Source organism: Micromonospora sp. NPDC006431, from assembly GCF_042870725.1.
Classification (GTDB): domain Bacteria; phylum Actinomycetota; class Actinomycetes; order Mycobacteriales; family Micromonosporaceae; genus Micromonospora.
In genome coordinates this window covers 71168-121576 of the sequence record NZ_JBIAHQ010000013.1, presented here as the reverse complement: position 1 = coordinate 121576, position 50409 = coordinate 71168, and the positions used below count along the sequence as shown (strand labels likewise).

The 50409-nt window shown below is 73.6% G+C and carries 44 protein-coding genes and 4 pseudogenes; 28 read left to right on the top strand and 20 right to left on the bottom strand.

Annotated elements, in window-relative coordinates; translation table 11 throughout:
• Positions 1-801 (bottom strand): annotated as a pseudogene (locus ACFYM6_RS22405) (hypothetical protein); the annotation flags it as partial.
• A 298-nt stretch (positions 802-1099) separates the two neighbouring features.
• On the bottom strand, positions 1100-2575 hold the full coding sequence (locus ACFYM6_RS22400; protein WP_387278301.1) for an aminopeptidase P family protein: 1476 nt from the start codon (positions 2573-2575) through the stop codon (positions 1100-1102).
• Between the two features lie 110 nt (positions 2576-2685).
• Here ACFYM6_RS22400 and asnB point away from each other — a divergent pair, with 110 nt between their 5' ends.
• Positions 2686-4647, top strand: a complete 1962-nt coding sequence (gene asnB / locus ACFYM6_RS22395; protein ID WP_387278299.1) for an asparagine synthase (glutamine-hydrolyzing) — start codon at positions 2686-2688, stop codon at positions 4645-4647.
• A gap of 63 nt (positions 4648-4710) precedes the next feature.
• Here asnB and ACFYM6_RS22390 read toward each other — a convergent pair whose 3' ends face one another.
• On the bottom strand, positions 4711-5814 hold the full coding sequence (locus tag ACFYM6_RS22390; protein ID WP_387278297.1) for a lytic polysaccharide monooxygenase: 1104 nt from the start codon (positions 5812-5814) through the stop codon (positions 4711-4713).
• Between the two features lie 360 nt (positions 5815-6174).
• Here ACFYM6_RS22390 and ACFYM6_RS22385 point away from each other — a divergent pair, with 360 nt between their 5' ends.
• Positions 6175-7107 carry a carbohydrate kinase gene (locus ACFYM6_RS22385; protein WP_387278295.1) on the top strand — a complete coding sequence of 311 codons (933 nt, stop codon included), beginning with the start codon at positions 6175-6177 and terminating at the stop codon, positions 7105-7107.
• Positions 7108-7116: 9 nt separating this feature from the next.
• Here the strand turns inward: ACFYM6_RS22385 and ACFYM6_RS22380 are convergent.
• The 3 genes and pseudogenes from ACFYM6_RS22380 to ACFYM6_RS22370 all read right to left on the bottom strand — a co-directional run.
• Positions 7117-7299, bottom strand: a pseudogene (locus ACFYM6_RS22380) (Bcr/CflA family drug resistance efflux transporter); the annotation flags it as partial.
• A gap of 24 nt (positions 7300-7323) precedes the next feature.
• Positions 7324-8154 carry an MBL fold metallo-hydrolase gene (locus tag ACFYM6_RS22375; RefSeq protein WP_387278293.1) on the bottom strand — a complete coding sequence of 277 codons (831 nt, stop codon included), beginning with the start codon at positions 8152-8154 and terminating at the stop codon, positions 7324-7326.
• On the bottom strand, positions 8151-8555 hold the full coding sequence (locus ACFYM6_RS22370; RefSeq protein ID WP_357441983.1) for a hotdog domain-containing protein: 405 nt from the start codon (positions 8553-8555) through the stop codon (positions 8151-8153). Before ACFYM6_RS22370 ends, ACFYM6_RS22375 begins: the two co-directional genes overlap by 4 nt.
• A gap of 114 nt (positions 8556-8669) precedes the next feature.
• Here ACFYM6_RS22370 and ACFYM6_RS22365 point away from each other — a divergent pair, with 114 nt between their 5' ends.
• Complete coding sequence (locus ACFYM6_RS22365; protein ID WP_387278291.1) at positions 8670-9743, top strand: phosphatase PAP2 family protein; 1074 nt, start codon at positions 8670-8672, stop codon at positions 9741-9743.
• Positions 9744-9770: 27 nt separating this feature from the next.
• On the opposite strand, the gene ACFYM6_RS22360 is transcribed toward ACFYM6_RS22365, so the two are convergent.
• From ACFYM6_RS22360 to ACFYM6_RS22350, 3 genes are all read right to left on the bottom strand, one after another.
• A complete protein-coding gene (locus ACFYM6_RS22360; protein WP_387278413.1) occupies positions 9771-11054 on the bottom strand; it encodes a PH domain-containing protein in 1284 nt (427 codons plus the stop codon).
• A 377-nt stretch (positions 11055-11431) separates the two neighbouring features.
• Positions 11432-11959, bottom strand: coding sequence for a PH domain-containing protein (locus ACFYM6_RS22355; RefSeq protein ID WP_387278289.1), 528 nt, complete (start codon positions 11957-11959; stop codon positions 11432-11434).
• An 88-nt stretch (positions 11960-12047) separates the two neighbouring features.
• On the bottom strand, positions 12048-12278 hold the full coding sequence (locus tag ACFYM6_RS22350; protein WP_387278287.1) for a hypothetical protein: 231 nt from the start codon (positions 12276-12278) through the stop codon (positions 12048-12050).
• A gap of 241 nt (positions 12279-12519) precedes the next feature.
• On the opposite strand from ACFYM6_RS22350, the gene ACFYM6_RS22345 reads away from it, so the two are divergent.
• The 3 genes from ACFYM6_RS22345 to ACFYM6_RS22335 are packed head-to-tail and all read left to right on the top strand — an operon-like array spanning position 12520 to position 15550.
• Positions 12520-13626: an AAA family ATPase gene (locus ACFYM6_RS22345; RefSeq protein WP_387278286.1), complete on the top strand. Its 1107-nt coding sequence runs from the start codon at positions 12520-12522 to the stop codon at positions 13624-13626.
• Complete coding sequence (locus ACFYM6_RS22340; RefSeq protein WP_387278411.1) at positions 13605-14603, top strand: DUF58 domain-containing protein; 999 nt, start codon at positions 13605-13607, stop codon at positions 14601-14603. Before ACFYM6_RS22345 ends, ACFYM6_RS22340 begins: the two co-directional genes overlap by 22 nt.
• Positions 14600-15550 (top strand): VWA domain-containing protein, encoded by a 951-nt coding sequence (locus ACFYM6_RS22335; protein WP_387278284.1) that lies wholly within the window; start codon positions 14600-14602, stop codon positions 15548-15550. Before ACFYM6_RS22340 ends, ACFYM6_RS22335 begins: the two co-directional genes overlap by 4 nt.
• 398 nt (positions 15551-15948) lie before the next feature.
• Here ACFYM6_RS22335 and ACFYM6_RS22330 read toward each other — a convergent pair whose 3' ends face one another.
• From ACFYM6_RS22330 to ACFYM6_RS22315, 4 genes are all read right to left on the bottom strand, one after another.
• Positions 15949-17214, bottom strand: coding sequence for an acyltransferase family protein (locus ACFYM6_RS22330; RefSeq protein WP_387278282.1), 1266 nt, complete (start codon positions 17212-17214; stop codon positions 15949-15951).
• The gene (locus ACFYM6_RS22325) at positions 17211-18107 is read right to left on the bottom strand and encodes an alpha/beta hydrolase (protein ID WP_387278280.1); all 897 of its coding nucleotides are present in this window, start codon (positions 18105-18107) and stop codon (positions 17211-17213) included. Before ACFYM6_RS22325 ends, ACFYM6_RS22330 begins: the two co-directional genes overlap by 4 nt.
• Positions 18108-18206: 99 nt before the next feature.
• A complete protein-coding gene (locus ACFYM6_RS22320; RefSeq protein ID WP_148801506.1) occupies positions 18207-18869 on the bottom strand; it encodes a response regulator transcription factor in 663 nt (220 codons plus the stop codon).
• Positions 18866-20095, bottom strand: a complete 1230-nt coding sequence (locus tag ACFYM6_RS22315; protein WP_387278277.1) for a sensor histidine kinase — start codon at positions 20093-20095, stop codon at positions 18866-18868. The genes ACFYM6_RS22320 and ACFYM6_RS22315 overlap by 4 nt, the downstream gene beginning before the upstream one ends.
• Before the next feature lie 156 nt (positions 20096-20251).
• On the opposite strand from ACFYM6_RS22315, the gene fabG reads away from it, so the two are divergent.
• From fabG to ACFYM6_RS22295, 4 genes are all read left to right on the top strand, one after another.
• Entirely contained in the window at positions 20252-20956 is a 705-nt protein-coding gene (gene fabG / locus ACFYM6_RS22310; protein ID WP_387278276.1) for a 3-oxoacyl-ACP reductase FabG, read from the top strand.
• 20 nt (positions 20957-20976) lie between these two features.
• Positions 20977-21744, top strand: coding sequence for an enoyl-ACP reductase FabI (gene fabI / locus ACFYM6_RS22305; protein WP_387278275.1), 768 nt, complete (start codon positions 20977-20979; stop codon positions 21742-21744).
• Positions 21745-21856: 112 nt separating this feature from the next.
• Positions 21857-22888, top strand: coding sequence for a ferrochelatase (locus tag ACFYM6_RS22300; protein ID WP_387278273.1), 1032 nt, complete (start codon positions 21857-21859; stop codon positions 22886-22888).
• Positions 22889-22922: 34 nt separating this feature from the next.
• Positions 22923-23702: an HAD-IIA family hydrolase gene (locus tag ACFYM6_RS22295; protein WP_357441971.1), complete on the top strand. Its 780-nt coding sequence runs from the start codon at positions 22923-22925 to the stop codon at positions 23700-23702.
• Between the two features lie 33 nt (positions 23703-23735).
• On the opposite strand, the gene ACFYM6_RS22290 is transcribed toward ACFYM6_RS22295, so the two are convergent.
• The gene (locus ACFYM6_RS22290; protein ID WP_387278271.1) at positions 23736-24530 is read right to left on the bottom strand and encodes a hypothetical protein; all 795 of its coding nucleotides are present in this window, start codon (positions 24528-24530) and stop codon (positions 23736-23738) included.
• Between the two features lie 171 nt (positions 24531-24701).
• Between ACFYM6_RS22290 and ACFYM6_RS22285 the strand changes: the two genes are divergently transcribed.
• Positions 24702-25514: a DUF3097 domain-containing protein gene (locus ACFYM6_RS22285; RefSeq protein ID WP_387278269.1), complete on the top strand. Its 813-nt coding sequence runs from the start codon at positions 24702-24704 to the stop codon at positions 25512-25514.
• Between the two features lie 204 nt (positions 25515-25718).
• Here ACFYM6_RS22285 and ACFYM6_RS22280 read toward each other — a convergent pair whose 3' ends face one another.
• Positions 25719-27032: a serine hydrolase domain-containing protein gene (locus tag ACFYM6_RS22280; protein ID WP_387278267.1), complete on the bottom strand. Its 1314-nt coding sequence runs from the start codon at positions 27030-27032 to the stop codon at positions 25719-25721.
• Positions 27033-27123: 91 nt separating this feature from the next.
• Between ACFYM6_RS22280 and ACFYM6_RS22275 the strand changes: the two genes are divergently transcribed.
• The 4 genes from ACFYM6_RS22275 (at position 27124) to ACFYM6_RS22260 (ending at position 32072) form a co-directional block, all read left to right on the top strand.
• The gene (locus tag ACFYM6_RS22275; protein ID WP_387278265.1) at positions 27124-27597 is read left to right on the top strand and encodes an NfeD family protein; all 474 of its coding nucleotides are present in this window, start codon (positions 27124-27126) and stop codon (positions 27595-27597) included.
• Positions 27598-27602: 5 nt separating this feature from the next.
• On the top strand, positions 27603-28709 hold the full coding sequence (locus ACFYM6_RS22270; RefSeq protein WP_387278263.1) for an SPFH domain-containing protein: 1107 nt from the start codon (positions 27603-27605) through the stop codon (positions 28707-28709).
• A gap of 151 nt (positions 28710-28860) precedes the next feature.
• A complete protein-coding gene (locus tag ACFYM6_RS22265; protein ID WP_387278261.1) occupies positions 28861-29700 on the top strand; it encodes a hypothetical protein in 840 nt (279 codons plus the stop codon).
• 173 nt (positions 29701-29873) lie between these two features.
• The gene (locus ACFYM6_RS22260) at positions 29874-32072 is read left to right on the top strand and encodes a transglycosylase domain-containing protein (protein WP_387278259.1); all 2199 of its coding nucleotides are present in this window, start codon (positions 29874-29876) and stop codon (positions 32070-32072) included.
• Positions 32073-32127: 55 nt separating this feature from the next.
• Here the strand turns inward: ACFYM6_RS22260 and ACFYM6_RS22255 are convergent, their stop codons facing one another.
• Together ACFYM6_RS22255 and ACFYM6_RS22250 are read right to left on the bottom strand one after the other, a co-directional pair.
• Positions 32128-32553, bottom strand: coding sequence for a GNAT family N-acetyltransferase (locus ACFYM6_RS22255; protein ID WP_387278257.1), 426 nt, complete (start codon positions 32551-32553; stop codon positions 32128-32130).
• An 18-nt stretch (positions 32554-32571) separates the two neighbouring features.
• Positions 32572-33174: a dTMP kinase gene (locus ACFYM6_RS22250; protein WP_387278255.1), complete on the bottom strand. Its 603-nt coding sequence runs from the start codon at positions 33172-33174 to the stop codon at positions 32572-32574.
• 129 nt (positions 33175-33303) lie between these two features.
• Between ACFYM6_RS22250 and ACFYM6_RS22245 the strand changes: the two genes are divergently transcribed.
• The 4 genes and pseudogenes from ACFYM6_RS22245 to ACFYM6_RS22230 form a co-directional block, all read left to right on the top strand.
• Complete coding sequence (locus tag ACFYM6_RS22245; RefSeq protein WP_387278254.1) at positions 33304-33861, top strand: dihydrofolate reductase family protein; 558 nt, start codon at positions 33304-33306, stop codon at positions 33859-33861.
• A 37-nt stretch (positions 33862-33898) separates the two neighbouring features.
• Positions 33899-34768: a TrmH family RNA methyltransferase gene (locus tag ACFYM6_RS22240; RefSeq protein WP_387278252.1), complete on the top strand. Its 870-nt coding sequence runs from the start codon at positions 33899-33901 to the stop codon at positions 34766-34768.
• Positions 34769-34908: 140 nt separating this feature from the next.
• Positions 34909-35661 (top strand): annotated as a pseudogene (locus ACFYM6_RS22235) (PucR family transcriptional regulator ligand-binding domain-containing protein); the annotation flags it as partial.
• Positions 35662-35847: 186 nt separating this feature from the next.
• A pseudogene (locus ACFYM6_RS22230) lies at positions 35848-36894 on the top strand (PucR family transcriptional regulator); the annotation flags it as partial.
• Between the two features lie 110 nt (positions 36895-37004).
• Here ACFYM6_RS22230 and ACFYM6_RS22225 read toward each other — a convergent pair.
• Positions 37005-38354 carry a hypothetical protein gene (locus tag ACFYM6_RS22225; RefSeq protein WP_387278250.1) on the bottom strand — a complete coding sequence of 450 codons (1350 nt, stop codon included), beginning with the start codon at positions 38352-38354 and terminating at the stop codon, positions 37005-37007.
• Between the two features lie 89 nt (positions 38355-38443).
• Here ACFYM6_RS22225 and murD point away from each other — a divergent pair, with 89 nt between their 5' ends.
• A complete protein-coding gene (murD, locus tag ACFYM6_RS22220; protein WP_387278248.1) occupies positions 38444-39790 on the top strand; it encodes a UDP-N-acetylmuramoyl-L-alanine--D-glutamate ligase in 1347 nt (448 codons plus the stop codon).
• A gap of 71 nt (positions 39791-39861) precedes the next feature.
• On the opposite strand, the gene ACFYM6_RS22215 is transcribed toward murD, so the two are convergent.
• Entirely contained in the window at positions 39862-40839 is a 978-nt protein-coding gene (locus ACFYM6_RS22215) for a hypothetical protein (RefSeq protein WP_387278246.1), read from the bottom strand.
• 277 nt (positions 40840-41116) lie between these two features.
• Between ACFYM6_RS22215 and ACFYM6_RS22210 the strand changes: the two genes are divergently transcribed.
• Together ACFYM6_RS22210 and ACFYM6_RS22205 are read left to right on the top strand one after the other, a co-directional pair.
• Positions 41117-42424, top strand: coding sequence for an aspartate aminotransferase family protein (locus tag ACFYM6_RS22210; RefSeq protein WP_387278244.1), 1308 nt, complete (start codon positions 41117-41119; stop codon positions 42422-42424).
• Positions 42421-43917: a CoA-acylating methylmalonate-semialdehyde dehydrogenase gene (locus ACFYM6_RS22205; protein ID WP_387278243.1), complete on the top strand. Its 1497-nt coding sequence runs from the start codon at positions 42421-42423 to the stop codon at positions 43915-43917. Before ACFYM6_RS22210 ends, ACFYM6_RS22205 begins: the two co-directional genes overlap by 4 nt.
• On the opposite strand, the gene ACFYM6_RS22200 is transcribed toward ACFYM6_RS22205, so the two are convergent.
• Complete coding sequence (locus tag ACFYM6_RS22200) at positions 43889-45265, bottom strand: acyltransferase (protein WP_387278241.1); 1377 nt, start codon at positions 45263-45265, stop codon at positions 43889-43891. The two genes, ACFYM6_RS22205 and ACFYM6_RS22200, sit on opposite strands and share 29 nt — an antisense overlap.
• 209 nt (positions 45266-45474) lie before the next feature.
• On the opposite strand from ACFYM6_RS22200, the gene ngcE reads away from it, so the two are divergent.
• The 6 genes from ngcE (at position 45475) to ACFYM6_RS22170 (ending at position 49940) form a co-directional block, all read left to right on the top strand.
• On the top strand, positions 45475-46890 hold the full coding sequence (gene ngcE / locus ACFYM6_RS22195) for an N-acetylglucosamine/diacetylchitobiose ABC transporter substrate-binding protein (RefSeq protein ID WP_387278239.1): 1416 nt from the start codon (positions 45475-45477) through the stop codon (positions 46888-46890).
• 66 nt (positions 46891-46956) lie between these two features.
• Positions 46957-47865, top strand: coding sequence for a carbohydrate ABC transporter permease (locus ACFYM6_RS22190; protein WP_387278237.1), 909 nt, complete (start codon positions 46957-46959; stop codon positions 47863-47865).
• The gene (locus tag ACFYM6_RS22185) at positions 47862-48767 is read left to right on the top strand and encodes a carbohydrate ABC transporter permease (protein ID WP_387278235.1); all 906 of its coding nucleotides are present in this window, start codon (positions 47862-47864) and stop codon (positions 48765-48767) included. Before ACFYM6_RS22190 ends, ACFYM6_RS22185 begins: the two co-directional genes overlap by 4 nt.
• Before the next feature lie 61 nt (positions 48768-48828).
• Complete coding sequence (locus tag ACFYM6_RS22180; protein WP_387278233.1) at positions 48829-49203, top strand: glyoxalase superfamily protein; 375 nt, start codon at positions 48829-48831, stop codon at positions 49201-49203.
• A complete protein-coding gene (locus ACFYM6_RS22175; protein ID WP_357441941.1) occupies positions 49196-49516 on the top strand; it encodes a metalloregulator ArsR/SmtB family transcription factor in 321 nt (106 codons plus the stop codon). Before ACFYM6_RS22180 ends, ACFYM6_RS22175 begins: the two co-directional genes overlap by 8 nt.
• A complete protein-coding gene (locus ACFYM6_RS22170) occupies positions 49509-49940 on the top strand; it encodes an SRPBCC domain-containing protein (RefSeq protein ID WP_387278230.1) in 432 nt (143 codons plus the stop codon). The genes ACFYM6_RS22175 and ACFYM6_RS22170 overlap by 8 nt, the downstream gene beginning before the upstream one ends.
• Positions 49941-50409: the final 469 nt, after the last annotated feature.

Genomic DNA, 50409 nt, shown 5'->3' with positions numbered 1-50409 from the left:
GGCGTTGTTACGGGTCAGCTCCACCTTCTCCAGGTGCGCGCTACCGCCCCGCTCGACCAGGATGGCGCCACCGTCCGCCTCGCCCTCCTTCTTCTCCTGCCCCGGGATCGACGGCGCCGCCTGCGAATCCGATCCGCCCGGCGAGCCTGATCCCGGCGTCATCGGCGCGGCACCGTACTTGAACTCGGCGGCGTTGCCGTCCTTGAGGGTGAGGTCCTTCAGGGTCAGTTCGCCGCCGTCGGCGACCCGGAAGAGCCGGAAGGCGTCCTCGGAGTCGCGCTTGATGGTGGCGTCGTTGCCCTTGATGGTGATGTCCTGCCGGATCGTGGGCAGGGCGGTGCCGGACTTCTTGTCGGCGAAGTCGAGTTCGTAGACGCAGTCCTTGGCCAGCTTCAACGTGCCACCGTGATCCCGGTTGGCCAGGTCGATGGCCTCGACCAGCTTCTCGTCGCGGCAGGGCACCTCCCGCACCCGGCGGCCGTGCTCGTCACGCTCCTCACCGCGCTCGCCCCGCTCCTTGCCGTCCCGGCCGTTCTCGTCCGCCCGGTTCTGCTCCTCGTGGGCCTCCTTCTCGCCGCCCTTGCCGGCGTCGCTCGCGTTCTGCGGCGCGGCCGCGTGGTTTTCCGCGACGCGCTGCGCGTCGTCGGACTTGTCGTCACGAGCGGCGAGGCCACCCAGCGCCGCCAGCCCGACGACGCCGGTCAGCCCGGCCACGCCGGTAGCGACCCAGATCGCCCGCCGCCTGCTCGTGGGCGGGGTCGATGGGGCCCCGCCGTCGGAAGTCGTTACGTCGTTGGACATCAGAGCCTTCCGCCCTTTCGGTTACACAAAGGGGTCGCACCGCCCCTGGCAGGGCGACCAGCTACAAACCGGTTGTAGCCTCTGATCCACACCGTATGAGAAGGATCCTCACGAGGCGGACGTATCTGAAAAAACCCCACATTCGCCTCACGGCAGGCGGCGGACACCGTTCGGCATGTGCCGGTGACGAGGGTGCCGAGCCGCGCAAACAGCGGCGGGCCCCACCACCGGCGGCACAACGACGAAAACGTCGCAGCCGTCGGCGGTGGGGCCCGCCCTCAGGGTCGTCCGGCCGGGATCAGCCCGGTAGGCGCGGACCGGCCTCGCGCTGCTCGGCCAGCCACGTCTCCACCTCGTCCGAGCGGCGCGGCAGCCCGGCCGAGAGGTTCACCGCGCCGTCGGCGGTGACCAGGATGTCGTCCTCGATCCGCACGCCGATGCCGCGCAGCTCCTCGGGGACCAGCTCGTCCTCCGGCTGGAAGTACAGCCCCGGCTCGACGGTGAGCACGTAGCCCTCGCCGAGCGCACCGTCCCGGTACATCTCCTTCCGGGCGTTGGCGCAGTCGTGGACGTCGATGCCGAGCATGTGGCTGGTGCCGTGCAGGGTCCAGCGGCGGTAGACCGTCGAGGACGGGTCCATCGCCTCGTCCACGCTCACCGGCAGCAGGCCGAGGTCCTTCAGCGCCTCGGCCAGGACCCGCATGGCGGTCAGGTGCACGTCCCGGAACGCCACGCCCGGCTTGATCACCTCGATGCCGGCCTGCTGGGCGGCGTAGACCGCGTCGTACACCTGGCGCTGGAGCGAGGTGAACCGACCGTTGACCGGCAGCACCCGGGTCACGTCCGCGGTGTAGAGGTTGCGGTTCTCCACGCCCATGTCCATCAGCAGCAGCTCGCCCGGCCGGGTGGCGCCGTGGTTGTGCACCCAGTGCAGGATCGTGGCGTGCTCGCCGGCGCCGACGATCGAGCCGTACCCGACGTCGTTGCCGTCGTGCCGGGCGCGCAGCGCGAAGATGCCCTCCAGCAGCCGCTCCGAGACACCCCGGTCGGCCGGCAGCGCCCGGGCCACGTCCTCGAACCCGCGCACGGTGGCGTCGCACGCCTCCTGCAGCTGCGCGATCTCCCACTCGTCCTTGACCAGCTTCAGCTCCGAGATGGCGATCGCCAGCTCCCGGTCGCGGCCCGGCTGCCCCTCGACCCGGGCCCCGTCGTACGGCCGCACCGCCGCGTCCACCCGAGTGTCGAAGCCGCGCAGCACCCGGGTACGCCCCGGCGCCAGGTCGGCCAGGGCCGCGTCCAGCTCGGTCAGGTCGGCGGTGGGCAGGCCCAGCTCGGTCGACCTCTCGTGCAGCGTGGGCCGCCGGCCCACCCAGAGTTCGCCGTTGCGGCTGCGGAAGAACTCGTCGGTCGCCCGCGACGACCGGGGCCGCATGTACAGGGTGGCGTCGCCGCTCGGGCGCAGCACCAGCACGCTGTCCGGCTCGAGGTCGCCGGTCAGGTACGCGAAGTCGCTGCCCGCCCGGAACGGGTGGTCGGTGTCGTTGGCGCGTACCTTCTCGTTGCCGGTGGGGATGACCAGCGTCTCGCCGGGGAAGGCCGCGGCGAGCGCGGCCCGCCGCTTGGCGTAGTTGGGCACCTCGGGGCGGGGGCCGACCGGTAGTTCGCTGTCCCGCCAGCCCTGCCGCATGAACGCCAGGAACGCCTCCGGGAAGTCCGGGTCGTGTGATTCGGTGCCGTCCGCCGGCTTACCCTGCTGGGTCCGCTCCTCGGCCATGATCCGCCTCCTCCGCCTCGTCGCTGGTGCAGACGGTACCGCGCGCACGGGAGCGGGGAGAGCCTGCGGTGCCGGGACGGCCGCTCCGGGCGCGTGGGAAGATGGCCATCATGTGCGGACTCCTGGCCTTCTTCAGCGCGCGCGGTGACGCCGCCGCCCACCGCGACCACATCGCAAGCGCACTGGAGTGCCTGCACCACCGCGGCCCGGACGAGACCGGGGTCGAGGTGGTGGGCGACGCCTCCGGCCGCTACGCGGACGGGGTGTTCGCGCACAAGCGCCTGGCGATCATCGACGTGGCCCTCAGCCACGAGCCGCTGCCGTACGCGAACGGCCGTTACCTGCTCACCTTCAACGGTGAGATCTACAACTACATCGAGCTGCGGGACGAGCTGATCCGGGACTTCGGCGCCCAGTTCGCCACCAACGGCGACGGTGAGGTGATCGTCGCCGGCTACCACTACTGGGGCGAGCAGGTGCTCACGAAGTTGCGCGGCATGTTCGCCTTCGTGATCTGGGACCGGCAGGAGCGGCGGGCGTTCGGCGCCCGGGATTACTTCGGCATCAAGCCGCTGCACTACCTGGAGACCCAGGACGGGCTCTACCTCGCCTCCGAGAAGAAGGCGCTGCTGCCGTTCGCGCAGTCGGCGTACCAGGGCGACGCCGGGATCGACACGGCCAACCTGAGCCACTACCTGACCCTGCAGTACGTGCCGGAGCCGGGCACCCTGCACAAGGGGATCAGCCGGATCGGGTCGGGCGAGTACCTGACCTGGACGCCGGGCGGCCGGATCGAGGTGCGCCGGTGGTACCGACCGGTGTTCCGGCCGGCGCCGGTGGCCGACGAGCAGAAGCTCTACCACGAGATCCGGGAGACGCTGCGGGAGAGCGTCCGGATGCACATGCGTTCGGACGTGCCGGTCGGCTCCTTCCTCTCCAGCGGCATCGACTCCACCGCGGTGGTCGCCCTGGCCCGGGAGTTCAACCCGAACATCCTCACCTTCACCGTCGGGTACGACGTGCCCGGCTACTCCGAGATCGACGTCGCCCAGGACTCGGCCCGGCACCTCGACGTGACCACCATCCCGACCAAGATCGGGCCGCAGGACATGATGGAGGCGCTGCCCAGGATCGTCTGGCACCTGGACGACCCGGTGGCCGACCCGGCGCTGGTGCCGCTCTACTTCGTGGCGAAGAAGGCCGCCGAGCACGTCACCGTGGTGCTCTCCGGCGAGGGCGCGGACGAGTTCTTCGGCGGGTACACCATCTACCGCGAGCCGCTGTCGCTCAGCACGGTCAACGGCCTGCCGGGCGGGGTGCAGAAGGGCCTGCGGGCGGTGTCGAAGGCGATCCCGCAGGGCGTCAAGGGCAAGAGCTTCCTGGAGCGCGGCACCACCCCGATCGAGCATCGCTACTACGGCAACGCCCGGATGTTCACCGAGGAGGAGAAGCAGCACCTGCTGCGTCGCTACGACCCCTCGGTCCGCTACACCGACGTCACCGCGCCGATCTACGCCGAGTGCACCGAGCTGGACGACGTCACCAAGATGCAGTACGTCGACCTCTACACCTGGCTGCGCGGGGACATCCTGGTCAAGGCCGACCGGATCTCGATGGCGCACTCGCTGGAGGTGCGGGTGCCCTTCCTGGACCGGGAGGTGTTCAACGTGGCGGCCGGCATCCCGGTCGACCTGAAACTCCCGCCCCGCTCCGAGGCCACCAAGTACGCCATGCGCCAGGCGCTGCAGGGCGTCGTCCCGCCGGCCATCGTCAACCGCAAGAAGCTCGGCTTCCCGACCCCGACCCGGGTCTGGCTGCGCGGCGAGATGTACGAGTGGGCCCGGCACGTGCTGGCCACCTCCGGCGCCGGCGACCTGATCGACCTGTCGTACGCGATGCGGCTGCTGGAGGAGCACAAGCGGGAGGAGGCGGACCACTCCCGCAAGGTGTGGACCGTGCTGATCTTCTGCATCTGGCACGCCATCTTCGTGGCCAAGACCCTCGACCCGGGCATCCAGCGCAACCAGTCGGCCCTGCTCACCAAGCCCGTCGTCGGCAGCATGGTCCGCTGACCCAGGTGGTGAGGAAGGGCTCCCGGGTCGACCCGGGAGCCCTTCCTCGCTGCGCGGGTCGGGTCACCGGCCGGTGCAGGTGACGGTGGGCAGGGTGTTGGTGCCGGAGGTGTTGGCGGTGAAGCCGAACGTGGTGGTGCCCTCCGGCGCGATGGTGCCGTTGTAGGGGGCGTTGGTGACCGTCACCGCCGCCCCGCTCGTGTTCAGGGTGCCGTTCCACAACTGCGTGATGGCCTGACCGTTGGCCCAGGTCCAGTTCGCCGTCCAGCCGCCGTACGTCCGGGAGCTGTGATTCATGATCATGACCTCGCCCTGGAAGCCGCCCGGCCAGGCGTTGACCACCCGGTAGACCGCCATGCAGTCGCCGCCCGGCGGCGGCATGGTCGGGCTGGTGGTGGGCGTCGGCGACGGGCCGGTCGGTGTCGGCGTCGGCGTGGTGGGGGTGGGTGACGGCGTGCCGCCCGAACCGATCCCGGTCACCTCGCCGTTGCCGCCGTCGAAGGTCACGTCGGAGCAGCCGAAGAAGTTCTCCTGGCTGTCCGAGCGGACCCAGCGCGAGTAGATGATGTGCCGGCCACTCTTGTTCGCCGGCAGGGTGCCGGTGAAGTAGTAGTGCCCGTCGTTGGTGCCCACCGAGCCCCGCTGCGGTGGGTTGGTGACCGTCAGGAACGGCTCCTCCAGATCGCTCCAGGCCAGCGGCCGGGTCGGGCTCCAGCTGTCCCTGGTCACGTAGAAGTAGAAGGTGCCCGGGTGGTGGGCCCAGTTGCTGTAGCGGAACTCCATCGTCCGCCCGGCGGTCAGGTGGGTGATCGGCCAGTCGTTGCGTGCCTGGTCGTAGCCGCTGAAGTTGGGGTTGCCGCCGCTGCACAGCCTGCCGTCGGGGATGAAGCCGACGGTCCGGCCGCCGGCGTCGGAGCGCAGCACGCTGAACCAGTTGTAGAGCGAGTTCGCCCCGTTCTCGGCGACCGCGGCCCCGCAGGCGGGGTTGTTGGGCCTGATCTCACCGGTCTGGGTGAGGCCGTCCTTCCAGCACAGGTAGGTCCGGGCGCCCGGGGTCATCGCCGCGCCGTGCGCGGCGGCCGGTTCGGAACCGGTGGCCAGGGCGAAGGCGCCCAGGGCCAGGGTGGCGGCCGCGGTGAGCAGCGCGGCCGTACGGGATCGGTGCACGGGTTCTCCTGACTCGCGGGGCGGGACCCGCACCGGTCCGCCCCGCTGCGACGAGCGGATGTGACGATCGCGGTGCCACGCCCGGCGGTCGGAGTGCGGCCGGGGCCGTCGGGAGGCGTACACCGCCTGCGGTCCGTGCCACGGACCGGTGTGCCCTCGCGTCGGCTCGACCCGGCGGTCGGCGGCGCGGCAGCCCCCGCGCCACTCCGGCAGGCGCAATCCCATCACGTCCGGGTACCGCAGGCAATAGTCGAATCTCGATGCGATCGGTCGCCGCCGGTACGGTCTCGGTGTCGTCCCCGCGCGCCGCGCCCGGGCGATGCGCCAGGATCGGGGTACGACGGTTTGGAAGGAGCCAGGATGGGCTACGCGGTGGTGCTCGGCGAGGCGCTGGTCGACCTGCTCGAGACCAGGTACGACGGCGAACCCGGCTACCGGCAGGCGATCGGTGGCGGGCCGCTCAACGTGGCCGTGGCGGTGGCCCGGCTCGGCGGTGACGTCGAGTTCGTCGGGTCGTTCGGCGACGACGCGCTCGCGGAGCGGATCCGCGTCTTCCTGGGCGCGGCCGGCGTCGGGCTGGCCGGGGCGGTCACCGTACCGGCGCCGACGGCGCTGGCGGTGGCCACCTTCGCCGGCTCGGAACCGGACTTCCGCTTCTACGGGGAGCCCCGCTCGTACGCCCTGCTCACCCCCGACGACCTGGACGTGGCCCTGGTCGAGGGCGCCGACGTGCTCTACTGCGGCTCGATCGTGCTGCTGCACCCGCCGGTGCTGGCCGCCGCCCGGCGCGCCTGGGCGATCGCGGGGGCGCTGCGGGTGTTCGACCCGAACGTCCGTCCCCGGCTGCTGGACGGCCACGGCGCGCTGGACGGGCTGCGCGAGGTGGTCGCCGAGTTCGCCGCGAGCGCGCACCTGGTGAAGCTGAGCAGCGCCGACGCCGCCCTGCTCTACCCCCACCAGCCGGTGGAGGGAGTCGCCGCGTACCTGCGGGAGCTGGGCGCGGCCACCGTGGTGGTCACCCTGGGCGCGGACGGCGCCCTGGTCGCCGCCGGCGACGACGTGGTACGCATCCCCGCCCCGAAGGTCCGGGCGGTGGACGCGACCGGTGCCGGGGACTCGGTGATGGGCGCGCTCATCGCCGAATTGCTCGCCGCCGGCGAGCCGGTGGACCCGGTCGGCTGGCGGGAGCGGGTCGCCTTCGCCCTGCGCGTCGCCGGGCTGGTCTGCGAGTCTCCCGGTGGCGCCGTCGCCATGCCCGCCCGCGACGCCGTGCTCGCCCGCTTCCCCGCCTGACGGTCGGGGTCAGCGGGCGCGGGCGAGGGTGCGCACGGCGAGCAGGGAGAGCGCGGCGGTGACGGCCAGGACGGCGGCCATCGGTGTCGCGCTGACCTCGCCGCCCAGCCCCACCAGCGGCGCGGCGAGCGCACCCACCACCGACCGGATGCCGCCCAGCAGCGCGGTGGCGGTGCCGGCGTGCCGAGCGTGCGCTCCGCGACTTGCGAGCCGGCGTCAGGCGGTGCCGTCGAGCTCGGCGTAGCCGCGGCGGGCGGCGATCAGACCGGGACGCGCGCCGAAGGGCGACTCCGCGGCCACCCGCTCGGGCGGGGCGTTGCCGGTGTGACCGGCCCGGATCAGCCAGGCCTGCTGGACCAACTGGGCGTGCTGGGCCCGGACGAACTCCGGGTCGACCGGCGTGCCGTGCCCGGGCACCACGATCGTGCCGGGGGTGGTCATCCGCAGCAGCTCGGCCACCGCGTCCGGCCACTGCAGCGGGTACGACTCCTCGAAGGCCGGCGGGCCGCTCTGCTCCACCAGGTCGCCGGCGACCAGCACGTCCGCGTCCGGCACGTGCACCACCAGGTCGGCGTCGGTGTGCCCGTGGCCCGGGTGGCGCAGCACCACCCGCCGGCCGCCGACGTCGAGCACGGTCTCGGTGAGGACCGGGTGCGTCGGGGCCAGCAGCTCGGTCCCGGCCAGCTCGGCGGCGAGCGCCGGCTGCTCGTCGCGCATCTCCTCGTACGCCGCCCGGCGCAGCTCGTCGGGGCGGTCGCGCAGCGCGGCGGCGGCCAGCTCGTGCGCGTATACCGGGCGGGGCGGGTCGGCGGCCAGGGTGGCGTTGCCGAAGCAGTGGTCGAAGTGGTGGTGGGTGTTGACGACGGTCCACGGGTGCGGGGTGACCGCCCGGGCCGCCTCGGCCAGCTCCCGGGCCTGCCCGGCGGTGGAGAGGGTGTCCACCAGCAGCGCCGCGCCGTCGCCCACCACCAGCGTCACGTTGACCTGCAGCAGCGGCTCACGCAGCAGGTGGACCCCGTCGGCGACCTCGACGAACCGGACGGTCATGACGCCTGCGAGGCGCGCTCCAGGAAGCGCTGCCGATCGACCAGCATCCGCTCGACCCGCCCGTCGGCCACGATCTCGTCGCCGTCGGCGACGGTCACCTCGAACAGCAGGCGCCGGCCGTCGACCTTGGCCAGCCGGGCCCAGGCGATCACCGTCCGCCCGACCGGGGTCGGCGCCCGGTGGTCCAGTTCGACGCGGAGCCCGACCGTGGTCCGCCCGGTCGGCATCCGGGTCGCGGTGGCCGCCACGCTCGCCGCCTCGACGAGGGCGAGCACCCTCGGCGTGCCGAGCACCGGCACGTCACCGGAGCCCACCGCCTGCGCGGTGTCGGCGTCCGTGACGGTCAGCTCGACCCGGGCGGCCAGGCCCGGCGCGAAGGGCGTCTCCGGCTGCTCCTGCATGCCCCGAGCCTAGACGAGCCGGGGCCGGGACGCCCGGTGTCCCCGTCGTCGGTGCGTCGACCGGCGGGTGGTCGGCGTCAGTCGATCCGTAGCCCGCCGTTAACCTTGACCGCGATGGCCGTCGTGACAGACCCCCAGCCCCCCGCCCGGACCGGCACCACCTCCTCGCCCGACGGCGGACGCCGTCGGGTGGTGGCGATGACGATCTGGGGGGTCGCCTTCGTGGCCGCCTGGCTCGCCATCGGCCTGCCCACCGATCCCGCGTACGCCTTCCTCTGGATCTGGGCGGGCACCATCGCCTGGCACTCCGCCCGGCCGTGGCGCAGCCACCTGCGCTTCGCGCGGGACTGGATCCCGGTGGTGCTGCTGCTGGCCGTGTACAACCTCTCCCGGGGCTTCGCCGACAACGGCGCGACCCCGCACGCCATGGAGTTGATCGTCGCCGACCGGTTCATGCTCGGCTGGGCCACCGGCGGCGAGGTGCCCACCGTCTGGCTCCAGCAGCACCTCTACCGGCCCGAGGTGCACTGGTGGGACGTGGCGGTCAGCTGGGTCTACTTCTCGCACTTCGTGGCGACGTTCGCCGCCGCCGCGGTGCTCTGGATGCGCGACCGTTCGCGCTGGGCGGCGTACATGCGGCGCTGGGGTTTCCTCTGCGCGGCCGGGCTGGCCACCTACTTCCTCTACCCGGCCGCCCCGCCGTGGTGGGCCGCGCAGAACGGCCTGCTCACCGAGGTCGCCCGGATCTCCACCCGGGGCTGGAAGGAGATCGGCATGCACGGCGCGGGCAATCTGCTCAACGCCGGGCAGATCGCCTCCAACCCGGTGGCCGCCATGCCCTCCCTGCACACCGCGTTCGCCCTCTTCGTGGTGCTGTTCTTCCTGGGCTCGGTGCGGAAGCGCTGGTGGCCGCTGCTGCTCGCGTACCCGCTGGCGATGACCTTCACCCTGGTCTACAGCGGCGAGCACTACGTGATCGACGTGCTGGTCGGCTGGGCGTACGTCGGGCTGACCTTCCTGGTGGTCGGCCTGGCCGAGCGCTGGTGGGCGGCCCGCCGGAAGCGGCGCGCGGCGGCGGCACCCGCCGGGGGTCCGGCTCCGACCGTGCCGGCCCCGGCTGCCCCGGTCGACGCCGCCCCGGTCGACGTCGAGCCGGCGGTCGCCGACCCGGTGCCGGCCGACCGCTGACGCGTGCCGGCCGAGCGCTGATCTTGGTCAGCGGCGCCGGCTCCGGTCCGCGTGCCGGGCGGCGTGCGCCCGCGCGGTCAGCTCGGCCGCCAGGTCCCACGCCTCGGCCAGGTCCCGATCGGGCGCGGCCGCGCCCGACCCGCCGGCGGTGTCGGCGTGCACGGTGGCCAGCCGCAGCCGCCGCTGCGCCGGCCCCTGGGTCACCCGCACGCTCTGGATCCGGGCGTACGGCACCAGCGTCAACTGGCGGGTGAGCAGCCCGGAGCGGGCCACGAACACCCGCTCGTCGAGGCCGGCGCCGACCGCCGTACGGGTCAGCGGGCGCAGCCAGCGCGCCCGCCGTGGCGGCGGCGCCGACGGCAGGGCGCCCAGCCGTACGCCGGACAGCACCTCGGCGACGATCAGTTCCCCGGTTCGCGCGTCGCCGACCGGCAGCAGCCGGTCCGGCCGGTTCCGGTCGTCCGGCTCGGCGGCCGAGTAGCCGGCCACCTCCAGCCGCAGCCGCAGCCAGCCCTTCATCCGCCAGAGCAGCGGCCAGGTCACCCGGACGGTCTGCACCCGGTGCAGCGGGACGGTCTGCACCCGCGTCTCCAGCAGGCCGTTGTGGACGCGCAGCGTGTCGTCGTCCCGGTCGAGCCGGAACGACCAGTCGTCGAGCACCCGGCGCACCGGTTGCAGCACCACACCCGCCATCGCGGTGATCGTGCTGGCCACCGCGATGAACGACCACGACCCCTCGGAGAGGAACTGCGCCACCACGAACGCCACGCCGAACGGGAGCAGGAACGCCTGCGGGGTGAGCAGTTGGCTGACCAGCAGGTCCTGGTTGCGTACGGCGTGCAGCCGCCGGCCGGCCGGGGCCGGTGGCGGCGGCGCGCCGGCCGCTGGCGGGACGACCTCGGGCGCGCGGCCGGCGACGGCGAGCAGCCGCTGCCGCAGCGCGACGGCCTCGGCGACCCCCAGGTACGCCAGCGGCGCCTCGGTCTTGCCCCCGCCGACCACCTCCAGCCGCAGCTCGGCCAGCCCGGTGAGCTGCGCCAGCAGTGGCCGGACCACCTCGACGGCCTGCAACCGCTCCAACGGGATCGCCCGGGTACGCCGCCAGATCAGGCCCTCGTGCACCCGCAGCTCGCGGCCCACCACGTGGTAGCCGGTGTTCCACCAACTGACCACGGCCAGCACGGTGGCACCGGCGGCGAAGATCGTCACCAGCACGGCGAACCAGCCGAAGCCGACCCGGGACAGCGTCGACCAGGAGAGCCCGGCGATGACCACGACCAGGGACTTCGCGCCGTGCAGCACCGGGCTCAGCGGGTGCAGCCGCTGCCGCGGCTCCGCGCCCCCCGGTGCCGGCGACGTGGGGCTCCTCGGCCAGCCGGGACCGGGTCCGGATGGCGGCCACTGGCCGGGCCCGGCCGGGCCCGGCCAGCCGGCCACCGACGGCCCGGGTTGGCCGTAGCCGGGTTGGCCGTAGCCGGGTTGGCCGTAGCCGGGTGGGCCCTGGCCGGGTGGGGGCGGCGCGGGCTGTCCGTATGCCGGGGGGAACGGTGACGGGGACGGGGCAGCGGGTCGGTCGTCGCCGGCGGCCCGGTGCGGTGGCGGGGTGCCGGTCTCCGGACCGGAGGGCGGAGTGCCGGGCTCGGGGTCGGCCGGGGGCGGGTCAGGCTCGGGTGCGGCCGGACCGTGGCTCACAGCCCCTCCGCCCGGTCCTCGCCCAGCGCGGTCAGCCGGTCCCGCAGCCGGGACGCCTCCGCCGGCCGCAGGCCGGGCACCCGGGCGTCGCTCGCCGCCGCGGCCGTGTGGAGTTGCACCGTGGCCAGGTCAAACGCCCGCTCCAGCGGGCCCGCGGTCACGTCGACGAACTGCATCCTGGAGTACGGCACGATGGACAGCCGCCGGACCAGCAGCCCGTGCCGGACCAGCAGGTCGTTCTCCCGCTCGGCGTACCCCCAGGCGTGCACCGCGCGGACGATGGTGACCGCCCGCCAGGCGGTCAGCAGGACCGCGACGCCGAGGGCGGCGACGGGCAGCCAGTGGCCGGTGACCGCCCAGGCCACGCCGAGCACCACCAGCACCACGGCGAACCCGATGCCGAGCCGGATCAGCTCCACCCAGATCAAATCGCGGGAGATCGGCTGCCACCGGACCGTGTCCGGCCAGGGCTCCAGCGGGCCGGGCGGGGCCGGCTGGCGGCCGGCGAGGTCGTCACCGTTCACCGCGGTGATCCGCTGCGCTCGCTCACGCCGCCTCGCTTCGCTCGACGGCGGCGGGGCGCCACGCTGCTGAGCTGAATGGTTCGCTCGCTCACGGTTCGAGCGTAGGCGATTGCGGGACCGGCACCACCTCGCGCAGGAAGCCGCGCGCGTCGAGGAACGCCCCGAGGGACTCCCGGTGGTCGGGACAGGCCAGCCAGGTCTTGCGCCGGTCGGCGTCGTGCAGGCGGGGATTGTTCCAGCGCAGGGCCCAGACGGCGAGGGCGCGACACCCCCGCGCCGAGCAGATCAGCGCCTCGTCGGCGGGAGTGGGAGTGGTCACCGGGGCGAGTCTAGGCCCGCACGCCCGGGAAGCTTAGCGCCGGGCGGCCACGGGGGGAGCCGCCCGGCGACGGGGTGAATCGTACACACGCTGGACCCCTTGTTGTCCACCCGTGTTCAGCGTTTTCCGTGCGGAGGGACGGCGCGGCGAAAATCGTCCCTCTCCCACCCTCGGCTCTCAGCCGGGCATGACAGTCTTGATACGCACTACACCGCGACGACGATCAAGCTGTGGAGGACCGGTGGCCCAGCCGACCACGCCCGACGCCCCGATTCCGACCGAGGCCGTGCCGGGCGCGCCGCCGCCGGCGATCACCACCCCGGCCCAGGACGCCACCCTGCTGGAGCGGGCGCTGTTCGAGATCAAGCGGGTGATCGTCGGCCAGGACCGGATGGTCGAGCGGATGTTCGTGGCCCTGCTCGCCCGCGGGCACTGCCTGCTGGAGGGGGTGCCCGGCGTGGCCAAGACCCTCGCCGTGGAGACCCTGGCCAAGGTGGTCGGCGGGTCGTTCGCCCGGGTGCAGTTCACCCCGGACCTGGTGCCGGCCGACATCATGGGCACCCGGATCTACCGGCAGTCGAGCGAGAAGTTCGACGTCGAACTGGGCCCGGTCTTCGTGAACTTCCTGCTCGCCGACGAGATCAACCGAGCCCCGGCGAAGGTCCAGTCGGCGCTGCTGGAGGTGATGAGCGAGCGCCAGGTGTCCATCGGCGGCGAGACCCACCGGGTGCCCGACCCGTTCCTGGTGATGGCGACCCAGAACCCGATCGAGCAGGAGGGCGTCTACCCGCTGCCGGAGGCGCAACGGGACCGCTTCCTCATGAAGATCGTGGTCGGCTATCCGACCGACGCCGAGGAGCGGGAGATCGTCTACCGGATGGGGGTGGCCCCGCCCGAGCCGGCCCGGGTCTTCGACACCCCGGACCTGATTGCCCTCCAGCACAAGGCCGACCAGGTCTTCGTGCACAACGCGCTGGTCGACTACGCGGTCCGGCTGGTGCTCGCCACCCGGGCCCCCGCCGAGCACGGCATGCCGGACGTGGCGCAGCTCATCCAGTACGGCGCCAGCCCGCGCGCCTCGCTCGGCCTGGTCCGGGCCACCCGGGCGCTGGCCCTGCTGCGCGGCCGGGACTACGCGTTGCCGCAGGACGTGCAGGACATCGCCCCGGACATCCTGCGCCACCGGCTGGTGCTCAGCTACGACGCGCTCGCCGACGACGTGCCGGCCGACCACATCGTGCACCGGGTGATGTCGACCATCCCGTTGCCGTCGGTCGCGCCCCGGCAGCAGGCCACGCCGCCACCAGCCGCGCCGCCCGGCGCCGGCTGGCCCGGGCAGCGGCCGTGACGCCACCCACCCGGCTGCCGGCCACCGGCGACCGCTCCGGCGCCGTCCTCGCCCGGCTGCAGTTGATGGTCACCCGAAAGCTCGACGGGCTGCTCCAGGGCGACTACGCCGGGCTGCTGCCCGGACCGGGCAGCGAGGCGGGGGAGTCCCGCGAGTACCGCCCCGGCGACGACGTACGCCGGATGGACTGGCCGGTCACCGCGCGGACCACGACGCCGCACGTCCGGCGTACGGTGGCCGACCGGGAGCTGGAGACCTGGCTGGCGGTGGACCTCTCGGCCAGCCTGGATTTCGGCACAGGGCAGTGGCTCAAGCGGGACGTGGTGGTGGCCGCCGCGGCCGCCCTGGTCCACCTGACCGTGCGTGGCGGCAACCGGATCGGTGCGGTGGTCGGCACCGGAGCCGCACTGCCCGCGCAGACCGGCCGGTGGCGGGGCGGTCCGCCGGCCACCGGACCCGGCACCCTGCGGCGGCTGCCCGCCCGGGCCGGCCGCAAGGAGGCGCAGGGGCTGCTCCGGGCCATCGCCGGGACGGAGATCCGGCCGGGGCGCAGCGACCTCGGCGCGCTGGTCGACATGCTCAACCGGCCGCCCCGGCGGCGGGGTGTGGCGGTGGTCATCTCCGACTTCCTCGCACCGCCGCAGCATTGGGGCCGGCCGCTCCGTAAGCTGCGGGTCCGGCACGACGTGCTGGCGATCGAGGTGGTCGACCCGCGCGAGCTGGAGCTGCCCGACGTGGGGGTGCTGCCGGTGGTCGACCCGGAGACGGGGGAGCTGCACGAGGTGCAGACCGCCGACCCGGGCCTGCGCCGCCGGTACGCCGACGCGGCGGCCGCCCAGCGCGGGGCCGTCGCCACCGAGCTGCGCGCCGCCGGCGCGGCCCACCTGCGACTGCGTACCGACCGAGACTGGCTGCTGGACATGGTGCGGTTCGTGGCCGCCCAGCGGCACGCCCGGACCCGAGGGACGACCCGATGATCCGTTTTCTGCAACCGTGGTGGCTGCTGGCCGTGCTGCCGGTGCTCGCCCTGGCCGCGGCGTACGTCTGGCGGCAGCTGCACCGCCGGGCGTACGCGATGCGGTTCACCAACGTCGACCTGCTGCGTACCCTCGCGCCCAAGGGGCTGGGCTGGCGGCGGCACGTGGCGGCCACCGCCTTCCTGCTCTGCCTGCTGGTGCTGTCCACCGCGCTGGCCCGGCCCGCCATCGACACGAAGGAGCCGCTGGAGCGGGCCACCGTGATGCTGGCCATCGACGTGTCGCTGTCCATGCAGGCCGACGACGTCGCCCCGAACCGGCTGGAGGCCGCCCAGGAGGCGGCCAAGCAGTTCGTCGGGGAGCTGCCGGAGAGCTACAACCTCGGGCTGGTCTCCTTCGCCAAGTCGGCGAACGTGCTGGTCCCGCCGACCAAGGACCGGGCCGCGGTGACCACCGCCATCGACGGGCTGGTGCTGGCCGAGGCGACCGCCACCGGCGAGGCCGTCTTCACCTGCCTGGAGGCGATCCGCTCGGTGCCCGCCGACGGCGCGGCCGGCATCCCGCCGGCCCGGATCGTGCTGCTCTCCGACGGTTACCGCACCTCGGGCCGGTCGGTGGAGGAGGCGGCCGCGGCGGCGCAGGCGGCCAACGTGCCGGTCTCCACCATCGCGTTCGGCACCGACTCTGGCCAGGTGGACATCGGTGGCCAGCTGCAGCGGGTGCCGGTGGACCGGGCGGCGCTGTCGCAGCTCGCGGAGACCACCCAGGGCTACTTCTACGAGGCCGCCTCGGTGAGCGAGTTGAAGCAGGTCTACCAGGACATGGGCAGCTCGATCGGGTTCCGCACCGAGCCGCGGGAGATCACCCAGTGGTACGCGGGGATCGCGCTGCTCCTCGCCCTCTGCGCGGGTGCGCTGAGCCTGCTCTGGTCGTCCCGCCTGATCTGAGGCGCGACGGCCGGCGGGACGACAGCGACGGCCGGCGGGACGACAGCGACGGCCGGCGGGACGGCAGCGGTGGCCGGCCGGGGTGCGCCCCGGCCGGCGCGGTCAGCGGCCGCCGGCCAGGACGAAGAGGACGGCCACCCAGACGGCGGCGAGGGTGAAGCCCAGCGGGGCGACGTAACGGCTCATGGGACTGCTCCGTGGCGACGGGACGGTCCGGGCGGCAGGGTCCGGACCGCAGGGGTGGCTCAGGACGTACGCACACGAAGTCGTGACCGGGTTGCTCCGCCACCGGCGGGCCCGACGGGCCACGCGGCAGGATCACCCCCGGCCGAAGGCCGAGGAGACGGACGGTGCACCGGGGCGGGAAGCTGGGTCAGCTACGCCGACTGAGTCGCGGCTCAGCGGGGCTGACGGTCGGCCCGGCCACGACTGGAAGGATCGCCATCTCGCACAGCGATCACCTCCTCCGGTCGGCGGGGCACGAAGGTCACGGGCGATCCCGCCCGCAAACGAGGATCATCGTACACCCGGCGGCCCAGCGCCCCGCACTCGGCCGACCGGTCCACCCGCGCCGCCCGGTCGATGAGCGCCGTCGCGGGCCGACGAGTGTGCCCTCGGCCGGACCGCACCAGCACCGCCAGGACCAGCGCGAGCAGCGGCAGCCAGCACAGCCGTGCGGCCAGCCAGCCGGGACCGTCGGGCGGGGTGTGCAGCCCGGGCAGCGGACCGGCGAACCGGGCGGCCAGCACGCTGACCCCGACCAGGACCGGCTGGTGGCAGAGGTAGACGCGCATGGCGTGCCGGTTCACCCCGCGGACCAGGCGCGCCGGCGCGGGCCGGTCGAGCAGCCGGCGCAGCGCCGGTCGGGCCAGCAGTCCGGCGCCGACCTGCGCCGCGGCCAGGGCGACGGCGAGCAGCGAGGGCGGGCTCAGGTTCGACCGGCCGGCGCCGGGCACCCCGACCGCGCTGACCGGGTAGCCGAGGGCGAGCAGCGCGGCCAGCGCGGCGGCCCCGACGACGACCAGCGTCCCGGCCGCGCGGCGCCCCGCGAGCCGCCCCTCGGCGTGTGCCAGCCCGAGCAGGTAGGGCACCGACCACGCGGCGAGCACGGCGACCGGCAGCAGCCAGGGGCGCGCCGCCGGCAGGCGTACGGCGAGATCCGCGCCGGCGACCACGGCGACGGCGGGTACCGCGCAGCGCACCGGTCCCCACCGCCGTACGGCGGCGGCCAGTGGCGCGGTGAGCGCCGAGAGGGCGGCCAGGGGGAGCAGGAACCACAGTGGACTGGCGGTCAGCGTCACCGCGACGCTGAGGACGTCGTCCGGGGTGCCCAACACGATCGCGACCAGCAGCCCGGCCGCGCCCACGCCGAGCAGGGCCAGGGCGGGCCGGACCAGGCGGCCCAGCCGGCGGAGCAGCCATCGCGCGGGGCTGGCAGGCGAGCCGGCCAGCGAGCGGCCGGCGGCGTGACCGGCGGCGAAGAAGAACAGGCCCAGCGTCTGGAACAGCCAGCTGGCCGGGGCCAGCGCCGGCATGGTGACCAGCGGGCTGGCCTGGTGCACCGTCCCGTCGGGCGCCAGCACCAGGGCGGTGACCAGCCAGTGCCCCAGCACCACCGCGCCGATGGCGTACGCCCGCAGCGCGTCCACGACGCGGTCCCTCATCGCGCGACCCCCGCCCGGACCTCGCCACCCAGCACCACCGCGGCGACCGCCGGCAGCGTCGCCGTGCCGGGCATCAGGTAGCCGTCGTGCCCGGCGACGCCGTCGACCGGCAGCGGCCGGGCGCCGAAGGCAGGGTCACCGGGCCGGATGCCGTGCCCGAGGCCGGGCAGCCGTACCTGCGGCACCCGGCGGATCCAGTCGGTCGGCGCCTCGGCCGCCCACACCCGGACGCCACCGAGCCGGCCCGCCCGGTCCACGCCGGTGCCGATGCCGCCGAGCGTCACCAGGCCGGTGACCTGCGCCGGGGCGCGCCGCGCGGCCCGCCCGACCACCAGCGACCCGTAACTGTGCCCGATCAGGGTGATCGCCGCGTCCGGCCGGCGGGCGGCCAGGGTGCGCAGCGTGCCGAGCAGCGCCGCCGCGCCGCGGTCGGCGCTGGCGGTCCCGGCCGCCGTGAGAATGCCGTCCGGCGCGTCGTAGCCCAGCCAGGCCAGCACCGCGACCCGGGCCGGCGGGTCGTCCGCCCGCAGCTCCCGGTACAGGTCGCGGGCCTGCCGGGCCGGGGCGCGCCGGGCCACCCCGCCGAGCCCGCGGTCGAAGTCCCGCAGCGTGCTGCCCACCCCGGGCACCAGCACCGCGATCCGGTCGGCGGTGGCCAGGTCGCCGAGCACCTCCACGGCGAGGCCGTCGCCGCGGGGATCGAAGACCAGGAACCGCCGGCCGTCCGCGGCCCACCGGTCGTACGGCGGGCCGCCCGCGCGCAACTGCGCGGCCACCGTCGGGTACGCCTCGACGTACGCCGCCGGTGCGGTCGGGCCGGGGCGGCCCGGTGCCAGCAGGCCGAGGCCGAGCAGCGCGGTCGCCGCCACCCGCGCGGGTCGGGTCCAGTGCATCGTGGTGCTCCCTCCGGAAGTGGTCCGGCGGAAGCGTGCGGTGCGGACGGGGCGGAGATCGTCACCCTGCGGGCTGGTTCCCGGCGTGCTACCCGGGAGCTATTCGCCGGCGGCCACCAGACCCGTCTCGTAGGCGAGGACCACGGCCTGGGCGCGGTCGCGGAGCTGGAGCTTCGCCAGGATCCGCCCGACGTGGGTCTTCACGGTCTGCTCGGCGACCACCAGGTCCGCGGCGATCTCCGTGTTGGAGCGGCCCCGGGCGATCAGCCGGAGCACGTCGGTCTCCCGGGGGGTCAGCGCGGCCAGGTCGGTGGGGCGGGGCCGGCGCCGGCCGGGGCGGGCGGCGAACTCGGCGATCAGCCGGCGGGTCACCGACGGGGCGAGCAGCGCGTCGCCGGCCGCCACCACCCGGACGGCGTGCACCAGGTCGGCGGCGGGGGCGTCCTTGAGCAGGAAGCCGCTCGCCCCGGCGCGCAGCGCCTCGTAGACGTAGTCGTCCAGGTCGAAGGTGGTCAGGATGAGCACCCGGGGGCGGTCGGTCCGGCGGTCGCCGAGGAGTTGGCGGGTGGCGGCGAGCCCGTCCAGCACCGGCATCCGCACGTCCATCAGCACCACGTCCGGGTCCAGCCGGCGGGACGCCTCGACGGCCGCCGCGCCGTCCGCGGCGTCCCCGACGACGAGCAGGTCCGGCTGGGCGGCCAGCAGCGCGCCGAAGCCCTGCCGGACCATCGCCTGGTCGTCCGCGATCAGCACCCGGATCATCCGGCACCGTCCTCCCCGTCGTAGGGCAGCTGCGCGGCCACGGCGTAGCCGCCGCCGTCGACCGGCCCGGCGGCGAACGTACCGCCCAGCGCGAGGGCCCGTTCCCGCATCCCGGTCAGCCCGTGCCCGGCGCCCCGCTCGACCCGGGTCGGCGCGCCCGTGCCGGCGGTGTTCTCGACGCGTACCGCCAGGGCGCGGGGACCGGGGCGGACGGTGACCCGCACCGCGGCGCCGGCGGCGTGCCGGGCGGCGTTCGCCAGCCCCTCCTGCACGATCCGGTACGCGGCCAGCCCGACCGGCGTGGGCGTCCCGGCGGCCGGCGCGGGAGCGTCCAGGGTGGCCGCGAGGCCGGCCCGCCGGGCGGCCTCCACCATGGCCGGCAGGTCCGCCAGGTCAGGCTGGGGCGTGGTCTCCGGGCCCGCGGCCTCGCTGCGCAGCACCCCCAGCAGCCGGCGCATGTCGGTGAGCGCCTCCCGGGCCGACCCGGCGACGGCGGCGAACTCGGCCCGGGCCGGCTCCGGCAGTTCGCCGAGGCGGTAGGGTGCGGTCTCCGCCTGCACGGCGATCATCGACATGTGGTGGGCCACCACGTCGTGCAGCTCCCGGGCGATCCGGGTGCGCTCCTCCAGCACCGCCCGGCGCTCCTTCTCCCGTTCGCTGAGCTCGGTCTGCGCGGCGAGGGCTCGGCGGGACAGCCGGTTGCCGCGGACGAGGTGGCCGAGCACCAGCAGGGTCAGGACCAGCAGCAGTACGCCAGCCCAGTTGTTGGAGCCGACCAGCGTAACCACCGGCACCATCGTGATAACGCCGACCCAGAGCAGCACCGGCCGGTCGACCCGGGCCGCCACCACCGCCAGCACGAGCAGCGACCCGAGCACCAGGACCGGGTTCCACGGCCAGGCCTGGCCCGGCGGCGCGTTGAACGTGCAGGTGAGCAGCGCCACGATGGTGAGCCGCCAGGCGAACAGCGGACGCCGGGGCAACGCGAGCAGCGGGGCGACGGTCAGCCCCGCGAACAGGATCGCCACCACCCCGGGCAGGTGCCGGCCGGTCTCCTCGGCCAGGGTGGCGGCGAACAGGACCACCACCGCGAGCAGGCCGACGGGTCGCACGTACCGGGACAGCCGGGGCCAGCGCTCCAGCGGCGGCCGGGCGGGCGGGAAGTCCGGGCCCGCGACGGTCCGCCGCAGCGCCTGCCAGGCGGCCCGGACAGGGTGCTTCTCCATCAGCGGCAGCGTACGGGCAGCCCCGGTCACCGTCGTCCCACCAGGGGGTGAGCTGCCGCGTCGTACCCCGGGGTGACCTGGCCGCGTTAGCGCTTACCTGCCGGTAACCCCTAGGCTCGCCAGCGGTTGAGAGATCAGTTGAGCAGAGGGGGAACGGTGGCCCGTACCGTGCTGGTGACCGGCGGAAACCGGGGGATCGGCCTGGCTATCGCGCAGGCCTTCGCCAAGCAGGGCGACCGGGTGGCGGTGACCCACCGCAGCGGGGACGCCCCCGCGGGCCTGTTCGGCGTGAAGTGCGACGTCACCGACGCCGAGTCGGTGAACGCCGCGTTCACCGCCGTCGAGGCCGAGCTCGGGCCGGTCGAGGTGCTGGTCGCCAACGCCGGCATCACCGACGACACGCTGATCATGCGGATGTCCGAGGAGCAGTTCACCCGGGTGCTCGACACCAACCTGACCGGCGCGTTCCGCTGCGCCAAGCGGGCCTCGACGAAGATGCTCCGGGCCAAGTGGGGTCGGATGATCTTCATCTCCTCCGTGGTCGGCCTGTACGGCGGCGTCGGGCAGGTCAACTACGCGGCCAGCAAGGCCGGCCTGGTCGGCGTGGCCCGCTCGATCACCCGCGAGCTGGGCAGCCGCAACATCACCGCGAACGTGGTGGCGCCCGGCTTCATCGACACCGACATGACCGCGGCGCTGCCCGAGGAGCGGCGCACCGAGTACCGCAAGGCCATCCCGGCCGGCCGCTTCGCCGAGCCGGACGAGGTCGCCGGCGTGGTCACCTGGCTCGCCTCGGACGCGGCCGGGTACATCTCCGGCGCCGTCATCCCGGTCGACGGCGGCCTGGGCATGGGTCACTGAGCAGAGCACGGAGGAAATCAATGTCCGGACTTCTGGCCGGTAAGCGGCTGCTGGTCACCGGCGTCATCACCGACGCCTCGATCGCCTTCTCGGTGGCGAAGCTCGCCCAGGAGAACGGCGCCCAGGTCGTGCTCACCGGCTACGGCCGGCTCTCCCTGGTCGAGCGGATCGCCCGGCGGCTGCCCGAACCGGCCCCGGTGATCGAGCTGGACGTGACCAACGTCGAGCACCTGGCCGGCCTCGCGGACCAGGTGCGCGAGCACGTCGACGGCCTGGACGGGGTGGTGCACTCGATCGGCTTCGCCCCGCAGAGCTGCCTCGGCGGCGGTTTCCTCGACGCGCCGTGGGAGGACGTGGCCACCGCCGTGCACGTCTCGACCTACTCGTACAAGTCTCTCGCCATGGCGGCGCTGCCGCTGATGTCGGCGGGCGGCGCGGTGGTCGGGCTCACCTTCGACGCCACCAAGGCCTGGCCGGTGTACGACTGGATGGGCGTGGCCAAGGCCGGGCTCGAGTCCGCCTCCCGCTACCTGGCGCTGCACCTGGGCAAGCGGGGCATCCGCAGCAACCTGGTCGCCGCCGGCCCGCTGCGCACTATCGCCGCCAAGTCCATCCCCGGCTTCGAGCAGTTCGAGGACGCCTGGGCCGAGCGCGCGCCGCTGGGCTGGAACCTCACCGACCAGGAGCCGGCCGCCCGGGCCTGCCTGGCGCTGCTGTCGGACTGGTTCCCGGCCACCACCGGCGAGATCGTCCACGTCGACGGGGGCTACCACGCGATCGGCTCCTGAGCCGCCGGAGGGGCCCCCTTGCTGACGCCTCCGGCGCAGCAGGGGCCCCTCTCAACATCCGCACCCCGGGGGCGTCGCATCCCCGTCATCCTGGGCGGGAGAGAATGAGCCCATGGCGTACGACGCGTTGGTGCTGGTTTCCTTCGGCGGCCCCGAGCGGCCCGAGGACGTGCTGCCCTTCCTGCAGAACGTCACCCGGGGGCGGGGCGTGCCGCCGGAGCGGCTCGCCGAGGTCGCCGAGCACTACCTGCACTTCGGCGGGGTCTCCCCGATCAACCAGCAGTGCCGGGACCTGCTCGCGGCGATCCGCGCGGACTTCGCCGCCAACGGCGTCGACCTGCCGGTCTACTGGGGCAACCGCAACTGGGACCCGATGCTCGCCGACACCGTGGCGCGGATGCGCGACGACGGGGTCAAGCGGGCCCTGGCCTTCGTCACCAGCGCCTACGGCGGCTACTCCTCGTGCCGGCAGTACCAGGAGGACATCGCCGCGGCCCGGGCCGCGGTCGGCCCGGACGCCCCGCTGATCGAGAAGCTGCGCCAGTTCTGGGACCACCCCGGCTTCGTCGAGCCGCACGCCGACGCGGTGCGGGCGGCGCTGGCGCAGCTCGACCCGGCCAAGCGGGACAGCACCCGAGTGGTGTTCACCGCGCACTCCATCCCGGTCTCGGCGGCCGCCACCGCCGGCCCGCACGGCGGCCGGTACACCGCCCAGCTCGCGGAGACCGCCCGGCTGGTGCACGCCGCCGCGGCGCCGGACCTGCCGTACGACCTGGTCTGGCAGAGCCGCTCCGGGCCGCCGCAGGTGCCGTGGCTGGAGCCGGACATCAACGACCACCTGGCCGCCCTCGCCGAGCAGGGCGTGACCGGCGTGGTGGTCAGCCCGATCGGGTTCGTCTCCGACCACCTGGAGGTGGTCTGGGACCTGGACACCGAGGCGCTGGAGACGGCCAAGCAGCTCGGCCTGGACTTCGTCCGGGCCGGCACCCCGGGCACCGACCCGCGCTTCGTGGCGATGGTCCGCGAGCTGGTGCTGGAACGGACCGCCCCGGAGCGCGAACGGCTCGTCCGGCGCCTCGGCGAGCTGCCCATGTGGGACACCTGCCCGGCGTTGTGCTGCGTGCCCCCGGCCCGCCGCCCCTGAGCCCGACCAACCTCCGACACCCCTGGGACGACACATGCATGACCGCAAGCCGGTGCAGAGCTGGCTCACCGACATGGACGGCGTGCTGGTGCACGAGGGCCAGCCGGTGCCCGGTGCGCCCGAGTTCATCAAGAAGCTGCGTGCCTCCGGCAAGCCGTTCCTGGTGCTGACCAACAACTCGATCTACACCCCACGGGACCTGCAGGCCCGGCTGGCCCGGATGGGGCTCGACGTGCCGGAGGAGGCGATCTGGTCGTCCGCCCTGGCCACCGCCCAGTTCCTGGCCGACCAGCGCCCGGGCGGCACCGCGTACGTGATCGGCGAGGCCGGGCTGACCACGGCCCTGCACGCCGTGGGGTACGTGCTCAGCGACTTCGCCCCGGACTACGTGGTGCTCGGGGAGACCCGCACCTACAGCTTCGAGGCGATCACCAAGGCGATCCGGCTGATCAACGACGGGGCCCGGTTCATCTGCACCAACCCGGACGCGACCGGCCCGTCGGTCGAGGGCGCGCTGCCGGCCGCCGGCTCGGTGGCCGCGATGATCTCCAAGGCGACCGGGGTGGAGCCGTACTTCGTCGGCAAGCCCAACCCGATGATGATGCGCTCGGCGTTGAACACCATCGACGCGCACTCGGAGAGCACCGCGATGATCGGCGACCGGATGGACACCGACGTCCTCTGCGGCCTGGAGGCGGGGCTGGAGACGATCCTGGTGCTCACCGGGATCAGCTCCCGGGCCGAGGCGGAACGCTACCCGTACCGGCCGTCCCGGATCGTCGACTCGATCGCCGACCTGATCGACGAGGTCTAGACGGCGGAGGGCCGCCGGGCACCCGGCCCGCGGTCAGGGACGCAGCGGGGCGTTGCAGGCGGCCACCAGCGCCTGCCGGCAGGCGGTGGTCAGCGGACGCAGCGCGGCGTCCCGCTGCTGCGCCTCGTAGGTGTTGACCGCTCCGCCCGGGGCGCTCTCCCCGGCCAGGGCCAGCACCCGGTCCAGCACCGCGGCGCGGGCGAACAGCCGACGGGCCCGCGGGTCGAACCCGGGGGGCAGGTCGGTCGTACCGTCGGGGCGGCGCAGCGCCGCGAGGGCACCGGCCAGCTCGGGCCGCCACTGGGCCACGTCCAGCCGGGTGAGCGCGGCGGTCGTCTCGGCGAGCGCGATCGCCAGCTCGGCCTCGGCCTCGGCCGCGCCGGGCACCGCGAGGGACGCCTTCGGCGCGTCCGCCGGCAGCGGGTACACCCGCCACAGCACCGTCTCCCAGGTCATCCCGGAACCGGAGGTGTGGCTGCGTACCTCCGGGACCAGCCCGAGCCCGCTGGCCACCACCGCCTCGCCGGCGAGCAGCGCCGCACCGGCGAAGTCGCCCGGGCCGGGCAGCCCGCGCGGGTCGCCCGGGGCGGGCAGCACCAGGCGGATCTCGTCCGGGGAGAGCTTCGCCAGGCTGGGCAGTGCCTCCCGCAGGGACACGTCGGTCCAGGTGCCGGGGGCGTCGGCGACCAGGTGCTCCTCGTCTCCGGCGATCGCCTCGGCGACCTCGTCGAACGGCACCAGACCGGCGCGCCAGGCGCGTACCCAGGCAACCAACCGGCTCGACCGGCGCGGAGCCAGGGTGGCCGCGCCCGTTGCGGGGGAGGACATGCCGAAAGGGTACGTGTTCCCCGCCGCCCCTGTCTCGGCTGCCGCTCCGGCGGCGTGACCTGCCCCCAACTGCCCGCTTCGCCCGGTTCTTGGCCGGCGCCGGCCGTCGACCAGCGGCCGCGGCGGCGCGTCGGCGGGCGACACGCCGGGCTGCCGATTAGCGTGATCGACATGGCGGGGCGATACGGCGAGGACGTGCTGGCGGGGGACTGGCGGCGGCGGAAGGTCACCCCGGAGGTGGACGCCGAACCGGACCTGGTCGTCGAGGACGCCGACTCGGGGTTCTGCGGCGCGGTCGTCGGCTTCGAGTCCGGCGCGGTGGTGCTGGAGGACCGGCACGGCCGGCGACGCAACTTCCCACTGCTCCCGGCCGCGTTCCTGCTTGACGGCCAGCCCGTCACCCTGCGCCGCCCGGTACGCGCCCCGGTGCCCGCCGCCCGGCGGCGGACCGCCTCCGGCTCGATCGCGCTCGACAACGTGCGGGCGCAGGTCGCCAAGGCCAGCCGGATCTGGGTCGAGGGGGTGCACGACGCGGCGCTGGTCGAGCGGATCTGGGGCGACGACCTGCGGATCGAGGGCGTGGTGGTGGAGCCCCTGGACGGCATCGACGCCCTGGCCGCCGAGGTACGCGCCTTCGACCCCGGCCCGGGCCGCCGGCTCGGCGTGCTCGTCGACCACCTCGTGCCGGGCTCCAAGGAGAGCCGGATCGTGGCGGCGGTGACCTCGCCGCACGTGCTGGTCACCGGCCACCCGTACGTGGACGTGTGGCAGGCGGTGAAGCCGACGGCGCTGGGCATCCCGGCCTGGCCGGTGGTGCCGCCCGGACGGCCCTGGAAGGAGGGGGTCTGCGCAGCCCTCGGGGTGGCCGAGCCGGCGGACATGTGGCGGCACATCCTGTCCCGGGTGGACAGCTTCGCGGACGTGGAGACGCCGTTGATCAACGCGATGGAGCGGTTGATCGATTTCGTCACCGAACCTGTGTAGTGGTTGCGCTTGAGGGCCGGGGCCACCGTGCCCGGCTCCGGGCGGTCAGGCTTGATCCCTCCGCCGGTCACGGTGGCCCCGGCCCCGTCGCGGGCCGGCTACGCGGTTCAGTGCCGGTGGTCGGGAGATGGTGACCTCAGTGGTGCTACGAACTTGACGACGTGACCGGGCTGGCCTGCGGCAACACGCGGGGTGGGCCGTGGGTCAGGGTTGCTGGTCGGGAGTGCGGGTGAAGACGAAGGTGGCGAGGTCGAGGGCGACCGGGCGGCCGGCCTCGTCGCGGATCACGGTGAGGATCTCGCCGTCCTGCGGACCGGAGCGGCCCCGCCAGCGGTCCGGGCCCTCCGCGGTGAACCGGAGGATCGGCCGCCCGACCGGGCCGGCCAGCAGGTCGCCGGCCGGGTCGGGGCGCAGCTCGTACTCGAGGCCCATCCACCACCAGCGGCCGGTCAGCTCGGCCAGGCCCGCCGCGGGCGCCGCGGCCGGCCGCCACGGGGCGGGCGGGGCCGGCTCGGCGTCCAGCACCAGGGTGAGCACCTCGCGGGCCAGGCCGACGACGTGGTGGCCCCGGCTGAGGCCGTACGCGTTGGCGAAGTCGACGACGGCGGCCCGGCCGGGCCGGTGCACGGCGAGGCCGGCGACGTACCCGGGCATCGAGCCGCCGTGCCCCACGTACACCCGGTCGCCGACCCGGTAGAGCTCCAGGCCGAGACCGTGGCCGCCGGTCCACGAGTCCAGGTCGCTGATCACCACGGGCGCGCACATCTCGGTGAGCGTGTCCGGCGCGAGCACGTCCGGGGCCGGGTCGGCCAGGAACGCCGCCCACCGGCCCAGGTCCGCCACCGTCGACCAGAGCTGGCCGGCCGGGGCCATCGCGCCGGTGTCGGTGCGGGGCTCCTCGCGCAGGGTGTCGTGCCAGGGGTGGACCACGTAGCCCCGGGCGTACGGCTCGGTCGGGTGGTACGTGGTGCGCCGCATCGCCAGCGGTTCGAGGATCCGCTCGCGGAGCAACTCGGCCCAGGGGGTCCCGGTGATCCGCTCGAGCACCCCGCCGAGCAGCCCGTACGCCAGGTTGGAGTAGTGGTAGACGCGGTGTGGCGGGTGGGTGATCTTCTCCGGGGTCAGTCCGGCGAGCAGGGTGGCCAGGTCGGCGCCCGCGGTCCGCTCCCACCACTGCCCGTCCGGCTCGCGTTGCAGGCCGCTGGCGTGCCCGAGCAGTTGGCGCAGGGTGAGCGCGCCCACCGGGGTGCCGGGCAGGTGCCGCTCCAGCGGGTCGTCCAGGGCCAGCCGGCCGGCGTCGCGCTGCTGCATGACCAGCACGGCCGTCATGGTCTTGCTGATCGAGCCGATCCGGTACTGCAGGTCCTCGTCCGGGCGGGGGTGCTCGCCGGCGACCGCGAGGTGGGCGAGCGCGCCGTCCCGGATCACCCCGAGGGCGAGTGAGGGTCCGCGCCCCTCCGCCTGGGCCCGCGCGACCAGCGCGTCCACCTGTCGGGCGGTCTCGGGCAGCAGAGCCATGGTGGTCCTCCTCGTCGCGGTCGGCGCGGTCCCGAGCTTAGGAGATCATCTCGGTTCGCTGCCGCGTGCGTGGACGTGTCACGATCGTGGGGTGGACGCCGTGGTGTGGATCGTGTTGGGTGTGTTGCTGGCGGTCGCCGAGATTTTCACGACGACGCTGTTCCTGATCATGTTCGCGGCCGGGGCGTTCGCCGCCGCCGGGGCTGCCGCGCTCGGTGCCCCGGTCGCGGTCCAGGCGCTGGTCTTCGCCGTGGTCTCCGCGCTCTGCGTGGCGGTGGTCCGGCCGGTGATCCGGCGGCACGCCCGCCCCTCGGTGGAGAGCGGCGGGCAGTCGTTCGGCGTCGAGGCGCTCGAGGGGGCCACGGCGCTGGTGCTGGAGCCGGTGGACGCCGAGCGGGGTCTCGTCAAGATTGACGGTGAGCTGTGGAGCGCCCGGGCGTACGACGCGACGCGTAGCTACGCCGCGGGTGAGCGGGTGCAGGTGATAAAGGTCCGGGGCGCCATCGCCCTGGTCTGGCAGGACGACATTTCCACCCCGGGCGGGCTGCCCGAAGCGAAAAGGTGAGCGGTATGGAGTTTGCAGCGATCGTGTTGATCGCGGTTGCCGTGATCGTCGTGGTCACGCTGATCAAGGCGGTGCGGATCGTGCCGCAGCAGCGCCAGGACGTGGTGGAACGCCTGGGCAGGTACAAGCGGACCTTGAACCCGGGCCTGAACCTGCTGGTGCCGTACATCGACGCCGTGCGTACCAAGGTCGACATGCGGGAGCAGGTGGTCAGCTTCCCGCCGCAGCCGGTGATCACCTCGGACAACCTCGTCGTCTCGATCGACACCGTGCTCTACTTCAAGGTGGTCGACTCGGTCCGCGCCACCTACGAGATCTCGAACTTCCTCCAGGCCATCGAGCAGCTCACCGTCACCACGCTGCGCAACGTGATCGGTTCGCTGGACCTCGAGCGGGCGCTGACCAGCCGGGAGGAGATCAACCGGCACCTGTCCGGCGTGCTCGACGAGACCACCGGCCGGTGGGGCATCAAGGTCACCCGGGTCGAGATCAAGGCGATCGAGCCGCCGCCGAGCATCCGTGACTCGATGGAGAAGCAGATGCGCGCCGAGCGGGACCGCCGCGCCGCGATCCTCAACGCCGAGGGTCTCAAGCAGTCGCAGATCCTCACCGCCGAGGGTGAGAAGCAGGCCGCGGTGCTGCGCGCAGACGGTGACCGGCAGGCCCGGATCCTCCAGGCGGAGGGCCAGGCCAAGGCGATCCGTACCGTCTTCGACGCGATCCACCAGGCCAACCCGAGCCAGAAGGTGCTCGCCTACCAGTACCTGCAGGCGCTGCCGCAGATCGCCAACGGTTCGGCCAACAAGGTCTGGATCGTCCCGGCCGAGTTGACCAAGGCGCTGGAGGGGATGGGCGGCGCGCTGGGCGGCCTGGCCAACATGGTCGGCGACGTGCCGTCGCCGGAGGCCAGCCGGGGCGCCGGCGACGTGGAGCGGGAGGCCGCCGAGGCCGCGCAGGCCGCTGCCACCGCCGCGCAGGAGATCCACGACGAGGTACGCGTCGCCGAGGCGCAGGCCACCGGTGGCAAGGGCCCGCAGGGGCTGCCGGCCCCCGAGCCGGTCTCCCCGGAGAGCCTGCTCAACGACCCCTCGGATCAGCGCGAACGGGGCTGAGCCGGACTGCTGTCCGAGCCCGGACGGCAAAAGCGAGAAAGCCTCATACGGCGCCCCGGTGCCTGCCACGATCGGTCTGAGGACGGGTGGTGACCAGGAACCGGGGCGCCGTACGCGTTCCGCGCCGCCCGCGGGCGGAACGAGGTGAGGCATGAAGGATCCGGCGAACAGGCTGTTCTCCAAGGACCTCTTCTCCAAGGAGCTGTTCTCCAAGGACCAGTTCCCCGGCGCGCACGATCCCGCCGGACCGCTCGGCAGCCGGCGTACCGGGGGCGGGTTCGGGGTGCTGCCGTTCGTCTCCGAGCCGGGCCCGGCCGCCCCCGCCACCAACGCGAGCTGGGCCTGGTCGGTACGCCGGTTCGCCCGCGCGGCGGTCTGGCTGCTGCCCGCGTACGCGATCCTCTACGGCCTGGTGGCGATGGCCAGCGACGGCGGGGTGGGCAACGACCCGTACCCGGCCGACGGCAATCCGCTCTACCTGGTCGGCTGGGTGGCCGCGGTCTGGCTCGGGCTGCTCGCGCTGCTGGCGCTCACCGGCCTGCTCGCCGCCACCCGGTGCCGGCGGATCGCCGCGGCCGGGCTGCTGGTGAGCATCGCCGGCACGGTGCTGATGCTGCCCTTCGCCGGGATGGCCCAGGAGGCGCCCGTCTTCGGCACCACCGCACGCACCCTCGTCCTGTTCGGCGCCACCTGCTACAGCCTGGGCTGGTTCCTGACCGGATGGTCGGTCGCCCGGTCCGGGATGTTCTCCTACGGCGACGGGATCATGCTGATGATCGCCGCCCCGCTGCTCGGCCTGGCCGGCGCGCTGATCGGCTCGTTGCAGACCTTCGGCGCGATCTTCGTGCTGGTCTCCGGTATCGGTATCGGTTACCGCTCCGGGCGGCTGGTGCCCGCCGCCATCGCCCGCGACGCCGTCGCCGCCAGCGTCGTGACCGCCCCCACCAACCCCACCACCCCCACCACCCCCGAAGGCCCCCTCCCCACCTGACCGCCCCGGCCCACCCGTCGCCGATCATGAGGTTGGCGGCGGCCAGGGAGATCGACATCGCCGGCAACCTCATGATCAACGCGACCGGGGGTGGCTGGGAGGTCGCCGTGAGGTAACTGACAGTTGCCTGGCGGGGTGGTCGGATAGCGGTGTTTGCGGCAATCCTGGTGGCCATGCCGTCTCCCCGGTCGCCGCTGTCGCGCCTGTTCACCGTGCTGCTCGCCGGCGTCCTCGCCGGGCTCGTCCTCGCGGTCGCCGCCCTGCCCGGCAATTTGATTGGCGGGTTGGTCACCAAGTCGGTGCTGGGCGCGTACGCGCAGCTGCCCGACGCGCTGCGTACCCCCGCGCAGCCGCAGCGCTCCTACCTCTACGCCAACGACGGCAAGACGCTGATCACCACGTTCTACGACGTCAACCGGACGGATGTGCCGCTGGCGGAGATCGCTCCGGTGATGCGCCAGGCGATCGTGGCCGCCGAGGACCGGCGCTTCTATCAGCACGGCGGCGCCGATCTGCGCGGCATGCTCCGCGCCCTGGTCGCCAACGTGAAGGGCGGCGGCACCGAGCAGGGCGGCTCCACGCTGACCATGCAGTACGTCCGCAACGTGCTCAAGACCGACCCCACCCGCACGGCCGAGGAGCGGCAGGCGGCCACCGAGCAGACCGTCGGGCGCAAGATCCAGGAGATCCGGTACGCGTCGGCGCTGGAGAAGACCCTCAGCAAGGACGAGATCCTCAACCGCTACCTCAACATCGCCTACTTCGGCTCCGGCGCGTACGGCGTCGCCGCGGCCAGCCAGCGCTACTTCGGCAAGGCGCCCGCCGACCTGACCTTGGGCGAGGCGGCCCTGCTCGCCGGCCTGGTCCAGTCGCCCGACGAGTACAGCCCGATCGACGGGAACAAGGACAAGGCGCTCCAGCGCCGGGCGTACGTGCTCGACTCGATGGTGGCGACCCACGCGATCACCGCGCAGCAGGCCGCCACGGCCAAGGCGGAGCCACTCGCCCTGCACCCGACCGCCCAGCCCAACGGATGCACCGCGGTCGCCCAGGGCCACGACGACTGGGGCTTCTTCTGCGACTACCTCCGCCAGTGGTGGCTGACCCAACCGGCCTTCGGCAACACCGTCAAGGAGCGCGAGCAGGCGCTGCGCCGCGGCGGCTACACCGTCATCACCACGCTCGACCCGAAGATCCAGGCGACCGCGCAGCAGCGGGCCACCGCCGTCTACGGGTACGACAACAAGCGTGCCCTGCCGATCGCGGCGGTCGAGCCCGGCACCGGCCGGGTGCTCGCCATGGCGGTCAACCGGCACTACAGCCTCGCCGACAACCCGGCCGGGCAGGCCAACCACCCGAACACCGTCAACCCGCTGATCTCCGGCGGCGCCAGCGTCGACGGCTACCAGGCGGGGTCGACGTTCAAGCTGTTCACCATGCTCGCCGCGCTGGAGGCCGGCAAGTCGCTCGCCACCGGCTTCGACGCGCCGGCCAAGCTGCCCACCCGCTACGCCTCGGACGCGGAGGGCAACTGCGACGGCAAATGGTGCCCGGCCAACGCCAACCCGCAGTGGATGGACGGCTACCGGATGATGTGGGACGGCTTCGGCCGCTCCGTGAACACGTACTTCGTCTGGCTGGCCGAGCAGGTCGGCGAGGACAAGGTGGTGGAGATGGCGCAGCGGCTCGGCATCACCTTCCGGGCCGCGTCCGACGCCGCCTTCGCCAGGGACAACGCGGCCAACTGGGGAGCGTTCACCCTGGGCGTCGCCGCCACCACCCCGCTCGACCTGGCCAACGCGTACGCCACCGTGGCCGCCGAGGGGACGTACTGCTCTCCGCTGCCGGTCGTCTCGGTGACCGCGGCCAACGGCGAGAAGGTCGACGTCGGCCAGCCGTCCTGCCGGAAGGTCCTGGACACCGACATCGCCCGGGCCGCCACCGACGCGGCCCGCTGCCCGGTCGGCCAGCAGTCCGCGTACGGGCAGTGCAACGGCGGCACCGCCACCTCGGTGGACGGGATCGTCGGCCGGCCGGTCGCCGGAAAGACCGGTAGCTCCGAGCAGAACGCCACCGAGACCTTCGTCGGGTTCACCCCGCAGGTGGCCGTCGCGGGCATCGCGGCCAACCCCGACGACTCGACCGACCTGGTCGGCTCGGCGGTCCAGGCGAAGGTGATCGACGCGGTCGCCCGGGTGATCCGGACCGCGGTGAACGGCAAGCAGGTGTTGGACTTCACCGCACCGAGCCAGGAACTGGCCGGCGACCCGCAGCGCCCCCGGCCGCAGCCGAGCCCGCAGCAGCGACAGCAGCAGGACCAGGGCATCCCGCAGGACCTCCTGCGCTGGCTCCAGGGCCGCGGCCGCGGCTGAGTGGTCAGGACCGGGCCCCGGCTCTCTACCGGAGGCGTTGGCCGGGAGCCCCTCCTTACCGCTCAGCCCGCACGGCGGGGCCGACGCGGAACATGCCGGTCATCTCGTCGTGGACGGCGTAGCCGAAGCGGCGGTAGAGGCTGACCGACTCCCCGGTGGCGAACAGGCCGACGAAGGTGCGGGACGAGGCCCGGCCGGCGATCCACTCCTCCAACCGGTCGAGGATCGCCGCGCCCACCCCGCGCCGCTGCCATTCCGGCACCACGGCGAGGTCCTGCAGGTAGTAGTAGATCGCGCCGTCGCCGATCAGCCGGCCGATCCCGATCACCCGGTCGCCCTCGACCGCCACCACCCCGTGCAGCGAGGCCGCCAGCGAGGCCGGGATGGCCGCCGGGTCGTACGCCTCGGTCCAGCCGACGGCGGTGGTGACGGCGACGAACTCCTCCACCGTGGGCAGCCGGTCGACCAGGTGGTACTCCACCTTCGGAATCTATCCCGGTCAGCACCGGAGCAGGGGCGACACCATCCGGTCCAACGCCGCCGCGACCTGGTCCGGGTCGCCGTCGCCGTCGACCACCACGAACGACCCGAACTCGGGCAGTGCCCGGTAGGCGGCGTCCAGCGCGCGCAGGTGGGCCAGCTCCTCGGTGTCGATGCCACGGGCCAGGACCCGCCGCCGGGCGACCTCCGGCGCGGTCGCCAGGAAGCAGACCACCGTCGGTCGCGGAAAGATCCGGTACACCGCCCGGACCGCCCGCCGCCCCCGGTCGCCGCGGGCCGTCATGATCACGTACTGGCACCAGGTCCACCGGTCCAGCACCGCCGTCCGCCCGGTCAGCCGGCTGACCAGCACCGTGCGGGCCATCGCGACCGCGCGGACCGCCGCCTCCAGCGCCGGATAGAGGGTACGGCCGAACAGCGCCACCCCGTCCGGGCGGCCCAGCGCCCGGGCGAGCCGGTTCCACAGCGGCCGCCCGCCCGCGTTCTCGAAGTAGGCCGCCGGCACGCCTCCGGCGGTCAGCCGGCGGGCGAGCGCTCGGGCCTGGGTGCTCTTGCCGGAGCCGTCGACCCCGACCAGGGCGATCATCACGGAACGGGCCACGGGTCGGCACGGTAGCCGCCGGGCGCAACTTCGGTCGGAAAAAAATCCGCGCAGGGCGTCGGATCCCGTCCGGCGGCTCCGACCCACCGGTGAGCGCGCCCGCCGGGCGCCACCGAGCAGGAGGACACCATGCGCAAGCTCGTCTACTGGGTGCACCAGTCCGTCGACGGCTTCATCGAGGGACCGAACGGCGAATTCGACTGGCCGGTTATGGGGCCGGACCTCTCGGCGTACTCCATCGAGCTGTGCGACCGGGCCGACGCCTTCCTCTACGGCCGCAAGGTGTGGGGGTTGATGTCGTGGTACTGGCCGCGCGCGGAGCAGATTTCCCAGGATCCGCACAACCTGCGGTTCGCCCCAATCTGGCGGCGCACCCCGAAGATCGTCATCTCGCGGAGCCTGGAGAGCGCCGAGTATGACGCCCGGGTGATCGGCCGCGACCTCGCCACCGAGATCGCCGAGCTGAAGGCCCAACCCGGCAAGGATCTGCTGCTCACCGGCGGATCCGGTGCCGCGGCAGCGCTGACCGGCCTGGGCCTCATCGACGAGTATCAGGTGGTCGTGCACCCGGTGGTGCTCGGCGGCGGCACCCCGGTCTTCCCCGACAAGGACCGGCTCGACCTGCGGCTGGTGGAGACCCGGGGCTTCGACGGCCGGTCGGTGCTGCTGCGCTACGTGCGGGCGTGAGGTGGGTGGGGCGGCCCGGGCCGCCCACCACCCGAGGATGGCCGGCGGCAGCTGCCCGGTACCCGGGGCCCGCGCACCGGCCAGGCACAATCGTCCGGTGCCCGTCCACGAGATCACCGACCCCGACGACGACCGGATCGCCGACTACCGCGCGCTGACCGACGTGGAGCTGCGGACCCGCTGGGAGCCGCCGCACGGCCTGTTCATCGCCGAGGGGGAGCTGGTGCTGCGGCGGGCGCTGCGGGCCGGCTACCCGGCCCGGTCGTATCTGGTCGACGCCAAGCGGGTCGACCAGCTCGCCGACCTCGACACCGGCGACACCCCCGTCTACGCGGCCACCCCGGAGGTGCTGCAGCGCGCCACCGGCTTCCACGTGCACCGGGGGGTGCTCGCCTCGTTCCACCGCAAGCCGCTGCCCGCCGCCGCCGAGGTGCTGGCCGACGCCCGCCGGGTGGTGATCCTGGAGGACGTCAACAACCACACCAACCTCGGGGCGATCTTCCGGGCCGTGGCCGCGCTCGGCGTGGACGCCGTGCTGCTCTCTCCGACCTGCGCCGACCCGCTCTACCGGCGCAGCGTCCGGGTCAGCATGGGTGAGGTCTTCGCCATCCCGTACGCGAAGCTGGAGCCCTGGCCGGACGGCCTCGCCCAGGTCCGGGCGGCGGGTTTCACGGTGCTGGCGATGACGCCCGCGCCGGACGCGGTGCCGATCCAGCGGCTGGACGCCGGCCAACGGGCCCGGGCGGCGTTGCTGATGGGCGCCGAGGGCGCCGGGCTGACCCGGGCCGCCATGGCCGTCAGCGACGTGCGGGTGGTGATCCCGATGCGGCGCGGGGTGGACTCGCTCAACGTCGCCGCAGCCACCGCGGTGGCCTGCTGGGAGCTGGGCCGTGATGACCCGCTGTGACCCGGGGCCGGCGGGTGACGCCCCCGGGCGACCTGCCCTTTTCGGCTGGTCATGGTCGCCCTGGGCCCCGCGACACGGCCGGCGGCCGGGCAGACAGCCGGTAGTCGAGATCGGCGGTGACGCAGGGTAGCGTGTCGCCCGTGTTCCCTACCGTCCGTGAAGTCCTCGCCCTGGTGCCGGTACGCCACGGCGCCCCGCGCCTGGTCGCGGGCGACACGGGCCTGGACCGGCCGGTCCGCTGGGTGCACGTGGCCGAGGTGCCGGACATCGCCACCCTGCTCGGTGGTGGGGAACTCGTGCTCACCACCGGCATCGGGCTGCCCGCGGACGACGCGGGACTGCGCGCGTTCATCGGTGATCTGGCCGACGTCGGGGTCTCCGGGCTCGTGGTCGAGCTCGGTCGCCGCTACATCAGCGGGGTGCCCCGGGTGATGGCGGCCGCCGCCGAGCGGCGCGGGCTGCCCCTGGTCGAGCTGCGCCGGGCCACCCCGTTCGTCCGGATCACCGAGGCGGTGCACGCGCTGATCGTGGACGCCCAGCTCACCGAGCTGCGGGCCACCGAGGAGATCCATCAGCGGTTCACCGAACTTTCGGTGGAGGGCGCCGGCCCGGAGGAGGTGGTGCGCCAGGCCGCCGAGCTGTCTGGGTGCCCGGTGGTGCTGGAGAACCTCTCCCGGCGGGTGCTCGCGTACGACCCGGCGGGGGAGAGCGCCGAACTGCTGCTCGACGGCTGGGAGCAGCACTCGCGGCGGATCCGTCCCGCCGGGCGGACCGCGTACGACCCGGACAGCGGGTGGCTGGTCACCACCGTGGGGGCCCGGGGCGAGGACTGGGGGCGGCTGCTGCTGCGCTGGCCGGCCGGCGGCGAGCTGACCACCGGCGGCCCCGACCGGCCGGTGGCGACCGACGACGCGCCGCCGGTCGACGGGACCGACGCCGGGCGGCCGGACGGCCCGCAGCGCGAGGACACGCCCGGGACTAACCCGACGCCCGCCGACGTGATCCCCGGGTCCGGTGCCACACCGGTGGCGGGGTGGCCCGCACCGCCGGGCCGGGACGTCGCCCCGGTCGGGCCGGGGACCCCGCCCACCCGGCTCACCATCCTCGTCGAGCGGGCCGCCTCCACGCTCGCCCTCGGCCGGCTGATCCGGCGTGACGCCGAGGGGCTGGAACGGCAGATCCACCGGACCCTGCTCACCGCGTTGATCGACCACTCCCGTCCGGTCGACGAGGTTGCGCTACGGGCCAAGGCGCTCGGCGTGACGCTGGACCGCCGCCACCTGATCGGCGTCGTGGTGCGGTACCGGGCCGACGACGCGGCGGAGGTCGGGGAGCCGGGCCCGGACGCCGGCCTGGCCCGGCTGCGCGACCTCGCCGAGTCGGTCGGCCAGGCCCTCCGGGAGGCCAAACTCACCGCCCTGACCAGCGCCGTCGACGACCAGGCGGTGGGCGTGCTGCTCGCCCTCGCCGACCCGGCCGCCGAGGAGAAGGCGCTCGCCGCGTTCGCCGCCGCGCTCCGCCGGGTACGCCTCGACGCCACCCCGGCCCGCCCGCCGGGCCCCCGACCCGCCCCGCGCCCGGTGGACGCGGCCGCCCGTCCCGTCGCCGTCGGCGCGTCCCGCGGTAGCGACGGCTCGCCCCGTTCGACCCCGGTCCCGCCGCGGGTGGCCGGTCCGGCACCCGTGATCATCGCCGCCGGTTCGGGCGTGGCCAGCCTGCGGGAGGCGGGACGCTCGCTGGTCGAGGGGCGGCAGATCGCCGACGCGGCCCGGCGCGACCGGCGGGACCTGCCGATCTTCCGGCTGCCGCACGTCGGCCTGGCCGGCCTGCTGCACCTGCTGCGGGATGAGCCGCGCCTGCAGACCTTCGTGGAACGGGAACTCGGCGCGCTGCTGGCGTACGACGCCCGGCATCCCCGGGAGCAGTTGCTCGGCACCCTGCGGGCGTACCTGGAGCAGGGCCGGAACAAGTCGGCGGCGGCCGCCGCGGCGCACCTGTCCCGGCCGGCGTTCTACGAGCGGCTGGCCCGGATCGGCCGGATCCTCGACGTCGACCTCGACTCGGTCGAGGCGTGCCTCTCCCTCCACGTCGCCCTGCTGGCCCTAGACGCCGTCCGCACCCCCTAACCCCTGCCCCCAGGTGACGTTGATCATGAGGTTGGCGGCGGCGGATCGGACAAATCGTTCAGCCAACCTCATGATCAACGCCGACGGGCGGCGCGCGGGTGAGGTCGGGGTCAGGCGAGGGTGGTCAGGGCCTTGGCGTAGGCGGGGGGGACGAAGGTGGGGCCGGCCGGGGTGAAGACGTCCGAGGTGGCCGCGGCCGACCAGGCGGTCTCGGGCACCGCCGCCACCAGGGCCCGCACCACCGGGGCGTCGCGCCAGTGGTCCTGCTCGGCGAGCAGGCTGAGCGCCACCACCGACTCCTCGACCTCGCCGACGCACTCGAACGGCTTGTGCCCGTCCACGCCGAGCAGCTCGCGGTAGCCGGGGATCTGCGCCTCGTCGGCGAGCAGGTCGCCGCCGAAGATCCTCGTCAGCCGCTCCCGGGGCATGAACGGCGCCATGGCCAGGAAGACGAACCGGCACTTCGGGCAGTTCCGGCACCAGCGTTCGCTCGCGTCGCGCAGCTTGAACGCCGCGTTGCAGCTGGTCACCACGGCGTCGTACCGGTCGATCTCGGCGAAGAGCCGGGCGATGTGCAGCTCCGACAGCGACCGCAGCAGCGAGAAGTACGGCTCGGTGAGCCCGGCGTACTCGGCGAGGGCCGCCCGCAGCAATCCCTCCGCCTCGACGCCCTTGGACCACTGGTGGTTGATCTCGTGCCCCTGCCAGACCAGGTTCGGGTCGGACGCCGAGCGCTCGTTGGACATCACCACCGGGCCGAGGCCGTGCAGCACGGCGGTGGCGACCGCGATCAGCGAGTTGATCGCGGTGACCGGAATGTGCCCGTTGCGCGCGCCAGCCGCGTTGAGGTCGAACAGCACCGGGTCGATCCGCCGCCGGGCGGCCAGCGGCACCAGATCGGACGCCTCATTGACCGAGACGATGACGTGGTTGGGGTTGACCGAGAAGGGCACCGGGTCGAAGCCGGCCCGGCGCAGCGCCTCCAGGCTGACGATCGAGTCCTTGCCGCCGCCGACCGCGCACAGCGGGCGCCGGTCCGAGTCGTCGTACACCCGAGGTGGGGTGACCTCGCCGGCCGGCACCCCCGGGCGCAGCTCCAGCACGTGCGGGAGCTGGTTGCGGTACGCGTACTCGGCGAGGCCCTTGGTGTAGACGGCGGTGACCAGCTTGACGGCGGCCGCGCCCAGCGGCGCCGGCAGCACCAGCCGGTGCGGCGCGGCGGCCTTGTAGTAGCTGACCCCGGCGACGATGTGCAGCAGGTCCAGGACCCGGTTGACGGTGGCTGCGGTCTCGTCCGACACCGGCTCGGCCGGCAGCGGGAAGGTGATCACCTCGGTGAATCGCTGCTCGCCCTCCGGGCCGGTGAGAGCGTAGTCGAACAACGCCTCGCCGGTGGCGAAGTCGATCGAGTAGGACGGGAAGGTGAAGGCGTCCATCCGCCGGAGCTGCTCGTTGGGCACACGCCATACTAGGCCCTGGTTCGTCCGGCCGTGTCCGGCTGCGTCGGACCGCGCCCGCCGACCGCCGTCGCGACCCCCGAGGAGAGCCTGTGCGCCTGTCTGATCTGCGCGGACGTCATGTCGCCGTCTGGGGAGCCGGCCGGGAGGGCCGGGCCGCGGTGACCGCTATCGCCGCGCACGGCCCGGCCGAGCTGGTCGTGGTCGACGACAGTGCGAACTTCCTCACGCTGCCCTGGGAGGGGGCGCTGGCGGAGGCCGCGCCGCTGGTCACCGGGGAGGCGGGCTTCGAGCGGCTGGTCGCGGCCGACGTGGTGGTCCGCTCGCCCGGCGTGCCGAACACCCACCCGTGGCTGGTCGAGCTGCGGCACCGGGACGTCCCGATCACCCAGGGCAGCGCGCTCTGGATGGCCGACCACGCGGACCGGACGGTGGGGGTCACCGGCAGCAAGGGCAAGAGCACCACGTCCAGCCTGATCAGCCACCTGCTGACCGCGGCGGGCCGGCCCAACGTCTTCGGCGGCAACATCGGCGTGCCGCTGCTCGACCTGCCCGAGGCCGAGCTGTACGTGCTGGAGCTGTCCAGCTACCAGTGCGCCGACCTGAGCGACTCCCCTCGGGTGGCCGTGGTCACCGCGCTGTTCCCCGAGCACCTCGACGCGCACGGCGGCGAGCGGGAGTACTACCGGGACAAGCTGAACCTGCTCGCGCACGGCCCGCACGCCGTGGTGGTCAACGGCGCGGACCCGCGGCTCGCGCTGGAGTTGGGGGACCGGGCCGCGGTGCGGGCCGGGTTGCCCGACGCCGCCCACGTCGCCTCCGGTCCGGACGGCGCCCCCTGGTTCCACCTGCGGGACCAGCCGCTCTTCCCGCGCGCGGTGCTGCCGCTGGTCGGCCGGCACAACGAGGGCAACCTCTGCGTCGCCCTCGCCGTGCTGGACGCGCTCGGCGTGGACGTGGTGGCCGCCAAGGACACCCTCGCGGTGGCGGTCGCCGAGTTCCAGGGCCTGGCCCACCGGCTCACCGAGATCCCCGACCCGTCCGGCCTCACCTTCGTCGACGACACCCTGGCCACCAGCCCGTACGCGGCCATGCACGCGATCGACGCGTACGAGGGGCGGCCGCTCACCGTGATCGTCGGCGGGACGGACCGGGGCCTCGACTACACCCCGCTGCGCGACCACCTGGCCGAGCGGGAGATCACCGTCATCGGCATCCCGGACAGCGGCCCCCGGATCGTCGAGGCGCTCGCCGGGCTGCCGGCGGTGCGGACCGAGCTCGCCGAGGACCTGGTCGCCGCGGTGGGACTGTCCCGCAAGCTCACCCCGGCCGGCGGGGTGGTGCTGCTCTCCCCGGCCGCGCCGAGCTACGGGCAGTTCCGCAACTTCGAGCACCGCTCCGAGGTCTTCGCGCAGGCGGTCACCGACACCGCCCGCTGAGCCCGAGTCAGGCCGTCCCCGCGGGACCGGCGTCCGGCGGTGCCGGGCGCCCGGCGGGTGCCGCCGCACTGTCAGCCGGGCGGCAGCACCGCCTGCAGGGCGCGCATCGACCGGATCGCGGACCGGATCTCCTGCAGGTACCGGCCCGGGGTCAGCGTGGGCTCCGGCAGCCCGGTCACTGCCGCCAGCCTCGGGTCCACCCCGACCGTGTCGATCCCGCACCGGTACGGCACGGCGAGGGTGCGCAGCGCGTCGCAGTGCTGGAACGGCACGTAGATCGGCGCGGTCACCATGAGCACCGGGTCGCCGGCCCGCAGCCGGACGTGTTCCGCCCAGAACCGCTGGGTGTCGGCGGTGTGCGCCCGGCGCCGGTCCGGCTCGCTCGACGGGGCGGCAAGCACCCGCACCGGGGGCAGCCCGGCCGGGCGGTAGGTGCGCGAGGACCAGGCCCGGTGCGGGTGGTCCGCCCCCTCGCCGGTCTCCTCGCTCGGCGTCGTCACCCCGAACGCGGCGCGTACGCCCGCGTCGAGGGCGTCCACCTCGGTCACGCAGCCGGTGATCCCGGCATCGGCGAGCGTCCGCGACTCGGCCGGGGAGAGCGCCCGGCAACTGCCCAGCGCCGCCACTTCGCCGGAGATCCCGGCGACCGTGCGTGCCAGGTGCGCGGCGTACGCGGTGCGCCGCAGGCAGGCGTGCGCCAGCCCGCCGAGCACCAGCAGGTGGGCGTACCCGGGCAGGGCCGGCGGGACGGGCCGGACCAGGCCCAGCGCCGCCGCGGCGTCGAGCACCAGCCGGGCGGTGGCCGGGTCGAAGGCGGGCTCCCGGGCCTCGGGTCGTTCCCGGCCCTGCCGGAAGTCCCAGTGCCGGGCGGAGAAGTCGTCCAGCCCGGCCAGCACCGCCGGCAGGTCGCCGGCCGGCCAGTCACCGCCGAAGTGCCCCACCAGGGCGCGCAGCGGCGGCGAGTCCACCCAGGCCCGTACGCCCGCCGCGAGTTCCCCGTCGGTCGTTCCCGTCGCGCCGGCCGGCAGCGCCACCTCCGTCGTCCGCACCCGGCGGATGCTACCGCCCGTCCGTACGCGGGCACCGGTCGTTGTGGATCGTCGCTACCCCGTGGGTGCCCGCCGTCCGGTGCTGCGGATCGAGTGGCCGGCCGGTCCGACGGCCAGCGGAAAGGTGGGCGCCGGGCAGGTTCGGCTCCGGAAACCGCAGCAGTGTGGGTTGACGCGGTGTCAGGCGGACGGGCTCGCTGCGCTACACAGTGACAGTTGTCCCCCTCACCGGGTGGTGAGAGCGTGCGAGGACCAACCGCCGCTGAAGGGTGCGACGATGACCTCCGACGATCTGCTGGCCCGGCACCGGGCCGTGCTCCCGTCCTGGATGCCGCTCTACTACGCCGAACCGATCGAGCTGGTCGCCGGCTCGGGCCGCCGGGTGACCGACGCCCAGGGCCGCAGCTACCTGGACTTCTTCGGCGGCGTGCTGACCAACATGATCGGTTACGACATCCCGGAGATCCGGGACGCGGTGGAGCGGCAGTTGCGCACCGGCATCGTGCACAGCTCCACCCTCTACCTGATCCGGCAGCAGGTGGAGCTGGCCGAGAAGATCGCCCGGGTCTCCGGCATCCCCGACGCGCGGGTCTTCTTCACCAACTCCGGTACGGAGGCGAACGAGGCGGCACTGCTGGTGGCCACCAACTACCGCCGCTCGCACCAGATCCTCGCGGTGCGCAACAGCTACCACGGCCGGTCGTACGCGGCGATGGGCGTGACCGGCAACCGCAGCTGGTCGGCGAGCGGGCTCAACCCGCTCCAGGTGGCCTGGCTGCACTCCGGCGAGCGGCTGCGCGGCCTGTTGGCCCGGCTGGACGAGGCGGACCGGATCGACGCGGCGGTGGAGGACCTGCGCGAGGTGCTCGCCACCCAGACCGCCGGCGATGTGGCCTGCCTGATCGCCGAGCCGATCCAGGGCGTCGGCGGGTTCGTGCACGGCCCGGACGGGCTCTTCGCGGGCTGGAAGAAGGTGCTCGACGAGCACGGCATCCTGCTGATCAGCGACGAGGTGCAGACCGGCTGGGGACGGACCGGCGAGCACTTCTGGGGCTACCAGGCGCACGGCGTCACCCCGGACCTGCTCACCTTCGCCAAGGGCATCGGCAACGGCTTCGCCCTGGCCGGCGTGGTCGGCCGGGCCGACGTGCTGGAGGCGGTGCCGGCGATCAGCTTCTCCACCTTCGGCGGCAACCCGATCTCCACGGCGGCCGGCAACGCGGTCCTCGACTACCTGCTCGAGCACGACCTGCAGGCGAACGCCGAGCGGGTGGGCGCGATCCTCGGTGACGGCCTGCGGGCCGCGCTGGCCGACCTCGACTGCGTCGCCGAGGTCCGCGGCAAGGGCCTGATGCTCGGCGTCGAGTTCGTCCGGCCGGGCACCAGCGAGCCCGACCCGGCGCTCACCGCCCGGGTCTTCGAGGCGTGCCGGGCCGGCGGTCTGCTGGTCGGCAAGGGCGGCCTCTACGGCAACGTGGTGCGGATGGGCCCGCCGCTGACGCTGACCGAGGACGAGGCCCGGGAGGGCCTGGCCATCCTGGTCGACGCGATCCGTAGCTGCGCGGCGGCGGAGGTGGCGGCATGAGCACGACGGTCATCGGGCACTTCGTCGACGGCAAGCGGGTGGTCGGCGACTCGGAGCGGCGCGGGGACGTCTTCGACCCGGCCACCGGCCGGCGTACCAGGCTGGTGGCGTTGGCTTCCGCCTCGGACGTGGCGGGCGCGGTGGAGGCCGCCGAGCGGGCCGCGCGGGCCTGGCGGGACGCGTCGCTGGCCAAGCGGACGGCGGTGCTGTTCGCCTTCCGCGAGCTGGTCCACGCCCGGCGTGACCGGCTCGCCGAGGCGATCACCGCCGAGCACGGCAAGGTGCTCGCGGACGCCGCCGGCGAGGTGCAGCGGGGCCTGGAGGTGATCGAGTACGCCTGCGGCATCTCGTCCGCCCTGCGCGGCGGCTTCAGCGAGAACGTCTCCACCGAGGTCGACTCGTACAGCCTGCGCCAGCCGCTGGGCGTGGTGGCGGTGATCTCGCCGTTCAACTTCCCGGCGATGGTGCCGCTCTGGTTCGTGCCGGTCGCCGTCGCCTGCGGCAACGCGGTGGTGCTCAAGCCCAGCGAGAAGGACCCGAGCGCGGCGCTGCTGCTGGCCGAGTGGTTCAGCGAGGCGGGCCTGCCGGACGGTGTGCTCAACGTGGTCAACGGCGACAAGGAGGCGGTCGACGCCCTGCTCGACCACCCCGGGGTCAAGGCGGTGTCGTTCGTCGGGTCCACCCCGGTCGCCCGGTACGTGCACCAGCGCGCCGCGCTGACCGGCAAGCGGGTGCAGGCGCTGGGCGGGGCGAAGAACCACATGGTGGTGCTCCCCGATGCCGACCTCGACCTGGCCGCCGACGCGGCGGTCAACGCCGGCTTCGGCTCGGCGGGGGAGCGGTGCATGGCGATCTCCGCGCTGGTCGCGGTGGAGCCCGTCGCCGACGCCCTGGTCGCGAAGATCGCCGAGCGGATGGCCCGGCTGCGCACCGGGGACGGCCGGCGGGGCTGTGACATGGGTCCGCTGGTCACCGCCGCGCACGCCGAGCGGGTCCGCAGCTACGTGGAGTCCGGGATCGCGGCCGGCGCGGTGCCGGTGGTGGACGGGCGGGACGTCGCCCCGGACGGGGACGGCGGGGGGTTCTGGCTCGGCCCGACCCTCTTCGACCACGTCACCCCGGAGATGTCGATCTACACCGACGAGATCTTCGGTCCGGTGCTCAGCGTCGTGCGGGTCGGCTCGTACGACGAGGCGGTCGACCTCGTGAACGCGAACCCGTACGGCAACGGCACGGCGATCTTCACCAACGACGGCGGGGCCGCCCGGCGGTACCAGCACGAGGTGGAGGTCGGCATGGTCGGCATCAACGTGCCGATCCCGGTGCCGATGGCGTACTACTCGTTCGGTGGCTGGAAGGCGTCGCTCTTCGGCGACCTGCACGCGCACGGCGCCGAGGGGGTGGCCTTCTTCACCCGGGGCAAGGTGGTCACCAGTCGCTGGCTCGATCCCCGGCACGGCGGGGTCAACCTCGGCTTCCCCACCCAGACCTGAGCAGTCGCAGCACCCCCGCCCCGGCCAGGTACGCCACCAGCGCCGGGGCGGGCAGCCCCAGCGGCTCCGGCGCGGTCTTGCCGGTGAGGCTGTTCATCAGCAGCCCGGCGACCGGGCCCGCGTAGCCGATCGCGACCAGTGCGGTCCGGACCGGGCCGGCGGTGCTCGCCGGAGCGTGCCGGCGGGTGCGGGCCTCGATCGGGCCGAACACGGCGACCAGCGCGGCCAGCACCACGGCCAGGGCGAGCAGCCAGGGCACCCGCCAGGCCCACCAGGCCGCCGTGGCACCCTGCGGGGTGGGCAGCGTCCCCAGGGCGTCCAGCAGGCCGACCAGCAGGACGGCGGCGGTCAGGTGCCAGAGGAAGACGGTCAGCACCACCGCGTTCACCGCGATCACCGCCTGCCAGGGGCCGCGGCGATGCAGCCACCGCCGCGCCGGATTCTGCAGCAGCAGGATGAGCCCGAGCTGCGCGGTGGCCGCCGCGAGCAGCGCCAGGCTGGGCGGGGCGGTGTTGTCCAGGCGCTCGCCCGGCACGTTCAGCATCGCCACCGGGTACGGCCCGACGCGGGTCAACAGCACCAGCGCGACCAGCCCCACGAGCAGCAGCACCGCCCCGGCGTGCCGCGAGGTGGGCAGCCGTCGCCGGCGCAGTCCGGGCCGGTCACCGTCACCCCGGCCCGATGCCTGGCTCGCGCGCCGGGCGTCGTACCAGGCGAAGCCGAGCTGGTGGACGGCCAGCCAGCCGAAGAGGTAGTTCCCGGTGGCCAGCCTGTCCGGGCCGAGGATCCGGCCCAGGTCGCCGAGCGCGACCAGCCCGACCAGCACCAGCGGTACGACCAGGCCGGCGCGGCGGTGCAGCGCGTACATGACGGGGGTCAGCGGGGCCACCACCAGGTAGGCGACGAGGAACCAGAGCGGGATGGTGGCGAACCAGACCACCGTGCGGATCTCGGCGGCGTCGACGCCGCGCAGCCGGGCCACCGCCGAGCCGGCCGCCAGCACCACCAGCAGCGCGGTGGTGGGACGGATCAACCGGCTGCTGCGGTCGATCAGCCAGCCGGTGGCGTCCCCACCTCGGGATCGCCAGGATGTCAGCGCGGCGGCGTTGGCGTAACCCCCGACCAGGAAGAAGACCGGCATCACCTGGACCCCCCAGGTCAGCGGCCAGGCCCAGGGGAGGTCGCCCAGCGCGGAGTGCCCGGTGGGGTGGCCGGCCTGGTCACGCCCGATCACGCTGATGATCCAGTGGCCGAGGACGACCAGGGTGATGGCGAGCGCCCGGAGCAGGTCGGCGTAGCGCTCCCGGCTGGGCGGTGTGCGCTCGGCGAGCTGCCGCAGGCGGCGCATGGCGCCAGGCTATGCCAGCGGATGTTTGTCCGTGGTGATAACGGTTCGGTCGTCGGGTCTTGTGGTCCGCGCCCTCCTGTCGTAGAAATTCTTCAGCAATACAGAATGAACTGAAGACAAGCAACGCGTAACCCCACCGTGCCTCGACGTCGCGGCCGCCGTACCCCCACCCTCGGCGGGCCGCCCCGTACCCGAACCGAGGAGAAGCGATGAACAGGCGTGAGATCCTGCGGCGCACCGCCGCCGCCAGCCTGCTGGCCACCCCCGCCGCCGGCCTGCTCGCCGGCTGCGCCACCTCCGGCGGCGGCGACAAGAAGGACACCGACACCTACAAGGGCACCAAGAGCGAGCAGAACCCGCTCGGCGTCAAGGAGGACGCCCCGCTCGAGGTGGTGATCTTCAACGGCGGCTTCGGCGAGGAGTACGCCAAGGCCCACGAGGCCCTGTACAAGGAGAAGTACCCCAAGGCGGAGATCAAGCACTCCGCCACGCAGGAGATCAACAAGACCCTGCAGCCGCGCTTCGTCGACGGCAACCCGCCGGACGTGGTGAACAACTCCGGCGCCGGCCAGATCGACTTCAACGGCCTGGTCAGCCAGAACGCCGTCGCCGACCTGAGCGAACTGCTCGACGCCCCGAGCCTCGACATCCCCGGCAAGAAGGTGCGCGACACCCTGCTTCCCGGCACCGTCGAGGTCGGCTCGTACGACGGCAAGTTCCTCGTCCTCAACTACACCTACACCGCGTACGGCATCTGGTACTCCACCAAGCTCTTCACGGAGCGCAACTGGCAGTACGCGAAGACCTGGGACGAGCACATCGCGCTCTGCAAGCAGATCAAGGCCGCCGGCATCGCGCCGTGGACGTACGCGGGCAAGCACCCCCGCTACATGAGCTGGCCGCTGATCTCCACCGCGATCAAGCTCGGCGGACCGTCGGTGGCGATGGCGATCGACAACCTCGAGCCGAACGCGTGGAAGTCCGACGCGATGAAGGCGGCCGCCGACGCGTGGCACCAGATCGTGAAGGACAAGTACATCCTGGACGGTTCGCCGGGCCTGGACCACATCCAGTCCCAGACGGCCTGGTGCCAGGGCAAGGCCGCTTTCATCTCCTGCGGCTCCTGGCTGGAGAACGAGCAGGCGAAGGTCACCCCGGCCGGCTTCAACATGACCGTCGTGCCCACGCCCAGCCTGGGCACCGGCGACAAGCTGCCGTTCGAGGCGATCCGGGGCACCGCGGGCGAGCCGTTCATCGTCCCGGCCAAGGCCAAGAACCTCGCCGGCGGCCTGGAGTACATGCGGGTGATGCTGTCCAAGAAGGGCTCCCAGGACTTCACCAAGAAGGTCTCCAGCCTGCCCGTGGTCGCCGGCGCGACCGAGGGCGTCGAGCTGCCGTTCGGCCTGAGCACCGTGGCGAAGGCGTTGGACGCGTCCGGCTCGAACGGCTTCAACTGGGTCTACAACAACTACTACCGCAAGCTGGAGCGGGAGCTCGTTGACGCCGCCTGCGGCGAGTTCTTCAGCGGGCGGATCGGCCCGGCCGAGTTCCTCGACCAGTGCCAGAAGGGCGCCGACTCGATCGCCCAGGACAGCTCGATCAAGAAGTACAAGCGGGCCGCGTAGCCGTCAGGTGGGGGTGGGCCTCGGCCCGCCCCCACCGCCCCGGCCGGTTGGAGGAGGATCCCCCTCGTGCGACATGGCAAGTACCCGCTGATCATCGCGTTCCTGGTGCCGCCGCTGGCGCTCTACGTCCTGTTCGTGATCTCGCCGTACCTGCAGGCGTTCCAGATCTCGACGACGAGCTGGCTGGGCTACTCGGCCCAGGCCGACCCGGTCGGCCTGGCCAACTTCCGCGCCATGCTGCACGACGGCCGGGTGTGGAACGCGGTCAGCAACAACGCCATCCTGCTCGCCGTGGTGCCGGTGCTGACCATCGGACTCGGCCTGTTCTTCGCCACCATGCTGTCGATGGGTGGTCGCGGCGACCGGGCCGGGGTGACCGGGGTCCGCGGCGCCGCCGTCTACCGGCTGGTCTACTTCTTCCCGCAGGTGCTCTCGGTGGTCATCATCGCGCTGCTCTGGCGGGAGATCTACCACCCGAACAACGGCCTGCTCAACGGCGCGCTGCGCGCCGTCGGCCTGCCCACCCCGACCTGGCTCGGCGATCCGCGCACCGCCTTCTGGTGCGTGCTGGCGGTGATGGTCTGGAGCAACGTGGGCTTCTACGTGGTGCTCTTCGGTGCCGCGATGTCGGCCATCCCGCGGGACATCTACGAGGCGGTGCTGCTCGACGGCGCGTCCCGCTGGGTCACGCTGCGCCGGATCACCGTGCCGCTGCTCTGGGACACCGTGCAGGTCGCCTGGATCTACCTGGCCATCGCCGCGCTGGACGGCTTCATCCTGGTGCAGCAGATGACGAACGGGGGACCGAACTTCTCCTCCGACGTGATCGGGCTGCGGATGTACGAGACCGCGTTCGGCAGCGAGAGCAAGTTCGGGTACGCCTCGGCGATCGGCGTGGTGATGTTCTTCCTGACCCTCACGGTGGCGGTGCTGGCGCTGCGGGCCGCCCGGCGCGAGAGGATCGAATATTCGTGACCACCCTGGACAGGCCCGCCACGACGGGCGCCGAGCCGGGCCCGACCCGCCGCGACCCCGGGCCGCCCCGCCGCGAGCGGGGCGTGGTGAAGGTCGCGTCGCACGGCTTCCTGCTGGTCTGGGGCGCGCTGACCGTGCTACCGCTGCTGTGGATGTTCCTCAGCTCGTTCAAGAGCGACGGTGAGATCCTCTCCGACCCGTGGGGCCTGCCCGGCGCGCTGCGCCTGGAGAACTGGACCCGGGCCTGGACCGAGGCGCACATCGGCCGGTACTTCCTGAACAGCGCCATCGTGGTGGCCGGTTCGCTCACGCTGACGATGCTGCTCGGCGCGACCGCGGCGTACGTCTTCGCGCGCTACGACTTCCGCGGCCGTCAGCTGGCCTACTACCTGTTCGTCGGCGGCATGATGTTCCCGGTCTTCCTGGCCCTCGTGCCGCTCTTCTTCGTGGTCCGCAACGCCGGCCTGCTCGGCACCTGGACCGGCCTCATCCTGGTGTACGCGGCGTACTCCCTGCCGTTCACGGTGTTCTTCCTGACCGCGTTCTTCCGCACCCTGCCGACCGCGGTCGCGGAGGCCGCCCTGATCGACGGGTGTGGTCACTTCCGGCTCTTCTTCCGGGTGATGCTGCCGATGGCGCGTCCGGGACTGATCAGTGTGGCGATCTTCAACTTCCTGAGCCACTGGAACCAGTTCATCCTGCCGCAGGTGCTCATGCAGGGCGACGACTCGAAGTACGTGCTGGCCCAGGGCCTCACGGCGCTCGCGGTGAGCCAGGGCTACCAGGGTGACTTCAGCGGACTGTTCGCCGGTCTGACCATCGCCACGCTGCCGGTGCTGGTGGTGTACGTGACGTTCCAGCGGCAGATCCAGGCCGGCCTCACCGCGGGCCAGCTCAAGTGAGGCGCCGGGCGGTTTGGAGCCCGGCTTGACTGGTAGGAAATCTCCTACCTATTGTGGTGGCATGACCGTGACCCACGTGCAACTCCTCTCCGTGCCCGTCAGCGACCAGGACCGGGCCCGCGACTTCTACGTCGACGTCCTCGGCTTCGACCTCGTCTGGGACAACCCGATGGGGCCCGGCGGTCGCTGGGTCCAGGTCGCCCCGAAGGGCGCCGCGACGGCGCTGACCCTGGTCACCTGGTTCCCCACCATGCCACCCGGCTCGCTCAAGGGCCTGGTGCTGGAGACCGACGACCTCGACGCCGACGTGGCCCGGCTGCGCGAGCGGGGCGTGGTCTTCGCCGACGACGGCATCCAGACCGCCCCCTGGGGCCGGTACGTCACCTTCGACGACCCGGACGGCAACGGCATCGTGCTCCAGGCCACCCGTGTCTGAGGGGGACGTCTTCGCGGCGCTGGCCAACCCCACCCGGCGGGAGGTGCTCCGGCTGCTGCTCGAACGGGGTGAACAGCCGGTGCAGCGGCTCGCCGACCACTTCGAGATGCGCCGGCCCAGCCTCTCCGAGCACCTGCGGGTGCTCAAGGACGCCGGGCTGGTGACCGAACAGCCGGTCGGCCGGCAGCGGTTCTACGCACTGCGGCCCGAGCCGTTGCGCCAGGTGGCCGACTGGCTCGGCCCGTACGAGCAGTTCTGGCGGGCCCGCCTGGCCGACCTGCGCGAGGTGCTGGACGGCCTGCCCGATGACTGAGTCGACGGCGATCGCCCTCGACCAGTTCCTGCCGCACCCGCCGGCCAAGGTCTGGCGGGCGCTGACCGATTCTGATCTGCTGGCCCGCTGGCTCATGCCGAACGACTTCCGGCCCGTCCCGGGGCACCGGTTCAGCTTCCGCACCACCCCGCGACCCGGTCAGGGCTTCGACGGCGTGGTCCACTGCGAGGTGCTGGAGCTGGACGAGCCGCGCCGGTTGCGCTGGGCCTGGCGGGGCGGCCGCCTGGACACCGTGGTCAGCTGGACGCTGGTGCCCGAGGGGCGGGGCACCCGGCTGTTCCTGGAGCACTCCGGCTTCGACCCGGACGACCCGGTGCAGCGGCGCACGTTCACGCTCCTTGACGGCGGCTGGCGCAGTCACGTCTGGCGCCGCCTCGAGCAGACCCTCACCGCCCTGCCCTGACTCCGCGCGTTCCCGCCCTCCGCACCTTCCGACCTCCGCACCTTCCCGCCCTCCGGGCCTTCCCGCGCCCCAGGCCTCCGCGGCGCCGAGGGCGGTATCGCTTCGCACGCTACGAACTTGATGCCGTGAACGGTTCAGGCCCCGGGTCGGCGGTGCCGCGCGGGGCGGACTCCACGCTGAGTCGGCTGCGTCATCAAGTTCGCAGGTGGGGCCACACCTCGCCGTTCCTGACGGTGATGGTTTCTCGAGGTGCTTTGGAGCTGACGGCTCCAACGACTCAAGGGAGCGACAGCGGGATCCGGGGTCGGCATCCGTCGTGAGTCGGTGGTGATGTCAGGTCCAAAGGCGGAGTGGGGTTATGGTCCGCCGTCGCCCGTCGCCCGTCGCCCGTCGCCCGTCGCCCGTCGCCCGTCGCCCGTCGCCCGTCGCCCGTCGCCCGTCGCCCGTCGCCCGTCGCCCGTCGCCCGTC

Excerpts from the sequence above, each read along its gene's own strand:
- ACFYM6_RS22400 (WP_387278301.1), bottom strand. The coding sequence starts at position 2,575 with ATGGCCGAGGAGCGGACCCAGCAGGGTAAGCCGGCGGACGGCACCGAA.
- asnB (WP_387278299.1), top strand. The coding sequence starts at position 2,686 with ATGTGCGGACTCCTGGCCTTCTTCAGCGCGCGCGGTGACGCCGCCGCC.
- ACFYM6_RS22385 (WP_387278295.1), top strand. The coding sequence starts at position 6,175 with ATGGGCTACGCGGTGGTGCTCGGCGAGGCGCTGGTCGACCTGCTCGAG.
- ACFYM6_RS22375 (WP_387278293.1), bottom strand. The coding sequence starts at position 8,154 with ATGACCGTCCGGTTCGTCGAGGTCGCCGACGGGGTCCACCTGCTGCGT.
- ACFYM6_RS22370 (WP_357441983.1), bottom strand. The coding sequence starts at position 8,555 with ATGCAGGAGCAGCCGGAGACGCCCTTCGCGCCGGGCCTGGCCGCCCGG.
- ACFYM6_RS22365 (WP_387278291.1), top strand. The coding sequence starts at position 8,670 with ATGGCCGTCGTGACAGACCCCCAGCCCCCCGCCCGGACCGGCACCACC.
- ACFYM6_RS22335 (WP_387278284.1), top strand. The coding sequence starts at position 14,600 with ATGATCCGTTTTCTGCAACCGTGGTGGCTGCTGGCCGTGCTGCCGGTG.
- ACFYM6_RS22330 (WP_387278282.1), bottom strand. The coding sequence starts at position 17,214 with ATGAGGGACCGCGTCGTGGACGCGCTGCGGGCGTACGCCATCGGCGCG.
- ACFYM6_RS22325 (WP_387278280.1), bottom strand. The coding sequence starts at position 18,107 with ATGCACTGGACCCGACCCGCGCGGGTGGCGGCGACCGCGCTGCTCGGC.
- ACFYM6_RS22320 (WP_148801506.1), bottom strand. The coding sequence starts at position 18,869 with ATGATCCGGGTGCTGATCGCGGACGACCAGGCGATGGTCCGGCAGGGC.
- ACFYM6_RS22315 (WP_387278277.1), bottom strand. The coding sequence starts at position 20,095 with ATGGAGAAGCACCCTGTCCGGGCCGCCTGGCAGGCGCTGCGGCGGACC.
- fabI (WP_387278275.1), top strand. The coding sequence starts at position 20,977 with ATGTCCGGACTTCTGGCCGGTAAGCGGCTGCTGGTCACCGGCGTCATC.
- ACFYM6_RS22300 (WP_387278273.1), top strand. The coding sequence starts at position 21,857 with ATGGCGTACGACGCGTTGGTGCTGGTTTCCTTCGGCGGCCCCGAGCGG.
- ACFYM6_RS22295 (WP_357441971.1), top strand. The coding sequence starts at position 22,923 with ATGCATGACCGCAAGCCGGTGCAGAGCTGGCTCACCGACATGGACGGC.
- ACFYM6_RS22290 (WP_387278271.1), bottom strand. The coding sequence starts at position 24,530 with ATGTCCTCCCCCGCAACGGGCGCGGCCACCCTGGCTCCGCGCCGGTCG.
- ACFYM6_RS22285 (WP_387278269.1), top strand. The coding sequence starts at position 24,702 with ATGGCGGGGCGATACGGCGAGGACGTGCTGGCGGGGGACTGGCGGCGG.
- ACFYM6_RS22280 (WP_387278267.1), bottom strand. The coding sequence starts at position 27,032 with ATGGCTCTGCTGCCCGAGACCGCCCGACAGGTGGACGCGCTGGTCGCG.
- ACFYM6_RS22270 (WP_387278263.1), top strand. The coding sequence starts at position 27,603 with ATGGAGTTTGCAGCGATCGTGTTGATCGCGGTTGCCGTGATCGTCGTG.
- ACFYM6_RS22265 (WP_387278261.1), top strand. The coding sequence starts at position 28,861 with ATGAAGGATCCGGCGAACAGGCTGTTCTCCAAGGACCTCTTCTCCAAG.
- ACFYM6_RS22260 (WP_387278259.1), top strand. The coding sequence starts at position 29,874 with ATGCCGTCTCCCCGGTCGCCGCTGTCGCGCCTGTTCACCGTGCTGCTC.
- ACFYM6_RS22245 (WP_387278254.1), top strand. The coding sequence starts at position 33,304 with ATGCGCAAGCTCGTCTACTGGGTGCACCAGTCCGTCGACGGCTTCATC.
- ACFYM6_RS22240 (WP_387278252.1), top strand. The coding sequence starts at position 33,899 with ATGGCCGGCGGCAGCTGCCCGGTACCCGGGGCCCGCGCACCGGCCAGG.
- ACFYM6_RS22210 (WP_387278244.1), top strand. The coding sequence starts at position 41,117 with ATGACCTCCGACGATCTGCTGGCCCGGCACCGGGCCGTGCTCCCGTCC.
- ACFYM6_RS22205 (WP_387278243.1), top strand. The coding sequence starts at position 42,421 with ATGAGCACGACGGTCATCGGGCACTTCGTCGACGGCAAGCGGGTGGTC.
- ACFYM6_RS22200 (WP_387278241.1), bottom strand. The coding sequence starts at position 45,265 with ATGCGCCGCCTGCGGCAGCTCGCCGAGCGCACACCGCCCAGCCGGGAG.
- ngcE (WP_387278239.1), top strand. The coding sequence starts at position 45,475 with ATGAACAGGCGTGAGATCCTGCGGCGCACCGCCGCCGCCAGCCTGCTG.
- ACFYM6_RS22180 (WP_387278233.1), top strand. The coding sequence starts at position 48,829 with ATGACCGTGACCCACGTGCAACTCCTCTCCGTGCCCGTCAGCGACCAG.
- ACFYM6_RS22170 (WP_387278230.1), top strand. The coding sequence starts at position 49,509 with ATGACTGAGTCGACGGCGATCGCCCTCGACCAGTTCCTGCCGCACCCG.